This is a genomic window from Vibrio sp. 1-1(7) (assembly GCF_013048485.1).
Taxonomy (GTDB): Bacteria; Pseudomonadota; Gammaproteobacteria; order Enterobacterales; family Vibrionaceae; genus Vibrio; species Vibrio fujianensis.
Genome location: NZ_VHSP01000003.1, coordinates 57672 through 115342, shown reverse-complemented (window position 1 = coordinate 115342; position 57671 = coordinate 57672). Strand labels below are relative to the sequence as shown.

55 protein-coding genes and 2 pseudogenes (2 of these 57 cut by a window edge) are annotated in these 57671 nt (G+C 44.0%); 30 read left to right on the top strand and 27 right to left on the bottom strand.

What is annotated here, in order from left to right:
• Positions 1-533, bottom strand: partial view of an SLBB domain-containing protein gene (locus FKN05_RS12085; protein ID WP_170887628.1) — the beginning only. The gene continues 2032 nt to the left of window position 1, outside the view; 533 of the gene's 2565 nt are visible here — the first part of the coding sequence; its start codon is at positions 531-533; its stop codon lies off the left edge, out of view.
• A gap of 58 nt (positions 534-591) precedes the next feature.
• On the bottom strand, positions 592-1095 hold the full coding sequence (locus FKN05_RS12080) for an outer membrane beta-barrel protein (protein ID WP_099610803.1): 504 nt from the start codon (positions 1093-1095) through the stop codon (positions 592-594).
• 434 nt (positions 1096-1529) lie between these two features.
• Between FKN05_RS12080 and FKN05_RS12075 the strand changes: the two genes are divergently transcribed.
• The 9 genes from FKN05_RS12075 to FKN05_RS12035 all read left to right on the top strand — a co-directional run bounded on the left by FKN05_RS12075 (position 1530) and on the right by FKN05_RS12035 (position 13031).
• Positions 1530-1775 carry a hypothetical protein gene (locus FKN05_RS12075; RefSeq protein WP_099610804.1) on the top strand — a complete coding sequence of 82 codons (246 nt, stop codon included), beginning with the start codon at positions 1530-1532 and terminating at the stop codon, positions 1773-1775.
• 78 nt (positions 1776-1853) lie between these two features.
• Positions 1854-2531: a YjbF family lipoprotein gene (locus FKN05_RS12070; protein WP_099610805.1), complete on the top strand. Its 678-nt coding sequence runs from the start codon at positions 1854-1856 to the stop codon at positions 2529-2531.
• A 3-nt stretch (positions 2532-2534) separates the two neighbouring features.
• The gene (locus tag FKN05_RS12065; protein ID WP_170887627.1) at positions 2535-3335 is read left to right on the top strand and encodes a capsule biosynthesis GfcC family protein; all 801 of its coding nucleotides are present in this window, start codon (positions 2535-2537) and stop codon (positions 3333-3335) included.
• A 5-nt stretch (positions 3336-3340) separates the two neighbouring features.
• Entirely contained in the window at positions 3341-5491 is a 2151-nt protein-coding gene (locus FKN05_RS12060) for a YjbH domain-containing protein (protein ID WP_170887626.1), read from the top strand.
• A gap of 915 nt (positions 5492-6406) precedes the next feature.
• On the top strand, positions 6407-7936 hold the full coding sequence (locus FKN05_RS12055; protein ID WP_170887625.1) for a hypothetical protein: 1530 nt from the start codon (positions 6407-6409) through the stop codon (positions 7934-7936).
• Positions 7937-8651: 715 nt separating this feature from the next.
• Positions 8652-9593, top strand: coding sequence for an ADP-glyceromanno-heptose 6-epimerase (gene rfaD / locus FKN05_RS12050; protein WP_161426838.1), 942 nt, complete (start codon positions 8652-8654; stop codon positions 9591-9593).
• A 24-nt stretch (positions 9594-9617) separates the two neighbouring features.
• A complete protein-coding gene (locus FKN05_RS12045; RefSeq protein WP_099610807.1) occupies positions 9618-10784 on the top strand; it encodes a nucleotide sugar dehydrogenase in 1167 nt (388 codons plus the stop codon).
• 113 nt (positions 10785-10897) lie between these two features.
• Positions 10898-11857, top strand: a complete 960-nt coding sequence (gene lpxM / locus FKN05_RS12040; protein ID WP_170887624.1) for a lauroyl-Kdo(2)-lipid IV(A) myristoyltransferase — start codon at positions 10898-10900, stop codon at positions 11855-11857.
• On the top strand, positions 11835-13031 hold the full coding sequence (locus FKN05_RS12035; RefSeq protein WP_170887623.1) for an O-antigen ligase family protein: 1197 nt from the start codon (positions 11835-11837) through the stop codon (positions 13029-13031). The genes lpxM and FKN05_RS12035 overlap by 23 nt, the downstream gene beginning before the upstream one ends.
• Before the next feature lie 16 nt (positions 13032-13047).
• On the opposite strand, the gene FKN05_RS12030 is transcribed toward FKN05_RS12035, so the two are convergent.
• Together FKN05_RS12030 and FKN05_RS12025 are read right to left on the bottom strand one after the other, a co-directional pair.
• Positions 13048-14046, bottom strand: a complete 999-nt coding sequence (locus tag FKN05_RS12030) for a WavE lipopolysaccharide synthesis family protein (protein ID WP_170887622.1) — start codon at positions 14044-14046, stop codon at positions 13048-13050.
• Positions 14033-15154 (bottom strand): glycosyltransferase, encoded by a 1122-nt coding sequence (locus FKN05_RS12025; RefSeq protein WP_161439539.1) that lies wholly within the window; start codon positions 15152-15154, stop codon positions 14033-14035. The genes FKN05_RS12030 and FKN05_RS12025 overlap by 14 nt, the downstream gene beginning before the upstream one ends.
• 87 nt (positions 15155-15241) lie before the next feature.
• Between FKN05_RS12025 and FKN05_RS12020 the strand changes: the two genes are divergently transcribed.
• Genes FKN05_RS12020 through waaA form a run of 5 tightly spaced genes read left to right on the top strand, consistent with a single transcriptional unit; the run spans position 15242 to position 20264 of the window.
• A complete protein-coding gene (locus FKN05_RS12020; protein ID WP_161428461.1) occupies positions 15242-15625 on the top strand; it encodes an HAD hydrolase family protein in 384 nt (127 codons plus the stop codon).
• Positions 15616-17190: a phosphotransferase gene (locus tag FKN05_RS12015; protein ID WP_170887621.1), complete on the top strand. Its 1575-nt coding sequence runs from the start codon at positions 15616-15618 to the stop codon at positions 17188-17190. The genes FKN05_RS12020 and FKN05_RS12015 overlap by 10 nt, the downstream gene beginning before the upstream one ends.
• Positions 17190-17933 carry a glycosyltransferase family 2 protein gene (locus FKN05_RS12010; protein WP_170887620.1) on the top strand — a complete coding sequence of 248 codons (744 nt, stop codon included), beginning with the start codon at positions 17190-17192 and terminating at the stop codon, positions 17931-17933. The genes FKN05_RS12015 and FKN05_RS12010 overlap by 1 nt, the downstream gene beginning before the upstream one ends.
• A gap of 10 nt (positions 17934-17943) precedes the next feature.
• The gene (gene waaF / locus FKN05_RS12005; RefSeq protein ID WP_170887619.1) at positions 17944-18993 is read left to right on the top strand and encodes a lipopolysaccharide heptosyltransferase II; all 1050 of its coding nucleotides are present in this window, start codon (positions 17944-17946) and stop codon (positions 18991-18993) included.
• Positions 18987-20264, top strand: coding sequence for a lipid IV(A) 3-deoxy-D-manno-octulosonic acid transferase (gene waaA / locus FKN05_RS12000; RefSeq protein ID WP_170887618.1), 1278 nt, complete (start codon positions 18987-18989; stop codon positions 20262-20264). Before waaF ends, waaA begins: the two co-directional genes overlap by 7 nt.
• Here the strand turns inward: waaA and FKN05_RS11995 are convergent.
• Both FKN05_RS11995 and FKN05_RS11990 read right to left on the bottom strand, forming a co-directional pair.
• Positions 20252-20959: a 3-deoxy-D-manno-octulosonic acid kinase gene (locus FKN05_RS11995; RefSeq protein ID WP_170887617.1), complete on the bottom strand. Its 708-nt coding sequence runs from the start codon at positions 20957-20959 to the stop codon at positions 20252-20254. The genes waaA and FKN05_RS11995 overlap by 13 nt on opposite strands.
• Positions 20960-20979: 20 nt before the next feature.
• On the bottom strand, positions 20980-21366 hold the full coding sequence (locus FKN05_RS11990) for a diacylglycerol kinase (RefSeq protein WP_161428430.1): 387 nt from the start codon (positions 21364-21366) through the stop codon (positions 20980-20982).
• 97 nt (positions 21367-21463) lie between these two features.
• Here FKN05_RS11990 and FKN05_RS11985 point away from each other — a divergent pair, with 97 nt between their 5' ends.
• The 5 genes from FKN05_RS11985 to coaD are packed head-to-tail and all read left to right on the top strand — an operon-like array spanning position 21464 to position 25996.
• Positions 21464-22519, top strand: coding sequence for a glycosyltransferase family 9 protein (locus FKN05_RS11985; protein WP_170887616.1), 1056 nt, complete (start codon positions 21464-21466; stop codon positions 22517-22519).
• The gene (locus FKN05_RS11980; protein ID WP_170887615.1) at positions 22512-23303 is read left to right on the top strand and encodes a glycosyltransferase family 2 protein; all 792 of its coding nucleotides are present in this window, start codon (positions 22512-22514) and stop codon (positions 23301-23303) included. The genes FKN05_RS11985 and FKN05_RS11980 overlap by 8 nt, the downstream gene beginning before the upstream one ends.
• Positions 23300-24346 (top strand): glycosyltransferase family 4 protein, encoded by a 1047-nt coding sequence (locus FKN05_RS11975; protein ID WP_170887614.1) that lies wholly within the window; start codon positions 23300-23302, stop codon positions 24344-24346. The genes FKN05_RS11980 and FKN05_RS11975 overlap by 4 nt, the downstream gene beginning before the upstream one ends.
• Positions 24347-24365: 19 nt before the next feature.
• Positions 24366-25454, top strand: coding sequence for a glycosyltransferase family 4 protein (locus tag FKN05_RS11970; RefSeq protein ID WP_170887613.1), 1089 nt, complete (start codon positions 24366-24368; stop codon positions 25452-25454).
• A 47-nt stretch (positions 25455-25501) separates the two neighbouring features.
• Positions 25502-25996 (top strand): pantetheine-phosphate adenylyltransferase, encoded by a 495-nt coding sequence (gene coaD, locus FKN05_RS11965; RefSeq protein WP_099610821.1) that lies wholly within the window; start codon positions 25502-25504, stop codon positions 25994-25996.
• Between the two features lie 79 nt (positions 25997-26075).
• On the opposite strand, the gene FKN05_RS11960 is transcribed toward coaD, so the two are convergent.
• The 7 genes from FKN05_RS11960 to FKN05_RS11930 all read right to left on the bottom strand — a co-directional run bounded on the left by FKN05_RS11960 (position 26076) and on the right by FKN05_RS11930 (position 33097).
• Positions 26076-28073 carry an LTA synthase family protein gene (locus tag FKN05_RS11960; protein ID WP_170887612.1) on the bottom strand — a complete coding sequence of 666 codons (1998 nt, stop codon included), beginning with the start codon at positions 28071-28073 and terminating at the stop codon, positions 26076-26078.
• Positions 28074-28161: 88 nt separating this feature from the next.
• Positions 28162-28971, bottom strand: a complete 810-nt coding sequence (gene mutM / locus FKN05_RS11955) for a bifunctional DNA-formamidopyrimidine glycosylase/DNA-(apurinic or apyrimidinic site) lyase (protein WP_170887611.1) — start codon at positions 28969-28971, stop codon at positions 28162-28164.
• A gap of 44 nt (positions 28972-29015) precedes the next feature.
• The gene (locus tag FKN05_RS11950) at positions 29016-29498 is read right to left on the bottom strand and encodes a hypothetical protein (protein WP_170887610.1); all 483 of its coding nucleotides are present in this window, start codon (positions 29496-29498) and stop codon (positions 29016-29018) included.
• A 243-nt stretch (positions 29499-29741) separates the two neighbouring features.
• A complete protein-coding gene (rpmG, locus tag FKN05_RS11945) occupies positions 29742-29909 on the bottom strand; it encodes a 50S ribosomal protein L33 (protein ID WP_001051800.1) in 168 nt (55 codons plus the stop codon).
• Between the two features lie 13 nt (positions 29910-29922).
• Positions 29923-30159, bottom strand: a complete 237-nt coding sequence (rpmB, locus tag FKN05_RS11940; protein ID WP_099610824.1) for a 50S ribosomal protein L28 — start codon at positions 30157-30159, stop codon at positions 29923-29925.
• Positions 30160-30525: 366 nt separating this feature from the next.
• Positions 30526-31200: a RadC family protein gene (radC, locus tag FKN05_RS11935; protein WP_161428437.1), complete on the bottom strand. Its 675-nt coding sequence runs from the start codon at positions 31198-31200 to the stop codon at positions 30526-30528.
• Positions 31201-31420: 220 nt separating this feature from the next.
• A complete protein-coding gene (locus FKN05_RS11930) occupies positions 31421-33097 on the bottom strand; it encodes a methyl-accepting chemotaxis protein (RefSeq protein ID WP_202597941.1) in 1677 nt (558 codons plus the stop codon).
• Between the two features lie 233 nt (positions 33098-33330).
• Between FKN05_RS11930 and coaBC the strand changes: the two genes are divergently transcribed.
• The 6 genes from coaBC to FKN05_RS11900 all read left to right on the top strand — a co-directional run bounded on the left by coaBC (position 33331) and on the right by FKN05_RS11900 (position 40107).
• Positions 33331-34530 (top strand): bifunctional phosphopantothenoylcysteine decarboxylase/phosphopantothenate--cysteine ligase CoaBC, encoded by a 1200-nt coding sequence (gene coaBC, locus FKN05_RS11925; RefSeq protein ID WP_161428438.1) that lies wholly within the window; start codon positions 33331-33333, stop codon positions 34528-34530.
• A 144-nt stretch (positions 34531-34674) separates the two neighbouring features.
• Positions 34675-35265, top strand: coding sequence for a nucleoid occlusion factor SlmA (slmA, locus tag FKN05_RS11920; protein ID WP_099610827.1), 591 nt, complete (start codon positions 34675-34677; stop codon positions 35263-35265).
• 5 nt (positions 35266-35270) lie between these two features.
• Positions 35271-36218 (top strand): Kdo(2)-lipid IV(A) acyltransferase, encoded by a 948-nt coding sequence (gene lpxL, locus FKN05_RS11915; RefSeq protein WP_170887701.1) that lies wholly within the window; start codon positions 35271-35273, stop codon positions 36216-36218.
• 157 nt (positions 36219-36375) lie between these two features.
• Positions 36376-38046: a LytS/YhcK type 5TM receptor domain-containing protein gene (locus tag FKN05_RS11910; protein WP_170887700.1), complete on the top strand. Its 1671-nt coding sequence runs from the start codon at positions 36376-36378 to the stop codon at positions 38044-38046.
• Complete coding sequence (locus FKN05_RS11905) at positions 38031-38744, top strand: LytR/AlgR family response regulator transcription factor (RefSeq protein WP_161428439.1); 714 nt, start codon at positions 38031-38033, stop codon at positions 38742-38744. The genes FKN05_RS11910 and FKN05_RS11905 overlap by 16 nt, the downstream gene beginning before the upstream one ends.
• A 133-nt stretch (positions 38745-38877) precedes the next feature.
• Entirely contained in the window at positions 38878-40107 is a 1230-nt protein-coding gene (locus tag FKN05_RS11900; protein WP_099610829.1) for an OFA family MFS transporter, read from the top strand.
• A gap of 69 nt (positions 40108-40176) precedes the next feature.
• Here FKN05_RS11900 and pyrE read toward each other — a convergent pair whose 3' ends face one another.
• Positions 40177-40824: an orotate phosphoribosyltransferase gene (pyrE, locus tag FKN05_RS11895; protein ID WP_099610830.1), complete on the bottom strand. Its 648-nt coding sequence runs from the start codon at positions 40822-40824 to the stop codon at positions 40177-40179.
• Positions 40825-40930: 106 nt separating this feature from the next.
• Positions 40931-41647, bottom strand: a complete 717-nt coding sequence (rph, locus tag FKN05_RS11890) for a ribonuclease PH (RefSeq protein ID WP_170887609.1) — start codon at positions 41645-41647, stop codon at positions 40931-40933.
• Positions 41648-41910: 263 nt separating this feature from the next.
• Between rph and FKN05_RS11885 the strand changes: the two genes are divergently transcribed.
• The gene (locus FKN05_RS11885; RefSeq protein WP_161428442.1) at positions 41911-42777 is read left to right on the top strand and encodes a YicC/YloC family endoribonuclease; all 867 of its coding nucleotides are present in this window, start codon (positions 41911-41913) and stop codon (positions 42775-42777) included.
• Positions 42778-42961: 184 nt separating this feature from the next.
• The gene (locus FKN05_RS11880) at positions 42962-44167 is read left to right on the top strand and encodes a tyrosine-type recombinase/integrase (RefSeq protein ID WP_017042237.1); all 1206 of its coding nucleotides are present in this window, start codon (positions 42962-42964) and stop codon (positions 44165-44167) included.
• Here FKN05_RS11880 and FKN05_RS11875 read toward each other — a convergent pair.
• The gene (locus FKN05_RS11875; RefSeq protein WP_170887608.1) at positions 44159-44647 is read right to left on the bottom strand and encodes a hypothetical protein; all 489 of its coding nucleotides are present in this window, start codon (positions 44645-44647) and stop codon (positions 44159-44161) included. The genes FKN05_RS11880 and FKN05_RS11875 overlap by 9 nt on opposite strands.
• Positions 44648-44758: 111 nt before the next feature.
• Here FKN05_RS11875 and FKN05_RS11870 point away from each other — a divergent pair, with 111 nt between their 5' ends.
• Positions 44759-45088, top strand: a complete 330-nt coding sequence (locus FKN05_RS11870; RefSeq protein ID WP_072605379.1) for a helix-turn-helix domain-containing protein — start codon at positions 44759-44761, stop codon at positions 45086-45088.
• Between the two features lie 165 nt (positions 45089-45253).
• Here FKN05_RS11870 and FKN05_RS16660 read toward each other — a convergent pair whose 3' ends face one another.
• The 4 genes from FKN05_RS16660 to mobI form a co-directional block, all read right to left on the bottom strand.
• Positions 45254-45850 (bottom strand): hypothetical protein, encoded by a 597-nt coding sequence (locus FKN05_RS16660; protein ID WP_249339321.1) that lies wholly within the window; start codon positions 45848-45850, stop codon positions 45254-45256.
• Entirely contained in the window at positions 45847-46557 is a 711-nt protein-coding gene (locus FKN05_RS11860) for a hypothetical protein (protein ID WP_249339320.1), read from the bottom strand. Before FKN05_RS11860 ends, FKN05_RS16660 begins: the two co-directional genes overlap by 4 nt.
• 130 nt (positions 46558-46687) lie before the next feature.
• Positions 46688-47218, bottom strand: coding sequence for a hypothetical protein (locus FKN05_RS11855; RefSeq protein WP_170887607.1), 531 nt, complete (start codon positions 47216-47218; stop codon positions 46688-46690).
• Positions 47215-47802: a conjugative transfer protein MobI(A/C) gene (gene mobI, locus FKN05_RS11850; protein WP_170887606.1), complete on the bottom strand. Its 588-nt coding sequence runs from the start codon at positions 47800-47802 to the stop codon at positions 47215-47217. The genes FKN05_RS11855 and mobI overlap by 4 nt, the downstream gene beginning before the upstream one ends.
• A 599-nt stretch (positions 47803-48401) precedes the next feature.
• Between mobI and FKN05_RS11845 the strand changes: the two genes are divergently transcribed.
• Positions 48402-48998 (top strand): hypothetical protein, encoded by a 597-nt coding sequence (locus FKN05_RS11845; protein WP_055453336.1) that lies wholly within the window; start codon positions 48402-48404, stop codon positions 48996-48998.
• A gap of 5 nt (positions 48999-49003) precedes the next feature.
• Positions 49004-50092 carry a helix-turn-helix domain-containing protein gene (locus FKN05_RS11840; protein WP_140061463.1) on the top strand — a complete coding sequence of 363 codons (1089 nt, stop codon included), beginning with the start codon at positions 49004-49006 and terminating at the stop codon, positions 50090-50092.
• A gap of 73 nt (positions 50093-50165) precedes the next feature.
• Here FKN05_RS11840 and FKN05_RS16915 read toward each other — a convergent pair.
• The 7 genes and pseudogenes from FKN05_RS16915 to FKN05_RS11810 all read right to left on the bottom strand — a co-directional run.
• Positions 50166-50417: pseudogene (locus tag FKN05_RS16915) on the bottom strand (hypothetical protein); the annotation flags it as partial.
• Between the two features lie 48 nt (positions 50418-50465).
• Positions 50466-50745 (bottom strand): annotated as a pseudogene (locus FKN05_RS11835) (ATP-binding protein); the annotation flags it as partial.
• Positions 50746-51022: 277 nt separating this feature from the next.
• Complete coding sequence (locus FKN05_RS11830; RefSeq protein ID WP_170887605.1) at positions 51023-52174, bottom strand: hypothetical protein; 1152 nt, start codon at positions 52172-52174, stop codon at positions 51023-51025.
• Positions 52174-53919: an AAA family ATPase gene (locus FKN05_RS11825; protein ID WP_212752282.1), complete on the bottom strand. Its 1746-nt coding sequence runs from the start codon at positions 53917-53919 to the stop codon at positions 52174-52176. The genes FKN05_RS11830 and FKN05_RS11825 overlap by 1 nt, the downstream gene beginning before the upstream one ends.
• A 191-nt stretch (positions 53920-54110) precedes the next feature.
• Entirely contained in the window at positions 54111-54905 is a 795-nt protein-coding gene (locus tag FKN05_RS11820; protein WP_170887604.1) for a DUF3800 domain-containing protein, read from the bottom strand.
• Entirely contained in the window at positions 54902-56440 is a 1539-nt protein-coding gene (locus tag FKN05_RS11815) for a restriction endonuclease subunit S (protein ID WP_170887603.1), read from the bottom strand. Before FKN05_RS11815 ends, FKN05_RS11820 begins: the two co-directional genes overlap by 4 nt.
• On the bottom strand, positions 56437-57671 hold the 3' portion of the coding sequence (locus tag FKN05_RS11810) for a class I SAM-dependent DNA methyltransferase (RefSeq protein WP_170887602.1). The gene runs 319 nt beyond the window's last position; the window shows 1235 of its 1554 coding nt (coding positions 320-1554); its start codon lies beyond the right edge, outside the window — the gene reads right to left on this strand; its stop codon occupies positions 56437-56439. The genes FKN05_RS11815 and FKN05_RS11810 overlap by 4 nt, the downstream gene beginning before the upstream one ends.

Below are 57671 nucleotides of genomic sequence, written 5' to 3'. Positions count from 1 at the left end.
CGTTGGCTCAAACTTGCACGAACTTCACTAAAAGAGAGACCTGCAACCGAAATCGGGCCAAGAGAAGGAAAGTTAATCACGCCTTCACGGTTCACCCGTAAACGGTGAATGAGGTTTTCTTTACCAAATAGCTGAACGACAATCTCATCCCCGGGGCCAATTGGATAGTCACTCGGAACCGGAGAGTCATTGGTAGGGGCAAAAGTGGACGGCGAAGAAGCAAATAAATTGACACCAAAACGTTTTAATCTATTCGCTTGAACTTCCTTACTGTTTTTATCTTGATCATTGAGATCATGCTCGGTGTCTGTTTCTCTTGGCTCTTGAGTTTTTACTTCTTCGTGCTTTTCTGTTGGGCTAGAGACTCCTTGGGAAAGATCAATACCATATTCTTTCGCTAAAGCTTGCTTTTGAGCCGTTGGCAAATTTTGAAACATACTGATCTGAGCCGCTGTAGGACCTTGTGCATAGACTTGGCTAGTGAGCATACAAAGTAATAACGGTGCAAAAAAGGTAAAGCGTCTGTCAAACATGGTGTTTTCCGATGGTTGAATAGGAAAGTGATGCGTTTTAAGTCCTAGGTTCTAGGTCCTAGAACTTAAACTGCATACCCAATTGTAAAGCGGTTAAACGCACATCATCACCAGCAAGATAATTGATAAACTCACCCGTAACCGCGGTTTTACCGCTCAGTGCGTAGTGGAAACCGACCCCAAACGAAGCCCCACTGTCATTATTGGTTTGATGTTGATAATCAGCACGCACGTAGGAATAGCCCGCGACAGCATACATCGCGAGGCGATCGGTGGTGGGCATGTTAGCTTTGAACAAAACGCTGGATAAGCCATTGATGGACAAGCCTTCTTCACGTTTTACACTGGTGGAGTAACGCCCTTCAAGTGCTAAATAATCAGAAAAGAAGTAACCCAATTGAACTTGAGCTAAAAGAGGAGAGGCATCTTGCCAGGTGGATGCCCGATATTCGGCATCACTATAAGCCAGGCTTAAACCGCTGTAGAGTTCGGCATGTGCCGAGAATGAAAATAGGCCAGCACTGATCAGGCCTAAGGTGAGGCATGCTTTATTGCATCTCATGCGTGTTCCCTGCGTTGTTAATCATATTCCTTAAGGAATTCTATTTTAGGCACGCTACCGCCCTACGTTGTACACGCATTGCTGGAGCCAGCCGATATTGTTATTTTTTATGTGGCGAAGATTATGCACAGATGGGATAGGGCTATCAACCACAAAAAGTCATAAACATTGATTTAATTAATCGAAAAATTAAATTACATTTCTATTAATAAAATTAATAATTTTCGCGATCTCGTCCTAGTCCCATACAAAGTTTGATCAGTATCACAATAATTGGTCGGTGATATAACCAACAACTGGGCAATTTCATTTATTTAAGCAACTTTATGCAGCAAATATTTACATTGTTTCGACATTGGCCCTAAAATGAGCTGTGAAATGAGTTTTCATTTCATAACATCGATGTTTAAAAATAAGTTAGATAAGGATTAACTATGAAAAAGACCGCAATGGTATTGCTAGCAACCTTTGCAATGGCACAAGGCGCAATTGCTGCTGAAACAACCGCGGCCGCTTCTGGTACCGCTGGTGGTGCAGGCGGTGCCGGTGCTGCTGGCGCAGCAGCAGGTGGCGTTGCAGCAGGCACAGCAGCAGCAACTATGGCTGCAGCCGTAGCCGTCGCTGCCGTGGCGGCGAGTGATAACGACACTGCAACGTCAGTGAGCAATCCACAAAAATAATTGCTTGCTGTTTTAACATGAATAAAGCTGCCTAAGGCGGCTTTATTTTTTACTTGGTTCTCGATAAAGGATGGTGAGATGCGTTGCGCTTATCATGGATTACTGTTTACTCTCTTGGCCTTGGTGGGCTGCGCCCCTCAAACTCAGCAACTCTCTGAAACACTTTCCGTCGCCCTGATGGGGGTTAATGATGAGCGAGCCACCGCTGAGTATGCCCAAACCCTGCCCTACGCTTCGCTGTTTGTTGGATTAGAGAATGACCCAAATGCATTACTGGTATTAGCTTGGGCCGAACCTGGTCAAGGGGAACCACTCGCCTTGAAGTGGGTGTCTAACCAACAGGAGTTAGTGGTTACTGAGGCTGGACGCATCACAAAAACAGCCAATTTAGTGGTGGGCAATATTTTATCGGTCACAGCAAAAACGCCTGATCCTCTGAGCTTAAATTTACTTGACCCTAACACCCCGACCACCTGGTGGTATCAATTGCACTGGCAACGAGATCAACAAAACTATATAGAGCCAGCGAAATCTCAATTTAGTGTTTATGGTCAACAAGAAAAAACCTTACCAACTGGCCAGCACACTTTGCTTCTGGTCGAAGAAAATGTCACGCTCACTGCCAGTCAACAGCATTATCAAAACCGCTATTGGTTAAGCCCGAGCACTGGTCGGGTGATCGCCAGTGAACAATACTTAGGCCCACAAGGGGCTCGCCTGACCCTTTCTATTGCTAAACCGTTTGCGGGAGAATAAACCATGCGTTTTATCACCTTACTCTGTGCCATGGGCTGGCTGGGGTTCAGTTTGCCACTGCTCGCCAATACGCCGATTTCTCAAGGCGAGTTTGTCGCTCAAGTTAGCGTTGCTGGCAATACTCCTTCTGTCACGCTGGTGGCTGATGGCCCAGTTAGGCTGGATGCGATGGTTTTACAAGCGTTGCAATCACAACCTACCGCGCTTAGTACTCTACGGATTGACTGGCAAAATAGTCGCTTGTTTTGTTTGCATGAACCGTTTCCTCTCGCCAAAACTCTGCTCCGAACGCTAGCCGAATGGCAAAATCGCGTACCAGAACCACAAGCGAGCGCTTGGCAACAATTGCGTAATGAGCTGCGTAAGCGACACTTTGCCAAACGCGCATTGATTACGTTAGATCCTGATATTATCCGAGTGGTGAGTGGCCATAACCCATTATTACGCGGCCAATTTTCCCTTTACCTCCCTCTGTTAGGCGAACATCAAACGGTGACCGTATTGGGCGCGGTGCGCCATTCAGAACCACAAGTGTGGCAGGCGACTTTCAGTGCTGGTGACTATGCGCAACGAGCGCAATGGCTACAACCCACGCTCGGTGAAGTAAGCGTCATCCAACCCAATGGCGATGTTGAAGCGCATCCGGTTGGCTATTGGAATGCCCAACCGCTGACAATTTTACCCGGCGCGATCATCTACGTCCCATTTAGCGCTGCCTTTGGATCAACCATTGACCGTACTGAACTGGCACACCTCAATCAGCAGGTGGTTGAACTGCTACGCCATCAACTGCCGAGAGAATAACGACGATGTTAAGTGATTCGATAAAATACTTAAGCTATGCGAGCCTGTTGTGCTGTGCTTTACCGCTCGGCGCACAGTCTTATACTCAATCGAATTTTGGTGGCACCGGCCTGATGCAAATGCCCAGTGCTCGCATGCAACCGGAAGGAGAATTTAGTGCCGCCTATAACCACAATGACGTGTATGATTTTTACACTGTCTCGGTGCAACTGTTTCCATGGTTAGAGACCACCGCTCGTTATGCACAAACTCATGACATGTTGTATAGCAACGATCCGTCATTTAGCGGCAATACCAAATATACTGATAAATCGTTTGATGCCAAAATTCGTTTATGGCAAGAGAGTTATTGGCTGCCGCAAGTCTCGTTGGGCTTGCAAGATATTGGTGGTACAGGCTTATATGATGGTGAATACCTCGCCGCCAATAAACGGTGGGGGCCACTCGATTTTACCCTCGGCATCGGCTGGGGCTATTTAGGTAACCGAGGCAATTTACACGGTGACAAAACACGCTCGAGTGATTGTGGCCGCGATACCGGTTACAAAGGTAATGGTGGCAGTTTTGATGTCAAGCGCATGTTTACCGGCTGCATGGCACTGTTTGGTGGGGTTGAATATCAAACGCCACATCCGCCGCTTTCGTTCAAAATTGAATATGATGGGAATGATTACCGCAGTGATTATCCAGTAACGGCAGGCAAAGTGACGATTCCCCAATCGACACCTTGGAACATTGGCATGAACTACGCCTTAAGCGATTGGGCCAGTGTACGAGTCAGTTATGAACGCGGCAATAGCGTTAACCTTGGCTTGCGTTTGCATAGTAACTTTTCTCACATTAAGCCGTTATGGTTAGATGAACCCAAACCAGCTTATGCGCCGTCGGCCCCTCGTACCTACCTAACCAATGAAGAGTGGCAAGCCGTAACCGAACAGCTGGCCAATGTTTCTGGCTATCAATCACTGCGGGTGTATCAAAGCGATAATGCCGTGACGATTACGGGTGAACAAAAACGTTATCGTGATCGACAAGAAGGTTATGATCGGCTCGCCCGGGTGGTGTTGAACAGTGGTATTGTCACCGAGCAAATCCGCGTGATAGAAACTCGTCAACAACAGCCGTTAACCGAGGTGGTGATCGATAGCGATAAGGCCCATCAAGTGCTTGATCAAGCCTATATTGGCGCAACCATCGATGACGCAATAGCCGTGCAAGAGCCCTCGCCGATTGATGGAGAACAACACACTCAACAGGATAAAGCATGGCAGTTTGGCCTTTCTCCGGTATTGCAACAGTCGTTTGGTGGCTCGGAAAGTTTCTATTTATTTGCTATCGGCGCGAGAGCGGATGCCAGTTGGCGCTTTAATGATCACTGGCTACTGTCTGGTAGCTTGTATGGCAATATTTATGATAACTACGATAAGTTTAAGTATACCGTGCCACCGGATGGCACCGATCTAAAACGCGTTCGAACGTTAAGCCGGGAATATTTGGAAGACACGGTGCGAGTGAACCATGCTCAATTGACCTATTTCGACCATTTAGGGGCTGGCATGTATAACCAATTTTATGCCGGTTACCTTGAAAGCATGTTTGCCGGGGTGGGAACTGAATGGCTGTATCGCCCACTCAACCAAAATTGGGCGCTAGGTGTCGATGTCAACTATGTTGCTCAGCGTGAAGCGGGCTCTATGTTTGGGATTTATCGTGATGAAGTGCATTACGATAACACCATCAATCGCAACTATCGGGTGCAAACCGGCAGCACCACTGGTCATGCTACGTTATATTGGCAGCCACAATTTTGGTCACTGTTTGATGATAGTTTGTTAAAGGTGAGCGCGGGACGTTATTTGTCAGAAGATATTGGAGTCACGGTCGATTTTTCAAAACAATTTAACAGTGGCGTGATTGTCGGAGCGTTTGCCACCAAAACGGATTTATCAGCGGATGAATTTGGCGAAGGCAGTTTTACTAAAGGCTTTTATATCTCAGTACCACTTGAGATGATGACGGCAAAGCATAATACCAACCGAGCCGCTATTTCTTGGATGCCGATTCAGCGTGATGGCGGGCAAATGTTGTCGCGTCAGCACAGGTTGTTTGACATGACAGATGCCCGAAGCCCTTGGTACAGCAGACCGGCGAAGTAAGTTTTTAGGTTATAGTGTAATTCCCCTCCTTCGGAGGGGAATTTGGTTCAGTGCAAGGGGTGAAGTTAGTTCAGTGCAAATGGTGAAGTTGGTTCAGTGCGAGTGGTGATGTTGAAAATATAAATTAACGGTGTGGAAAAACGTGGGGTTAATTCCCCTCCTCCGGAGGGGTGCCCGTAGGGCGGGGTGGTTTCGTTACGAATAACTCATACTCAGGCTCTAGCTTTTGTTTTTCCTAGGATCTGCCCTCACCTAGTGCCTAGGAACTTAGTTTAAAAAACCAACCACCCCGTCAGGCTTCGCCTGCCACCCCTCCGAGGGAGGGGAATTTGGTTCAGTGCAAGGGGTGAAGTTGGTTCAGTGCGAGTGGTGAAGTTAGTTCAGTGAAAATGGTGAAGTTAGCGAGTATTTTCGCGGCAATGACGAGTGTTGATGTTGAAAATATAAATTAACGATATGGAAAAACGTGGGTTAATTCCCCTCCTCTGGAGGGGTGCCCGTAGGGCGGGGTGGTTTCGTTACGAATAACTCATACTCAGTCTCTAGCTTTTGTTTTTCCTAGGATCTGACCGCACCTAGTGCCTAGGAACTTAGTTTAAAAAACCAACCACCCCGTCAGGCTTCGCCTGCCACCCCTCCGAGGGAGGGGAATTTGGTTCAGTGCAAGGGGTGAAGTTAGCGAGTATTTGCGCGGCAATAACGAGTGTTGATGTTGAAAATATAAATTAACGGTATGGAAAAATGCGGGGTTAATTCCCCTCCTCCGGAGGGGTGCCCGCAGGGCGGGGTGGTTTTTATGGCTATAGAATACGATTAGATTTGATGATTTAAAAAACCACGGCATTGGTATGTTCTGGTCTATTTATTGCATAATATTTGTAACGCAATTTTCAACGTCAACTTGTTAGAGACCTTATGATGCAAAAATCTATGATAACAACCGTCATCGCCCTTACCCTCTTCGGCTGTGGCGGTGGGGAGAGTGGTTCGGGTGGTGGGACGCCTGCGCCGACAGTGAAATATTATAATGTAAGCTTTTTAGGCTTAAAAGTTCAAAACAATGAAACAAATTGCCAGATTTTTGGGTATAACTCTGACCAATCTAAAAATGTAATTGCTTTTGCTTCACGCCCCGATAGCATTTATGAGATCATTTTGCACAACCCAGATGGTAGTGTGCATAAAAAATACGATAACTTCTCTACGACTTCATTTAGTTTCAAACAAAATGAAGTACCTAACAATGGCTATGTCAGCTTTGCCGAATTTAATAGCTCGGGCATTAGCCATGTAACAACTTTAGCTAAAGCACTATTACCAGAATCGTTGAATATTTACGCCAAAGGATCAGCAGCTAATAATTGTTTGACTCCAAGCAGTGCGAATCCAAATATTCAGATGCAAGAAGGATATATTAATCCTAAACGCGCCCTTGATTACTACACTGGCTTTAATACTGCCTACCAAAATTTAGATAATTTTACAGAACATTACAACTTAACTCAAAATGGTAATGAAAAGATTGAATTTCCTTCACAGCAACGTCCTTTATTAGCAGTACAGTATGCAACGGATAAAGATGGCCCTGAGCTTAACCAACTCATCGGATTTAAATTTACTCGTTTCACAGAAAGAGGTTCCGCTGCTACTCCATTAGAGTTAACCGAGCTACCCGAAGAAGTAACAAATGCTCCTTGGACTATACCTAACGACTTAACTCTAGATTCAGCAAATATTTTTGTCGATGGCCGACAGTTTAATGCACCTTATGCTTATTTATGGCAGCCACTGACGACGACTCAAAACGGCTCGTTTAGTTACTCCAATGAGATAGCTGACACAAATTATTATCTGAATATAAAAGGAAAACAGCTTCCCAATGGAAACCCAATATACTGGGGGATCCAACACGTCACTCAAGGAACAACAGAAACGACGAACCCAGGGACAAGTTTAAACGCCGATAATATTCTCGTGGACTTCCCATCTCCAGAAGTACCAAGATTAATTAGTTGTCAAACTGATAGTCAAAAACAATGCCTTCAAATTACCAGTAATCATTTACCTAATAATACCATTCAACGTATATTCATTCGTGCAAAGCTAAATTCTGAGGACCAGTTTGTTAGACAAGTATTTTATACTCCATTTCAGAATGAACTGCCTTTGATGGAATTTGGAAGTCCGGGTATCGATGGTCAATTTAATGATTTATTAAGTGCATCAACTTCATTTATGCAAACGACACAATCAAGCATCACAGAGGCTTTTTTATATCAAAATCAAGACCTATTTGGTATGATTGATGATTTTTTTACTCAAAATACCAATCCTAGGGTCGATGTTATCCCACTCCTAAAAAACATCTCTGCGCAACAAGACTTCCAAGATAAGCTCAAGCGTCACCCGTATACTTGGGTATGGCTAAAAACTGATAATAATTAAGGTAGTCGTGAATAGCTTACGTTTTAATTCCCCTCCTCCGGAGGGGTGCCCGTAGGGCGGGGTGGTTTCGTTACGAATAACTCATACTCAGGCTCTAGCTTTTGTGTTCCTAGGATCTGCCCTCACCTAGTGCCTAGGAACTTAGTTTAAAAAACCACAACCACCCCGTCAGGCTTCGCCTGCCACCCCTCCGAGGGAGGGGAATTTGGTTCAGTGCAAATGGTGAAGTTGGTTCAGTGCGAGTGGTGACGTTAGCGAGTATTTTCGCGGCAATGACGAGTGTTGATGTTGAAAATATAAATTAACGGTGTGGAAAAACGTGGGGTTAATTCCCCTCCTTCGGAGGGGTGCCCGTAGGGCGGGGTGGTTTCGTTACGAATAACTCAGGCTCAGACTCTAGCTTTTGTTTTCCTAGGATCTGCCCGCACCTAGTGCCTAGGAACTTAGTTTAAAAAACCACAACCACCCCGTCAGGCTTCGCCTGCCACCCCTCCGAGGGAGGGGAATTTGGTTCAGTGCAAGGGGTGAAGTTAGTTCAATGCAAGGGGGGAATTTAGTTCAGTGCAAGTGGTGAAGTTAGTTCAGTGCAAGGGGTGACGTTAGCCAGCCCTTACACATGAAGGATCAGAAGAAATAGCAAAGGCCGGATTGCTCGCCTATCCACATTTTTCCTGCTACTATTTGCGCAGTTTTTAGCTTGAGCGTGGAATACAATATGATCATCGTAACCGGCGGTGCTGGCATGATTGGCAGCAATATAATCAAAGCACTTAATGACCGTGGTATCACCGATATACTAGTGGTTGACCACTTAAAAAATGGCCGAAAATTCAAAAATTTAGTTGATCTAAAAATCGCCGATTATATGGATCGTGACGATTTTTTAACGCAAATTATGGCGGGCGATGATTTTGGTCCGATAGACGCTGTTTTCCATGAAGGGGCTTGTTCGGCGACAACGGAGTGGGATGGCAAATACATCATGCTCAATAACTATGAATATTCGAAAGAGCTGCTGCACTTCTGTTTGGATCGTGAAATCCCCTTCCTATATGCCTCTTCTGCTGCAACTTATGGTGATACCGATACCTTTATTGAAGAGCCTGAATATGAAGGCGCACTCAATGTTTATGGCTATTCTAAACAACAATTTGATAATTACGTTCGCCGCTTGTGGCAAGATGCTGCCGAGCACAATGAAACGCTCTCGCAAATCACTGGCTTTCGTTATTTTAACGTCTACGGCCCACGTGAGCAGCACAAAGGCTCCATGGCTTCGGTTGCCTTCCATCTCAATAATCAAATGAACGCTGGGGAAAATCCAAAACTGTTTGCCGGTAGCGAACACTTTAAACGTGATTTTGTTTATGTTGGCGACGTTGCAGCGGTCAATTTATGGTTTATGGACAGTGGCGTATCAGGCATTTTTAACTGCGGTACCGGTCATGCAGAATCGTTTAATGAAGTTGCTAATGCGGTCATTACGTATCACGGTCGCGGCCAAGTAGAAACTATCCCCTTCCCTGAGCATCTAAAAGGGGCGTATCAAGAATATACTCAAGCCGATTTAACCAAACTGCGTACCGCCGGCTGTGATATCACCTTTAAAACTGTCGCCGAGGGCGTGGCTGAGTATATGGCAATCATTAATCGTTAATATTTTATTGATAGGAAAAACAGCGTGAAAATAGCAGTAGCAGGAACCGGCTATGTCGGTCTATCCAATGCGATGTTGCTGGCGCAGCATCATCAAGTGGTGGCTTTAGACATTATTGAAGAAAAAGTAACCATGCTGAATCAACGTCAGTCACCGATTGTCGATAAAGAAATTGAAGACTTTCTACACCATAAAGCACTCAACTTTGTTGCCACCCTCGATAAAGAACATGCTTATCTCGATGCCGACTTTGTCATTATTGCCACTCCAACCGACTACGATCCACAAACCAACTACTTTAATACCTCTTCCGTTGAAGCAGTAATTCGTGATGTGATGGCCATTAACCCGAATGCGGTGATGGTGATCAAATCAACCGTGCCGGTCGGTTACACGGCACGAATTAAGCAAGAATTTCAGTGCGATAATATTCTATTTTCTCCTGAGTTTCTTCGCGAAGGTAAAGCACTGTACGATAATTTATACCCGTCACGGATCATCGTCGGTGAGCAGAGTGAGCGGGCTAAAGTGTTTGCCGATTTACTGGTCGAAGGGGCACAAAAAGAAGAGATCCCAGTTCTGTTTACTCATTCAACCGAAGCAGAAGCAGTAAAGCTATTCTCTAATACCTATCTTGCGCTGCGAGTGGCTTATTTCAACGAATTGGATTCCTACGCGGAAGTGAACGGCTTAGACACTCGACAAATTATTGAAGGGGTCGGGTTAGATCCACGTATTGGCAATCATTATAACAATCCTTCTTTTGGCTATGGTGGCTATTGCCTACCGAAGGATACCAAGCAGTTATTAGCCAACTATCAAGCGGTGCCGAATAATATTATTTCAGCCATTGTGGATGCCAACCGCACCCGCAAAGATTTTATTGCCGATTCAATACTAAAACGTAATCCCAAGGTTGTGGGTATTTATCGTTTGATCATGAAAGCCGGGTCGGATAATTTCCGTGCCTCTAGCATTCAAGGCATCATGAAACGCTTAAAAGCGAAAGGGATTGAAGTGATTGTTTATGAGCCTGTTCTTAAAGAGAGTCACTTCTTCCATTCTCGAGTGATTGATGATCTCGAAGCGTTTAAACAAGAAGCAGATGTGATTGTGTCTAATCGCATGACCGATGACCTTAGCAATGTTGCCGATAAAGTCTACACAAGAGACTTGTTTGGTAGTGACTAACACCGCTTGCCGCCGTCTATTCGGCGGCGAACTTGTCACTGTCGCGCTTGGCAATGAGCTGTTATACTGCGCCGCAAATTTAAACAATCGACCTCATTTACGCTGAGTAATTTATGCCATCACCACGCAATGACTTTGATGAACACGCCTATTACCCTCAATTTCAATGGCATTTTCTTCACCCTCGTTACTGGGGCACTTGGCTTGCTGTTTTTTTTGCCTGCCTAGCTAGCTTCTTTCCTAATAGACTCAAACGCGCCATCGCCCGTGGTTTGGCTACTCTTGCGGTTCGGGTAAAAAGTAAAGCGAATAATCGCGCGCGGGTCAACTTGGCGATGTGCTTCCCCGATAAAAGTATCACTGAGCGCGAGCAGATTCTTTTGGATATGTACGTGACATCCATTATGTTTTTAATGGGCTTTGCTTCAATGTCGCTGAGAAACAAGCAATGGCTGGAGAAAAATACTTTCATAAAAGACTTTGAAAATGTAGAACAAATACTGAATCAAGGCGAAAATGTAATTCTCTTAGTTCCGCATACTTGGGCAATTGATATCCCTGCCATTTTATTAGCATCGCGTGGTTTACCCGTTTCTGCAATGGCCAAAAAACAAAAAAATCCCGTTTCCGATTGGTTAATGCATAAGCAACGCGTGCAGTATGGTGGCCGAGTCTATGACCGTAGTGTTGGCATCAAACCATTTCTTAAATCAATACGTAAAGATGGCTATTTAGGCTACTACCTACCCGATGAAGATCTCGGTAGAAAACATAGTGTTTTTGTCGATTTTTTTGCTACCCAAAAGGCGACAATTGCCGGTTTAGGTCGACTCGCTACCTTGAGTAAAGCGAAGGTGGTTCCGTTGTTTACGATCTTTAATACCGAAACCGGTCGTTATGAACTAGACTTTTATCCAGCATTACCTTTCCCAACCGGAGATGATCGACAAGACGCTCGCATGATGAACCAATGTATTGAAGCCTATGTCACACAACGACCAGAACAGTATATGTGGATTTTACGTCTGCTAAAAACTCGTCCGGATAGTGATGAAAACCCGTATAGTAAATAAAATTATGAATAATAATAAATCATTGATAGCAAACAGCTTGATTCTATCCCCTTATTTATTCCTAATACTTGGGTTAAATTTTTTATCTAATGGTGACAAAAACATGGTGGTTTTCTCCCTCATATCAATGCTCACCAGCTTTATATTTTATGGAAAAAAAATCGTTTATGAAAATATAAAGAACCCTATTTTTATCGTATCGATCTTATTTTCTATATATCTATCCATATTGTACCAACTTCAAGGGGGAAGCCCGAGTTTATTACGATCTTTTATTGCTGCCAGCTTAGTCACTCTATTTTTACCTAAAAAATTACTTTCAAAAAAAATCATGTTAGGCCTAATATTAATTGGCTCAATGATGTTATTTTTAAATAGCCTTTACTATACATTCTATCTTGGGTTGTCACGTTCTGCTGGACTCGTCAATGTTATTCCTTATGCAACCTTCTGTTCAGTTTTTTCTTTAGCTGGCCTATATTTCTTTTTATCACATCAAGAGAAGAATATTAAGTTAATAGGGTTGATAACTACCATATTGTCTACGACTTGTGTCATCCTCAGTCTTTCTAGAGGGGTATGGCTTGCCTTATTTTTTTCTATGATAATGATGCTATTTTTTCAGTTTAGGCATTCAAAAAAAATGTGGAAATATATCCTCATTTCTATTATCAGCTTACTGATTGGTTTTTTTATGTTTCAGGATAAAATTAATCATCGTATAGCACAAACAAATGCAGAAATTCAAGAGATAAAAGAAGGGAATCTTAACACATCTATTGGGCTGCGGCTGCAAATGTGGAATGCCTCATTTCTTGTTGTAAGGGATAATTGGCTTTTTGGTGTTGGTAGTTCACATCAAATGATATTAGAAGAGTTGGCTAATCAAGGTCAAGTGAGCCAAGAACTTGTTAAGTTTAAAAATCAACATTATCATAATCAACTAATAGACACACTGGTTAAATATGGGGTATTTGGCGTACTGCTACTGATAATGATGTATATAACCCCTATATACTTAGCCGTTCATAATAAATTAAATTATGCGCCCTTTATCATTTCTGTGTCTTTACTATATTTTATCTCAGGTTTGACAGATGTACCATTAAGTCATAGCCAAACTATATATTTATATCTTCTTATAATGATCCCACTATGTTCTACTAAAAATTGACTATTCAATGAAGAACCTAACTTTTTAAGTTCTTCATTTTTCTTTTGAAAATTTTAAATTTTGTTTGAATTCGATTTGGATACACATGTAAAAGTCTAAAAAAAGAAATATTAACTTTATTTTTTATAAAGCTATCTATACATATAGATGAATCACAATATTTTTGATAAATTTTCTGCCACTCAAAAAACTGTAACATTGCAACTTGGCCACTGCGTCGAGATATTCTAGCTTTGCCTAAAAACTTTTGACATAGCCCTAAACCAATATGCTCTGGAGAGGCTACTATTAAATTATTTGCAATGATTTTATCTGATTGAATTAATTTATATTTTCTGTTATCTAATAGATGTTCAAGTGAAATATTTTGATCAAACTTCTTTATTGCCGATATAAATAATGCTTGTGTGCAATCGATAACAAAATTAGGGAATCCATCATTAATTGGTGTTACTTTCGATGGTTGAAAATCTTCAAATAAAGGGATATCCCATAAAGCTAATACATCTTCCGTTCTTCCATAATAGAAAAAATCACTAATGTGGAAAGCAACAGGAAATCCTTTAGCATATCGTCTTGTAAACGTATTACTGACCACTACTCGTTCATTAAAAAAATTGTACTCATCAGACCGTTTATAATATTTCTTTTGCAATTCAACAAAATTATTGCCAGTTAGATAGTTGTCACTTCTAATTTTAATAGCATAAGGTGTTTTTACTTTCTTTAAGCCTTCTCTTGATGAAACGATCTGTCTGTTATTATTATATTTTTGTGGTTCACCATTTATCGTATAATTACGAATATTTACTCCAGGATCATCAGAAATGACGATTTCATCATAATCTAACCCAGTTAGATCTTGTTCTGGCCAAGTTGAAAGAATTATATGTGCTCCAGGGAGATACTCCCGAATAGACGCGATACATTTTTGAGTTATATTTGCCTCTTGTGGGCGATCCTGAAACGTTTGTACCGGGCCTTGTACCACAACAGTAATATCACAATAATCCATTTTTCATTTTCTCACTTAGCTTTTCGTATTTTTTACCAACAACTCGATAGTCTAAAAAATTAAGATCTTCTGGCCCTACTAATGGCGGAGATTGAAGAACTTGATCGATCTTTCTAGCTAATGCATCAACATCTCGACATGGGACAATCCATTCCTTTAAACGTTCACCGAGAAGCTCTCTAACGCCACCAGTATCGGTTGCTACCACAGGGGTTCCTACCGCTAAACTTTCAATAACCACTGTCGGCAACCCCTCAACATCCGAACTTAAAATATATGCGCTAGCTTGTTTAAAGTAAGGCAGTAAATTATTACAAAATCCCCAGAATATTACTTTATTCTCGATACCTAATTTAACAGAAAGTTTCTTTAATTCATTAAGCTTTCTCCCCTCACCAAATATAACGAGAGGTAAAGTTTTACTGCTTTTTGCATAAGCTTTTAATAGAATATCAAAACGTTTTGTACGGTCAGGACGCCCTGCAGCCATAATAAAATTTTGGGGTACATTTTCTGTTTTTCCTTGCCGAGCTCTTTCTATTATTTCATCAAAATTAAAACCATTGTAGATCGTCTCAATACTAATAGGTTTTGCTTTCATTTTATTTAGCATATCCAACCGAACAGAATTAGATACTGTAAGTAAATGCTTAGCGCTATAAACTTTTTTGTATATTTCTTGATGGATTTTTTTAGTTAAAACTGAACGATGGCCAAGGAAGTTATCATATTTACAGCTATGCAGTACTAAAAAATGGGGAAGGTTTAATTTTCTAAAAGCAATAGAAGCGGCTCCATGCAAAAAAATACAATCATATCCCTTAAAGTAAACAACAAATTTATTAGTAACCAATCGACTTGTTATAAATTCATATATATGCCTGCTTAAAATATTTTTTAAAAAACCAAATAATCGATTTATGAAGTAAGATTGAAAAATGTTTTTTCTATCTATAAATTTTTGATAACGATCCAAAGGAATATCAGAACGTTCAGTAAAAAAAACATCAACTTGATGGCCGTTTTCTCTTAAATAATTTATCACATCTTTAGTTACAATATATATGCTTGTTTTATTATTTCCCGTAATAATAAAAGCAATCTTCATTTTTACCACGGCTCACCCTCTGATTACTACAAAAAAACCAGTGTAAATGTTATCATAGCTTTACCGAAAACAACTATTACGTTTGATATGAAAAGATTGATTGTTGATCTCGATGGTACAATAACCAATGGAGATAACCCTGATTATCGCCATGTCTCTCCTAATGTAGCAGTGATTGAACGCTTACGCGAATACCAAGCTCTAGGGTTCAGTATAACTATTTCTACAGCCAGAAACATGCGCACTTACCAAGGTAATGTAGGAAAAATCAATATCCATACTTTGCCTATTATTACGGAATGGCTCAATGAGCACCAAGTTCCATATGATGAGATACTTGTAGGAAAAGCATGGTGTGGACACGAAGGTTTTTATATCGATGATCGCGCCATTCGCCCTTCTGAATTCGCTACTTTAAGTTTAGAAGCAATCAATGATTTATTAAAAAAGGAACGTCACTCATGTTCTTAATTATGTCTGGCTCTTATGTTGGACAGGATCTTCGTGCTGAGTTCGGTATGATTCCTCCTTCTTTCTTACCCTTGGGAAATCGCCGATTGTTCCAACACCAAGTCGCCTTAGTGCCTAAAGGTAAACGAATTTATCTTTCTATTCCTCAATCCTATCAAGTGGAAACATTCGATAAACAATGGTTAACGGCGCACGACGTCGAATTATTAGCACTCCCTGACGATCTCTCTTTGGGCGAATCACTAATGGCGGCTTTAGCCTTAACCTCCCAGTCTTTTGATACGGATCTGAGTATTCTTTATGGTGATACGTTACTCACGCCTCCCACACAAAAAGACGTAATTACCATTGCCCAAGTGGACAGTGGTTATAACTGGGCAACGATTGATGAAAATAACTCCCAATGGTTAGCAACGGAAGATACTAATCTGACCAGTAAAAGCCAGGTGGTTAGTGGATTTTTTAACTTTTCATCACCAAGAACATTAATCCGCTGTTTGAGTCAAACCCATTGGAACTTCTTACAAGCATTAAACGTTTACCACAAAGCTCTCGGCATTCAAGTCAGTCAATCTCATGATTGGCTCGATTTCGGACATGTAAATACTTACTATCGCTCTAAAGCTGAATATACAACGCAAAGGGCGTTCAATGAACTCACAATAACTCCTGACTGGATAGAGAAAAGCAGCGTTAAAGAGCATAAAATTGTGGCGGAATCGCTTTGGTTTCAACACATCCCAAATGAATTAAAACATTTTTCTCCGCAGTTTCTTGGTGAATATACCAAGAACGGCAAAGTGGCATATCGCTTAGAATATCTATATCACAATGCGTTAAATGAATTGTTTGTTTTTGCCCGCTTACCAGAAATGACATGGCGACAAATTTTGCTGCAAATGCGTACTTTTCTTTCTACTTGTTACTCAATGACTGCACCTGAATATGCCGTTACCGATTCGTTAGAAACGCTGTTTGCTAGCAAAACCGAGCAAAGATTAAAGCAGTTCTGTCAAGAACGACAATTCGATTGGACACATCCTTGGACTTATAATCAACACCCACACTTAAGTCTTAAGGCGTTACATGAGGCGTCTTTGCAGCATTTACCAACGAGTCAAATGGCAACCGTTATGCATGGCGATTTTTGCTTTAGTAATATTTTGTATGACTTTCGTAAAAATCGCATTAAAGTCATCGATCCTCGAGGCATGACGGCAGATAATCAACCCACTATTTATGGGCATATCGAGTATGACATTGCTAAGGTTTGTCATTCAGTGATTGGTTTGTATGATTGGATCATTGCTGGGTATTATCGCGTTGATATCAATAAGTACACGATTGAGTTTTCACTGGCGGATACTGATCATCTCTCTGACGTACAGCAGCTCTTTTTGGACACACTCTGTGCCGACTACCAGTTGACGGCTAAGGCACTCTACGCGATGCAAATTCAACTGTTTTTATCGATGCTCCCCCTACATAGTGATGATCTTTCTCGACAAAACGCTTTATTAGCCAATGCGTTTCGACTTTATAACTGCATGTTAGAGGCAAAGTAATGATTGTGATCCCGATGGCCGGTCTCAGCTCTCGCTTTTTTAAAGCCGGATTTGATAAACCCAAATATATGCTAGATGCTCATGGCAAGAGCCTTTTTGAGCACGCCGTCAGCAGTTTCCAGCACTACTTTCAAAGTGAGCATTTTTTATTTATTGTCCGAGATGTCGATAATACAGTCGAATTTGTCAATCAACGGGCACAAACATTGGGCATTCGCTCCTTTAGTGTCAAGTTGTTGACCCAAGAAACTCGGGGCCAAGCAGAAACGGTCTTTATCGGTATTGAGGATCAGGGTGATGAAAAACAATCACTCACCATTTTTAATATCGATACCTTTAGACCGGGGTTTGTTTTCCCTAGCCAACTCGCTGACTGGGATGGCTATCTTGAAGTCTTTGATGGCCAAGGTGACAATTGGTCATTTGTCCGGCCACAATCAGCAAACACAACACGAGTTATTGAGACTGCAGAAAAAAGACCTATATCACAACTTTGTTGCACAGGGCTCTATTACTTCGCATCACTACAAGACTATCGCGATGCTTATCAGCATTACCTCGCTTTACCCCCAGAGCAGTGGGAAAAAGGCGAACTTTATGTGGCTCCGTTATACAATTACTTGATTCAGCAAGGTAAACAGATCCATTATCACTTAATCGAACGCGATAAAGTTATTTTTTGTGGTGTTCCTGATGAATATTATGCTTTCTTAAAGCAAGAGCCTTCTGCTTTCAAAGGTTAACACGCTACTTATGAATCGTATTCTGATCATAGGCCCATCTTGGGTCGGCGATATGGTGATGTCGCAGTGCTTATATATCACCCTTAAACAGCAACATCCTGACGCGTTGATCGATGTAATGGCTCCCGCTTGGTGTAAACCGATTTTAGAGCGGATGCCCGAAGTCAACCGCGCACTTGAACTGCCTTTTGCCCATGGTGAGTTTAACTTTTTTGCACGTCGGCAACTGGGGCGCTCTTTACGTGGTCAATATGATCATGCCTATGTGCTGCCGAATTCCGCCAAATCCGCTCTGATTGCTTGGTTTGCGGGTATCCCTGTCCGTACTGGCTGGAAAGGGGAAATGCGCTATGGCTTATTAAATGATGTGCGCCCGAATAAAAAAGCATTTCAATATATGATTGAACGCTATGTCGCGTTAGCTCACCCTAAGTTTAAGATGACCGGTTCAGCAGCGTTGGGCGGAATCGATCAATTACCTAAACCCAGGTTAACCATCACGACAGAGCAGCAACAAGCCACGGCAAGAAAGTTTGCTTTAGCATTGACTGACACTATCGGCCTCTGTCCTGGTGCTGAATTCGGCCCGGCAAAACAGTGGCCGACGGCTCACTATGCGCAAGTCGCTATACATTTTCTGCAACAAGGTAAGCAAATCTGGCTTTTTGGCTCCGCGAAAGATCAAGTGACAACTCAAGCGATTGTGGCACAAATTCCAGACGATCTAAGAAAAAATATCGGTGATTTAGCTGGAAAAACGAGCCTAATTGAGGCCGTGGATTTGCTTTCTTGCTGCCAAACGGTGGTCAGTAATGATTCTGGCTTAATGCATGTGGCGGCGGCGGCGGGTTGCCAAGTGGTCGGTGTTTATGGTTCAACCTCACCGCACTATACCCCACCGCTGGCAGAAAAAAGTGCGGTTGTGCATACTGATATTGACTGTCGCCCCTGCTTTAAGCGTGAATGTCCTTACGGGCATTTAAAATGTTTAACTGAGCTTGCTCCCAAACAGGTTATTAACGCTATCGAGGCTTTTAACACGGATGTAGAGCTATGCTGATTCGTGCTTTATATACTTTTTTGTTGCTGATCGCCGCCCCTTTTATGTTATATGGGTTGTATAAAAAACGGGCCGGAAAACCCGCCTTTGGTCGGCGCTGGAAAGAGCATTTTGGGATAACGCCAAAACGAAATGCTGCGGATAAACCGTTATGGATTCATGCGGTTTCGGTGGGAGAAGCTATTGCAGCGACCCCCATTATTCAAGCAATAAAAGAGCGTCAGCCTAATTTATCGATTGTGGTCACCACCACCACCAGTACCGGTGCCGAGCAGATCGAAAAATTATCCGCTCTCGTTGAACATCGTTATATGCCGCTGGACTTTCCTCTTTGCATTAATGGATTCCTTAATGCCATTCAGCCTAGCCAATTGCTGATTATGGAAACCGAACTCTGGCCCAATACATTGCATTGCGTTGCCACGCGCAATATTCCCATTACCGTGATTAATGCCCGTTTATCGGAACGCTCTTGCCGCCGCTATCAACGTTTCCAATCCATATTTCATCTGCTTTCTCAACATATTAGTCAGTTGCTTTGCCAATACCAGAGTGATGCAGAACGTTTTCTTCGACTAGGTATCGACTCGCATAAAATATCAGTAATGGGTTCGATTAAATTTGACATCACCGTCACCGATGAGATCCGTCAACAAGGACGGATGTTACGTGAACAATTAGGCCAAGATCGTCCTATCTGGATCGCCGCCAGCACCCATCAAGGTGAAGATGAAATCTGCCTTGCGGCGCATCGTCAATTGCTGCATCACTATCCTGATGCATTATTAATTTTGGTCCCTCGCCATCCAGAACGTTTTAATTCGGTAGATTTACTGTGCCGGGCGCAAGGTTTTACCGTTAGCCGTCGAACTGAACCTATGACAGAACCAACTGAGATCTACCTTGGGGATACCATGGGCGAGATGCTAACGTTGATTGGAAGTGCCGATATTTGCTTTATGGCAGGAAGTTTGCTGGGCAATAAAGTGGGCGGCCATAACCCATTAGAGCCCGCCGCATTAGCGAAACCGATACTGAATGGCCCAAGTTATTATAATTTTTCCCAAGTTACTGAGGGTTTGTTAACCGCTGACGCTGTGATGATTTGTCATTCGGCATCCGAGATTAGCGCCGCTTTAGTGGCATTATTTGGTCACCCCGCAAGGATGCAAGCGATGGGGCAAAGAGCACAGCAGGTGGTGGAAGAGAATCGTGGCGCTTTAGAAAAAACCGTACAAGCTATTTTATCGCCAACCCACTATTCTGCATGATAGCCAGCCAATAGAGATTGCCATTCTGACTCTTGCCACACAATACCAAACCGCTGCTGCTCTTTACGAAAAGAGCGTAGCAAACGCTGTAAATTAGCAGCCTTCCAGCGGTCACCTTTTTGCTGGTAGCATTTATCAAAATCAATAATCCATACGGTATTGTGTTCATCGAGCAATATATTATGGATATTCAAATCGGTATGATTCACCTGAGCCCGATGCAGCTTAGCAATCTCTTTTCCTATTGCCATATATTGACTTTCTGTTAAGGCGTTTTCTTGCAAGATGGCCACCAAATCTCGCGCATTGGTGATTTTTTCGCTCAATAAGTCCGCTTGATAGAAAAGCCCTTGTTTAACGGCACGGGCCGCAATCGGGCGAGGGACATTTACCCCTTGCTCACGCAGATAATGCAAGAGATGAAATTCAGCGTAGCTACGGGTTTTTTGCCAACTCTGAAACCAGTAGTGATCACTCACCAACTTACCGAATAATCCGCCTCGCCGGTAATGACGCAGTGCCACTTCAAGCTGCTGCATGGCAATAAACCACGTGGTACCGCGGCCTGTGGCACTGCCGATGATTTTCTGTTCCGCTTGCCAATAGCTGACATCGAACAACGAGTGAAGGGGGTCGTTAATCCACTGTTCGTCATACCAGATCATTTGGTTATTGAGTGAAAGCTGCTTAAGCATAATAAGATTCCTGCGGCACGTTATCCGTAATAAGCATAGAGTAAACTTCCCCAAATTAACCCTGCAAGTAACAAACTCACCATCACAGCGGCTGAGCCAATATCTTTTGCTCGTCCACTCAGTTCATGCCGCTCTGCTCCCACTCTATCCACCACTGCCTCTATGGCTGAGTTGATCAGTTCAACAATCAACACCAGTACCACACTGGCAAACATCAGTAACCGTTCAATCAAGGGTAAATCCACGACACTTAAAATCCCAGCAGCGACGAGTAATAATACCAATTCTTGCCGTATGGCCGCTTCATGTTGAAAGGCGGCTTTCAAGCCTTGCCATGAATAACCCGTGGCATTGAAAATTCGGCGAATCCCTGTTGCGCCGGGCTTACCACTAGAGGACGATGACATGATGGAATTCTCCCATGGGGTCATTAGTGAAAGGCTTATTTTACATTTATCTGCAGACTCTGCATAATTTAGCCTCATTAATTAGTGAGCGATGTGCATGCCTCTTTTTTCATCCCCACCAAAGTCTGTTTGTTTTTTGCGTCTCTCTGCGATCGGCGATGTTTGTCATGCGGTGGCCGCGGTGCAAGCTTTGCAACAATATTGGCCTGAAACCAAGGTGACTTGGATTATCGGTCAGGTTGAAGCTCAATTATTGCAAGGGTTAGACAACGTTGAGCTGATTGTGTTTGATAAAAAATCGGGTTGGGCAGGCATGAAAGCCGTTTGGCAACAGTTGCAAGGGCGGCACTTTGATGCCTTAATCCATATGCAACTCGCGCTAAGAGCAAGCCTACTCACCTTGGGCATTCGCGCGCAATACAAAGTGGGGTTTCATCGTAAACGGGCTAAGGAAGGTCAGTGGTTATTCACTAACTGCAAAATTACTGATACCGCCTCAACCCATGTACTCGATAGTTTTTTCTCGTTTATTGAGTATTTGGGCGTGCCTCGTACTCTCCCGACATGGTCAATGCCGATTAGCGAAACTGAACGAGCCTTTGCTCGTCAACAATTAGACCATAAACCCAGCGTTATCATTTGTCCTGCTGCAAGTAAAGATGAGCGTAATTGGTTAACCGAGCGTTATGCCCAATTTGCCGATTATGTCGTATCACAAGGCTATCAGGTTGTATTATGTGGCTCTCCCGCACCTCGTGAGCAGTTGTTAGCAAAACAAATTGCTGACTTAATGACTCAACCGGTAATTAACCTAGTCGGTAAAACCAGTTTAAAACAATTAACCGCGATACTGGGTGAAGCGAAGTTAGTACTTGCTCCAGATTCAGGGCCGGCTCATATTGCCACTACGCAAGGCACGCCTGTGTTAGGTTTATACGCGCACAGCAACCCAAAACGTACCGGCCCTTATTTTAATATTGAGGATGTGGTCAGCGTCTATGAAGATAATGTGACGAAACAACAGGGAAAACCACTCACTGAACTTCCTTGGAGCACACGAGCAAAAGGCGCGGATTTGATGCAAGGGATCGCCATATCCGTCGTGATTGAAAGGTTTGAACATATGATGAAAGGTGTAGCACTGAATGACTAAATCCACTCCGACGTTGGCGGTCGCCTTAATTGTCAAAAATGAAGCCAAACACTTACCAGCATGTTTGGAAACGGTCGCTGATTGGGTCGATGAGATCGTTATTCTTGACTCTGGAAGTAGCGATGAAACAGAAGCGATTGCACGCCGTTTCACTGATAAGTTTTTTGTTAATACCGACTGGCAAGGGTTTGGGCCTCAACGCCGCTTAGCGCAATCGTATGTCGAATCAGATTATGTCCTATGGTTGGATGCCGATGAGCGAGTCACACCTGAGTTGAAAGCGAGTATTTTACAAGCGCTTGAGCATGACAAACCTAATACGGTGTATCAGATCGATCGCTTAACCACTGCATTTGGTAAGCAAATTCGCTATTCCGGCTGGTCACCGGACTGGGTCACTCGCCTCTATCGTACTCAGGATACTCACTACAATACTGCATTGGTGCACGAAAGTGTCGAAATTCCATCACATCTCACTCTGCTCTCATTATCCGGCTATTTAGAACACTACACTTTTGAGTATCTCCCACAATACACGGCAAAAACTCAGCACTATATGAAAGCGTGGGTTGATCAACGAGAAGGTAAGAAGTCCTCGTCTTTCACGGGTGCTGTTTTACATGGCTTTTTTCGCTTTTTCAAAATGTATATTGTCAAGCGTGGTTTTTTAGATGGTCGCCATGGTTTATTACTTGCTATATTGAGTGCGAATACGACCTTTACACGCTATGCTGACCTTTGGTTGCGTGACTATGTCCGGAAAAATCAAAGAGACCGCTCATGAATATTTGCCATGTCAATCTCGCTTCAGGTTATCACGGTGGAGAAAATCAAACACTATTGCTGATACAACAACAACTCAAATTAGGTTACCGCCTCACCGTTGTAGCGAACCCGAAAAGCCCATTCTTCTCTCGTGTTCAAGCCCTGCCATGTCGAGTTATTGCCTGTAAGCATTATCTCACTCAGCATAGTAAAACCATGACACAAGGCTGTGACCTTATTCATGTGCATGAAGGACGAGCGATTTATTGGGCGTGGTTACAGCATAAATTGCACAACATTCCTTATATCATTACTCGTCGAATTGATAACCCACTCAGTGAACGATGGTTTGCTACTCAAGCTTACCGCTCAGCCAGTGCTTTGGTCGGATTAAGTCAGGAAATTTGTCGGCAAATTTTATTGCGTCATCCGCAGAAAAAAGTCGTCACCATCCCAAGCTCTCCCGTCTGTTATCCTGTTAATCAGCAGCAAGTCTCTCAGATTCGTGAACAATTTTCGCATTCATGTTTAGTGATTCATGCAGCGAACATGCTTCATCACAAAGGTTTTGATGTCACGATTGCCGCCGCTCGATTATTAAGCAACACCGCCCCTGATATTCAATTTGCCTTATTAGGGGATGGAAAAGAACGGCCAGCCCTAGAGCAGCAAGCTCAAGGTTTAACGAATGTTCATTTCATGGGTAAACAACATAATATGGGGGATTGGTTTGCCGCCGCTGATATGCTTATCCATCCTTCTTATAGTGAAGGGCTAGGCTCGGTCATTTTAGAGGCAATGGGTAGCGGTTTACCGGTGGTCGGTAGCCGAGCGGGCGGTATTCCAGACATCATTGAACACGGAGTTTCTGGCTTATTGATTCCCCCCGGAGACGCCCAAGCATTAGCACAAGCTATTTTGCAGATTCACCGAGATCCGATTCTGGTTGATGCATTAGCTAATGGACGAGAAGAAAAATTGCGTCATTTTCAAATTGCACAAACCGCGCTGCGTTATCAGACCCTATATTCAGAAGTGATGGTCGACCACCCTCGCCACTAGCACCATAAAGGTAAAAAGTATGAGAATTTTGATTTTTAGCTCTTATAAAGATGCGTGGAACAGCGTTCGTCCGGAAGCTGAAATGTTTATTGAAATGGTTAAGCTGGGGCACGAGGTAACCATTATGACCCAAGGCGACGCAGACTACGTGGCCCGCTTTCGAGACAACGGTATCAAGGTGATTGATGCCTACCCGAGTAAAAAAATCTGCTGGACAACCATCAAAACGCTGCGGGCAGAGTTGCGCGCTCATCCCTATGATATTGTCTATGCCATGAATTCGAAAACCATTCCCAATGCTGCGTTTGCCTGTATCGGTTTTAAACGCACTAAATTAGTCACCTACCGAGGAACTGTGGGTGGACTATATCGTCATGATCCCACGGCATATTTAACTCATTTGCACCCCAGAGTGGATGGTATTAGTTGCGTAGCACAAGCCGTGACCGATGATGTTAAACAGCGTGTTTGGCGGCATAAAGATCGCGTGGTCACCATTTATAAAGGGCATGATATTGCTTGGTATCAAGCTCAGCCCGCCAATATCTGTGAATTAGGCCTTCCCTCTGATGCCTTTTGCGTTATTTGTATCGCTAATGCTCGGCCAAGCAAAGGTGTCCATATCCTACTTGATAGTGCCAAACAACTGGCGGACTTACCCCATGTGCAATTACTGTTAGCTGGACGTGATATGGACACCGAGCAAAACCTAAACTTAGCCAAACAAAGTGGGATGTCAGAGCGTATTCATTTTCTCGGCTATCGCCAAGATGTTCCTGAACTTTTGGCAGCAAGTGCAGTACAAGTTCAACCTTCGATTAGCGGTGAAGGGCTACCGAAAACCATTATTGAAGCTATGGCGATGGGAGTTCCTTCGATTGTCACAACGACGGGGGGAGGAAAAGAGCTATTAGTCGATGGCGAAAGCGGATTCATTGTCCCAGTACAAGATCCTGATGCCATTGCAGAGAAAATTCGTTGGTTGTACCAATCACCGGAGCAACGCCAGAAAATGGGAAAACTCGCACAACAACGTATGATCAGTGACTTTTCTTGTCAAACCAGCGCTCAGCAACATTTGGCTTTTTTCCAATCATTATTGGGGTAACATAAGCTGATCAACGCGACTTTAATAATCATTGATAGGGAGATAGCGTGAGCCAAAAACGCCTTTCTCGGGTAATTTATCCCGGCACTTTTGATCCGATCACTAATGGCCATTTGGATATTGTTGAACGCGCTGCCAACATGTTTGATCAAGTCATTATTGCGGTGGCGGCAAGCCCAAGTAAAAATACTATGTTTACTTTAGAGGAACGCGTGGCGTTTACTCAAGCCGTGACTCAGCATTTACCGAATGTCACTAGCAAAGGCTTTAGCGGTTTGATGGTCGATTTCGCCCGCGCAGAGCAAGCGAATGTGTTAATTCGCGGCCTGCGCACCACGGTCGATTTTGAATATGAATTTGGCTTAACCAATATGTATCGCCGCTTAATGCCGGGGCTAGAAAGCGTGTTTCTCACTCCGGCGGAAGAACATGCCTTTATCTCATCAACGATTGTGCGAGAAGTTGCCATTCATGGCGGAGATGTGCAAGGTTTTGTCCCTTCCGTTGTAGCACAAGCGCTACGTAGTAAAAAACAAATATAATGCTATCGTGGCGGGTTAATGATAACGCTAACCCGCCCTTCTATCTGTTATGTTGCTATGTTGTCATATTACTATGTTGCTATGGCGTCATCGGCAATACTTGTGAGCGTAGAAAATACTCTTGCAACCGATGGTACTCTTGCCCCCACTGCCGGTTAAAGGTTTGCGCATCACTGGCTTGCTTTTCTGTAAGCAACATTTCACCCTCTTGCCAAGGATAAAAAGTAAATGGTGGCCTGTTATTCACTGCGCCATACGGGTTAATGACCATTGCCGCATTATAACCAATATTACTCACCGGATCGGTACTGAGTAAGTTTTCTCCTCCTAAAGAGACATAAGGCTGATCCGATAAACTAAAGTGGTAAAGTGTCGGAAAAATATCCCGATGAGAACCAATGCGTTGCGGATCATACTGGTAATCGGTATGCGCTAAAATGGCAGCAGGTACATAGAGATAAAATGGCACCGCATGTGTTAACCCAGCTTCTCCTGGTCGAGCCGTATTGGTATAGCGTACTCGATGATCGCCGGTAACTGCGATCATCACACGATCGTTTAATGATGACTGCTTCACGCTACGAATAAATTGCCCCACTGCGTCACTGGCATATTGAAACGTTTTTAATAGCTCTTGCGCCTCGCCTTCCCCTTTATAGCCTAACAATTCACGCAAACGTGTATTTAAGGCGGTCGGCGCGGGTTGATAATAATCCGGAACGTGATAAGGCGAGTGGTTGGTAACCGTCATCACGTAAACTAAAGTTGGCCGCTTTGCTTTATCTAATAATTGCTGGATGAATTTAAAGGTGAATGCATCAGGCACACCCCATGTTCCCGCATCCTGACTGGCCTTGGGAAAAGCTTCGATAATATCATTTTCATCATAGACCCGATCAAACCCTTGAATTGGCAGATAATTGGCTAAATTACGCCACATTCCATTTCCACCATAAACAAACACCACATCATATCCGGCACGCTTATAAGGTAGAACCGCTGAGCTAGGCAGTGGAATCTTTTGTAGATTAGAGTGGCTAATGGTCGGTAGTGGGCTATGGACCAGCATCATCGCAATGCTATCAATTGTCGCCGAAGTCCCAGCAAAAAAGCGTTCAAAGAGAAAATCTTGCCGATAATTCTCCCTAAAACTGCCCAACAAATCGTTGCTGACAGGGTTATCTTCTAATAATAAGCTTAATCCCATGCTTTCCATCATGGCAACGACAACATGGGGAGAATTTTCAGCGAGATAAGCATTTTTAGGTGTTCGATAATTGGGATTAGGTTTACCTAATATTTTGTACATTTGCTCTTGTAGCGCCTGCTTAGAAATCGGCTCGATGTGGGCTTGTTCTTGGTAATCACTTCGTGCCCAATCTAAGGCCATAAATACATTCGGGGTCAGCATATTGAGCGGTTTATACGCGGATACACTGGCGTGATAACGTTTCAAAGGCAAACTGCCAACCGACCCTCTAGCCAGTAGAAAGACACCTAAAATCACAACCACGAGTACCGCACTGGTTATACTCCAATGCCATGATTTTTGGGGTTGCCAGAAGGGTTGACGAATTAAAAACTGAGCAAAGAGATAGCCAATCGCCGCTGTCATTATCGCAACACTAGTGCCTAAAATAATCGGGTAATCACTCCACAAGTTTTTTAGTATGGCGATAGAGTCATCATCCACTAACCCAAAAATAAACAGATCCACATGGCTGCCATAAGTGAGGTAATAGTAGTAATTTGCGATTCCGCCGATCACATAAAGCAATACAATGGTGGCATGGTAGTAAGCTGACAAGCTTAACCATCGTTGATAAGCCTTTCCAAAAGGGGCACAAAATAGCCCGGCTAAAAGAAGCGGTGCATAAGCAATGGCTGTTACTTTGGCATCAAACCGAGCGCCAACCCAAAAAGCACGACCCACATCATCGGCAATGTCATTGACCGGTAGGTTAGGCTCAATTCCCAAGTAGAAAGCATACCGAGAACAAAGCAGTAGCAAAAAAGCGAAAATAAAGTAGAGAACGAGCAGTTGAAATAAGTGGCGAAAATGAGTCTGAAAAACCATGCTGAAACAACATAAGACCAAGAAATAAGGGCAGCGATATTACCTTAAAGATATTTTCTCCGCATGGAAATAAAGCATAAAATGAGACTTAATGCTGACAGCGATGACAAAAAACGCTGTTTCTTTGGCCAACTTTCTGTTCACACAGTGGTTCCGAGCAGCGCGGGCAAGGTTGTCCGCCTTTACCATACACTTGCAGCTCTTGGGCAAAATAGCCCGGCTTGCCATCGGCTTGCGAAAAATCTTTTAGCGTCGTGCCCCCTTGAATGATCGCCGTTTGCAACACCGATTTAATCTCACGCACTAAAGATTGCCATTCCGCGATAGATAAACTCTGTGCTGGGCGCATTGGATGAATACCGGCACTAAATAATGATTCATTGGCATAAATATTACCGACCCCCACAACGATGGCGTTATCCATAATAAACGCTTTGATCGCAATGCGCTTTTTGCGTGCCTTTTCCATCACATCGTGCGCATTAAACGCTGCCGTTAACGGCTCTGGGCCCAATTTATCTAATATGGGAAGGCTTTCTCCGGCCGGACACCATAACCAAGCGCCGAAACGACGAGGATCGTGGTAGCGCAGAATTTTTCCATTCGTTAACTGAAGATCCACGTGATCATGTTTACCGGCAGGAAAATCCCCTTCCAGCACTCGTAACGAGCCAGACATACCTAAATGGACAATCGCACGACCTATCGGCGTTTTGATCAACAAATATTTTGCTCGACGTGAAATATCTTCAATTGGCTGACCTTCCATCTTATGCAGTGCCGCTGGGATTGGCCAGCGCAATTTGGGGCAACGGAAGGTCAACTGTTTTACCGTCTGACCAATTAAATGCGGTGAAATACCCATACGGCTGACTTCAACTTCAGGTAACTCTGGCACGACGGCTCCTTATCGCTTGCAGCAAGAGAGAAAAAGTAGACTCGTTATAGAGGAAAGAGGTAATCATCTGGGGTCGAAATGGCGATCCAGCGATTTTGCCAGTTTTTAAATAGCCAAAACTGCGGTGCCTGATAATACGTGATCCGTTGTGGCTCTTCCACTCCCTGATACCAAACTTCAATGGTTTGTGGCCCGCTCAAGCTTGGCTGTAATGAGCGTACGGTTTGTTCATCGACCTCGGTACCAACTAACGCCTGCCAACGTTGTGCCAATTGTGCCGCAGGTAGTTCAATAGAAGGCATAACTTGCCACTCACCTTGCTCAAGGGTTAGCTCAAACGCTGGTGTATATATCGCCTGTAATGGTGTGTTGAGATTAAATAAACTGGGATACGCTTGTGCTTCACTTGGATCAGAAGCGAGATAGGATTTGAGTAATGGCGGAATGTTCAGCACCCCGATAAACAGCAGGACCAAAATGATCAGGATATTGTTCCATCGCCGACGACGATACGGGGCAATACGCATACAGCATTCCTTAACCGAGAGAGACTGAATGAACAAAGCATAGCAAAGTCGGTCACGAGGTTCTAGAACCTAGAACCTAGAACCTAGAACCTAGAACCTAGAACCTAGAACCTAGAACCTAGAACCTAGAACCTAGAACCTAGAACCTAGAACCTAGAACCTAGAACCTATTTTTCCACATAAAGAAAAAACCCAACCAAATTGGCTGGGTTTTCTGCTACTTGCAAGAAAAGGGGTAATCAATTACTTGATTTTACCTTCTTTATACACAACGTGCTGGCGAACAACTGGATCAAATTTTTTGATCTCAAATTTGCCTGGCATGTTACGTTTGTTCTTGTCAGTAGTGTAGAAGTGACCAGTACCTGCAGAAGATACTAGGCGGATTTTTTCGCGAATGCCTTTAGCCATTGCTCAATTCCTCTTAAACGTTTTCGCCACGTGCACGGATATCAACAAGAACAGCATCAATGCCTTTCTTATCAATGATACGCATGCCTTTAGCAGTTAGACGTAGTTTAACAAAACGTTTTTCGCTCTCTACCCAGAAACGATGAGTTTGTAGGTTCGGCAGAAAACGACGCTTAGTAGCATTTCGTGCGTGTGAGCGGTTGTTACCAACTGCAGGACGCTTACCAGTTACTTGGCATACTCGTGACATGAATGTCTTCTCCAAATCGTTTCAGCTCGATATCAACCTTGGTGGCCGAACCTCTCTCTTTCTAAATAAGAAGTTGAGGTTAAAAACCGTTATGGAAAATCCATACAAGGCTATCAAAGGTCGCGCATTATACTAACTTGACACGCATTGCTCAAGACCCGAACAGATCCTTTTTGCAGGAACTGGTGATCTTTTTTTCTATTGAGCTGACTGAGGTTAAAAAATGTGGGCGAATCATAACAGAAAACCGTAGAAAGCTAAGCATTTTTTGTACATTCTTTCAAATATCCCTCGACCCCTTGTTTTTGCTTATTGCTGAATAAGAATTAAACACGCTTGCCTTTCCCATGTGTCTTATCCTTTAAGTCATATCCAGCCTCGCTCTGCGAACGAAACCACCTCGCCATCTCCCACCACAAAATGGTCAAGTACTCGAATATCAACCAGCGCCAAAGCATCGATCAGCCGTTGAGTAATCCGTCGGTCTGCTTGACTGGGCTCTGCAATGCCTGACGGATGATTGTGAGCTAGAATGACTGCCGCGGCATTATGATGCAGCGCCCGTTTGACGACTTCTCTTGGATAAACACTCGCCGCATCAATAGTGCCTTCAAATAAGACTTCATCTTGTATCACTCGATGCTGGTTATCTAAAAACAACGTATAGAAGGCTTCTCGCTGACGATCCCGTAACACACAAGACAGATAGAGCTTGGTTTGTTGGGGGCTGGTTAAGGCTTCGCCGCGCTTTAAGGTTTCCGCTAAATAACGTTGAGTCATTTCTAATACCGCTTGTAATTGAACATATTTGGCCTCACCCAAACCTTTATGCGCACAAAATTGCGCTTTACTGGCTGAAAATAGCGCGCGCAAGGAACCTGATTCTCGCAATAAAAAGTCTGAGAGTTCTAATACGTTCATGCCTGGAGTCCCCGTTCGCAAGAAAATGGCGAGCAGTTCAGCATCTGAAAGCGCTTGAGGGCCACGAGTGAGTAGTTTTTCTCGTGGCATTGATTCACTTGGGAGTAATTTGAAATGCATCGCGAACGCCCATCCATTGGCTCATTATCACAGTCACAAAGCGCCTTAGTATCCGGTGGTAAAACAGATCCAGTAGTAAAACCGCAGTAGTAAAACAAGATCCAGTAGTAAAACAACATCCAGTACTAAAACAACAGTGTAAATGGATTAGCACTCAGGCCATAACAGGCCTGAGTCACCCTTAGATGCAAATCAATGTGTCATGCAATAATGATGTTCGCTAAAGCTTAAAGTGGCTAACTAAGCTCCCCATTTGTTGTCCCGATTGGGCAAGTCGAGTACTGATGGATTGCGAAAGCTGTAAATTGTCACTCAGTTGGTTGACGATTTGCTGAATCGCAACCAGGTTTTGGTTAATGTCTTCAGCAACCGCACTTTGTTGCTCTGCTGCTGAAGCGGTTTGAATCCCCATATCTTGAATGGTCTCAACCGCATGTGAAATCCCCGCTAAACGTTCTTTAATTAACACGGATTCCTGCGCCGTTGTTTCACCACGCTGTTGGCTAACGTTCATGCTGCTCACCGCTTTATTCACCCCTTGATGCAGTGCGCTGAGCATATTGCTGATCTCTTGAGTGCTATTTTGCGTGCGGCTCGCTAACGAGCGAACTTCGTCAGCAACAACGGCAAAACCTCGGCCTTGATCGCCTGCACGAGCCGCTTCAATGGCCGCATTCAAGGCCAGTAAATTCGTCTGCTCAGCAATTTCACCGATCACATTCAACACATTGGTGATTTTGTCCGTCTGCTGGCTCAGCTCTTGTATCGCCTCAGAAGTCATATTGACTTCATTCACCAGTTCGCTAATACCTTCAATGGCACTGTTAACTTCTTGCTGGGCTTCTTGGATTTGAGCATTGGCCGACTCGATCGCTTGTGAGGTTTCATTGGTATTATTAGCGACCTCTCGTGCTGTGGCACTCATTTCGGTTACCGCGGTCACGACTTTGTCTGTTTCCAAACTGTGCTCGTTCATCTGTTGGCTAGATTGGGTGGTTTGGGTATCTAGCTCTCCTGCGGCTGCTTGTACCTCTTGGGCAGAAGAGCGAATATCTTGGATCAGTGGATGCAGTTTATCCATAAAGGCATTAAAGGCTTTTGCCACATCACCAATTTCATCATTGCTTTCGACGTTCAATCGCGCGGTTAAATCACCGTCTCCAGCTGCAACATCTTGTAGCGAGGCAACAACATGTTGTAAGGGTGCAACGCCACGAGTCACCAACACACTAACCACGATAATAGTAATAATAAGCCCGATGGTGGACAAACCGATGGTTGACCATAATTGCTCAACCGACTGCGCTTCACGCTGAGATCTAAATGTTGCGACTTGGCTGTCGATATCATCAATATAAATGCCCGTCCCCAGTACCCAATCCCATTTGGATAAGTATTCCGCATAACCTAATTTTGGCGCTTGTGCATCAATCGTTGGTTTATGCCAAGAAAAGTAAAGAAAACCATCACCTGATTTGGCGGCGCGAATTAAACCGGCAATCACTTCAACGCCATTCTCATCTTTTAAGCCGTATAAATTTTTTCCTTCCAACGCGGGGTTGATGGCGTGTAATGTGTTAATGCCTTGCGAATCATAAGCAAAAAAGTAGCCATCGCTGTCAAAACGCATCGCTTTTAATAACGCTTTCGCCGCAGCTTTATTCTCTCCGTTGCGATCTTGCTCATATAACGACTTTACTGCGGTCACACCCATCATCAAATATGCTTGCAATTCAGCTTTACGAGTTTCAACTAATTGTTCGCGATATTGGCTCAATTCCTGTTCTAAAGCTTGACGGTTGTTCCAGTGGTTGACAACGGTCAGTAACGCCGTGATCACGATAAGTGGTATCACCGTTAACAGTAAAAGTTTGGTTCTGCTTTTCAAAAAGGTCATAATCAGCATCCTTTCGGCCTATTGTTATTTTATTATTTGCATCGCGCTTTAAAGGGAAGCTAAAGCTTCTTGTTCTATGATGCATAACGAGAAAAAAATATCTGTGAAGGCAGGTCGAGTTTAGTGCGATAACCGCTAAATGGCCGTAAAACAGCCTCGGGTCTGTTGACACGGCTCCAACATTATTCAGAAGTTGTGCTAACATTGCGCCCACTATTTTGAGGAATTCAAGCATGCAAACATTAGCAGGAAAAAAAATTCTGCTTGGCATTAGTGGCGGTATTGCTGCCTATAAATGTGCAGAATTAACGCGTCGTTTTATTGAGCGGGGCGCAGAAGTACGAGTGGTGATGACCCACGCAGCCAAAGAGTTTATTACTCCACTTACGATGCAGGCTGTTTCTGGCCACCCCGTAGCCGACAGCTTACTTGACCCTGCGGCAGAATCCTCTATGGGACACATTGAGCTGGCGAAATGGGCAGACATTGTCTTACTGGCTCCGGCAACCGCAGATTTGATTGCACGATTAGCCGCTGGAATGGGCAATGACTTACTCACGACCTTGGTGTTAGCCACTCAAGCTCCTCTGGTGATCTCGCCTGCCATGAATCAGCAAATGTATAACAATGTCGCTACCCAAGAAAATATTGCCACTTTGGCTCGGCGTGGCGCTTATATTTGGGGGCCGGCCGCGGGAGAACAAGCTTGTGGTGATGTTGGTCCAGGGCGCATGTTAGAGCCGATGGAGCTAGTCACCCGCTGCGAGGCGTTTTTTGCTCCTAAGCCACTAGCTGGTAAGCGGGTACTATTAACCGCGGGGCCAACACGTGAACCGCTAGATCCGGTACGTTATCTATCTAATCATAGTTCAGGAAAAATGGGATTTGCCATTGCTGAAGCTGCCGCTACTTTAGGGGCAAAGGTAACTCTGATTAGCGGGCCAGTGTCGCTGCCGACACCAACCGAGGTGTCACGTATCGATGTACAAAGCGCGTTAGACATGCATCAAACAGTCATGGAACACGCGACAAGCTGTGATATTTTTATTGGCTGTGCGGCGGTCGCTGACTACCGAGCGGAGCAGGTCGCCGAACAAAAAATGAAAAAGAGCGCTCAAAATGACACTCTCAATATTACCTTGGTCAAAAATCCTGATATTGTCGCCTCTGTGGCTGGGTTAGCTGAGCATCGTCCTTTTACCGTTGGTTTCGCTGCAGAAACACAAGACGTAGAAACATACGCACGAGGCAAGTTGACGAAGAAAAATCTTGATATGATCTGCGCAAATGATGTTTCTATCGCCGGTCAAGGCTTTAATAGTAATAACAATGCATTAACCGTTTATTGGCACGATGGCAAGCAGGAACTCCCTCTGGCCAGTAAGCGTGAATTAGCTCAGGCATTAATGTTGTTGATTGCACAACAGCTGTAGCACATGGGTGAGTCAAATTCCCACGTGATGTTGGCTTGCCGTACGAATGATGTTGATTTACCGTACGAATAAAGCATTCCCGTGCAAGCACGCGTTACCCATTATGAATCACCTATCTTATTGGTAAAAAAAGGAAAACGGGTTATGGCCGGTAGTAAGAAAACCAATCGACGTGAAGAAATTCTCCAAGCCCTGGCGCAAATGCTTGAGTCTCATGAAGGGGCTTCACGCATTACTACCGCCAAATTAGCAAAACAAGTGGGTGTCTCAGAAGCGGCCCTTTATCGTCACTTCCCGAGCAAGGCTCGCATGTTTGAAGGCTTGATTGAGTTTATTGAAGAGTCTTTAATGTCACGGATTAACCGCATTCTCGATGAAGAGAAAGATACCTTAAGTCGTCTTCGTTTAGTGATGCAGTTAATTTTAGCCTTTTCTGAGCGTAATCCTGGCTTGACTCGAATTTTATCCGGCCATGCATTAATGTTTGAAAATGAACGATTGCGTGAACGGATCAACCAACTGTACGAACGGATAGAAACCTCATTACGACAAATTTTACGCGAACGTAAACTGCGTGAAGGAAAAGCCTTTCCCGTTGATGAAGGGACACTGGCCGCGCAATTACTGGGACAGGTGGAAGGCAGTTTAAACCGTTTTGTACGCTCCGATTTTAAATATCTGCCTACCGCTAATTTTGATGATTATTGGGCCCTGCTTAGCGCACAAATTAAGTAACCATGATGAGTAAAAAGAAATACGGAAAACCTGAGTTTTCATTGGCCTTAGTGCATCCCAGATATTGGGGCGTATGGGCCGGATTTGGCTTCTTAGCCCTGTTGGTCAATCTGCTGCCTTATCCTGTCTTATTGACGCTGGGGCGAAGCCTAGGCAAGTTTGCCATGCGTTTTGGTAAAAAACGGGTAAAAGTGGCACAACGCAATCTTGAATTAGCCTTCCCCGACATGAGCGCAACAGACATTGACCAGTTTGTGGTGGAGAATTTTAAAAATACCGGCGCGGCCTTGATTGAAACAGGCATAACTTGGTTTTGGCCTACTTGGCGTTTTAAACGGATCTTAGAAGATAAAGATACCGCAGTCATACGCCAATACTCCGAACAAGGTAGAGGCGTACTGCTGTGTTGTGTCCATGCTCTCAATTTGGAAATTACTGCGCGCGCCTTCGCGGTTTTAGGATTACCGGGTTATGGTGCCTATCGCCCTCATAATAATCCGGCATACGATTTTATTCAGTATCGTGGTCGAACGCGTAATGGTAATCAATTGATTGACCGAAAAGATCTGAAAACCATGCTACGCACACTGCGCCAAGGTCAACGTTTGTTCTATCTTCCGGATCACGACTACGGACGTAACAAGTCGGTGTTTGTACCATTTTTTGCGGTCAATAATGCCTGCACCACAACTGGAACCAGTATTTTGGCTTATACCAGTCGGTGTGCCATCGTCATGGGTTCAGGATTTAGGAATGCACAAGGTAAATATGAGATCAGAGCCGACCTTTCGATTGCAGAAAATTACCCACAAAAAGACGAAACTGCCGCAGCCGCTTATATGAACAAATACGTCGAACATGTTATTTTGCGTGCCCCAGAACAGTGGATGTGGCTGCATAAACGCTTTAAAACTTTGCCCGATCCTGAACTGAAGCACAGCCGTTATCATTAACCCCTTGCGCATAAAAACCATTGCCCGTAGCGGCTGAGAGATAAGCGTTCAGCTTGCTGATATCACCGGGTTTTGTTCGCCAATGATCTGAATCATAGGTAATCAAAAGGGAAGTCCGTTACACTGGCTTCCCTTTTCATTTTTCGCTCTTACCATGATGTATAACGACCAATTTGTGATGTTGCTGGCGGTGTTTGAACGTGCGGCCTTACTGCTGATGGTGCTATTTTGGCTAACACGGTTACACCTAATTCAAACCATTGTGCAAAAAACCGAGCGTCGCCCGACAGAAACAGCACTGCTGGCAGCCCTTTTTATCGGCTTTGCTCTATTTAGTACCTACACGGGCGTCAACGTCGATGGCTCATTGGTCAATGTTCGCATTATTGCCATTGTCGCTGGCGGGATTTTGTTTGGCCCATGGGTTGGGATCAGTGCCGGAGTTGTCTCTGGGCTGCATCGCTACTTAATTGATATTAATGGCCCAACGTCACAAGCCTGCTTAATTGCCAGTATCGTAGCCGGTTTATTATCGGCGTTGATCCATTATCGAGCCGATAAAATACATTATGCCCGCTATGGCATTTTAGTTGGCATGGTGTGTGAAGCGCTGACGATGGGGTTAATTGTCCTACTCGCAGAAGATCACCCGCTAGCTTATAACATTGTCAGCCATATTAGCTTTCCGATGATCGCCGGCACACTCTGTATTGGCTTAATTATTCAACTAGTTCAACACATTGATGATGAGAAAGAACGACTGGCCGCCTTGCAAGCCAAACAAGCCCTTCATATTGCGACCCAAACACTGCCCTATTTTCGCCAAGGAGGCCGCAGTGCCCTCACCAAAGGGTGTCAAGTCATCCGTCACAATACTCAGGCCGATGCAGTAGCCATTACCGACACACAAGACGTTCTCGCCTATGTTGGTATTGGTGAAGAAGAGTATCTCGATGCGCATCATCAAATTAGTGAGCTGACTCAGCAAGCGGTAAAACTGGGTCAGCAGATCATCAGTAACAATTTGAATCTATATCATTTTCGTTCTTTATTGATTATTCCCCTATGGGAAAATCAGCAGGTAACCGGCACTTTAAAGATTTTTTATCGACAGCCCAATCGAATTCATCGTCCGTTAAAAGAGATGGCGATTGGCTTATCACAGCTGATTTCAACCCAGTTGGAAGTGTCGCGTGTTGAACAACTCAAAGAGATGGCTAGCCAAGCCGAATTCTCGGCCCTGCAAAGCAAGATCAATCCGCATTTTCTATTCAACGCACTGAATGCGATTGCGAGTTTGATTCGCCTGCGTCCGGATGAGGCACGCAGCTTAATCGGTAATTTGGCTGACTTTTTGCGCTATAACTTACACTGCACACAACGGTTCATTCCACTCGATGACGCTCTCAAACAAGTGCGTGATTATGTTGCCATTGAACAAGCACGGTTCGGTCACAAATTAAAAGTTCACTTCGATGTCGAACCGGTGTCTATCTCGGTTGCGCCTTTGTTGATCCAACCTTTAGTGGAAAATGCCATCCAACATGGGTTTCAACCTTCTGCCCACGCTTGTGAGATCACGATTCAAGTGCGGGCCACCGCTCAAGGTGCGCAGGTAACCATTACCGATACTGGTGTCGGTATCGCACCAGAGTTAATTGAACAACTCTATCAAGGAGAAATTAATAGCCAGCATATCGGGCTAATGAATGTACATCAGCGGTTACAATTATTGTACGGTCAAGGGCTACGCATTGAACGATTAAACCCTGGAACACAAATTCGCTTCGATATTCTGACTAAGGGGAAAGCATGTTACGCGCAATAGTGGTTGAGGATGAATATCTGGCTCAAGAGGAGCTACGTTATTTAATTGAAAAACATAGTGATATCAAGATTATCGCCAGCTTTGACGATGGTTTGTCAGCGTTAAAATATCTACAAAACCATCCGGTAGATGTGTTGTTTTTAGACATTAATATGCCAGCCATGGATGGCATGCTGTTAGCACGTAGCTTGCCGCCGGCGATTCGACCTCCTTATATTATTTTCACCACGGCCTACAAAGAACACGCGGCAGAAGCCTTTGAACTGGAAGCTTTTGATTATTTATTAAAACCACTCAATGAACAACGAGTGAAAAATGTGCTCGATAAATTACAACTGACGCAGGTAATCAGTCAACCGATTCCCTGCAGTGCGCCACTGCATCTTATGCGCGACAATCGGATTCGGATTACCGAGCCTGAGCAGGTGATTTATGCCATGGCGAAGGAGAAAATTACTCTGGTCTATTGTGATGACGGTGAGTTTTATGTGCCATATCCGATCAGCGAGCTATGCGAACAGCTTCCCGCCCACTCTTTTTTCCGCTGTCACCGCTCTTATTGTGTCAACCTTACTCGCGTGCAGGAAATCATCCCTTGGGTCAACAGTACTTATCTGCTCCATTTACAGGGAAGTGAAGCCACTATTCCTGTCAGTCGAAGTAACTTAAAAACCTTCCGCGAGCGAATGCAATTGTAATTCATGCCAAATAATTGCATTTGATGCGCCAGTAATGCAGCTCATTTTATCTTGCTTTAACCCTATTGCTGATAGGGGAATAAGGCTCGTATCTTAACGGTAATCCTTACTCATTTTGTTATGGAGTACCGTTATGCGACACATGATTACCCCAAGATTACAGACCTTAATTGGCACCGTGATTGCACAATTTGCGCTCGGCTCTGTGTATACCTGGAGCTTATTTAACGCACCTCTCGCGGAAAAATTAGCCGCGCCGGTGAATCAGGTTGCCTTTTCTTTTGGGCTATTAACCTTGGCGCTTGCTTTGGCCTCTTCCGTATCTGGCTTACTGCAAAAACGATTTGGTGTACGTCGTGTCACTATTGCTGCAGGGTTAGTCTTGAGCTTGGGTTTACTCTGGGCTGGGCAAGTTTCCCAAGTCTGGTTACTGTATGTCAGTGCTGGTTTGATCCTTGGCTTTGCCGATGGCACTGGCTACTTAATGACCTTGTCTAACTGCGTGCGGTTTTTCCCTGAACGTAAAGGCTTAGCTTCAGCTTGTGCCATTGGCGCATATGGGTTGGGTAGCTTAGGGTTTAAATACATTAACCTATATTTTCTTGAGCAAAGTGGCGTAAGCATGACCTTTACCATGTGGGCACTGATTGCGGGAAGCTTGGTGGTGCTCGGTGGCTTATTAATGCACGATGCCCCCATTCAAACAACCAGCCAAGTCAACAATAGTAGCGACCAACGCCAAGAATACTCATTACAACAAAGCACTAAAACGCCTCAATTTTGGCTATTGGCTACGGTCTTTTTCACCATTTGTATGAGCGGTTTATACGTAATTGGCGTAGCAAAAGACGTAGGCGAACTGCAAGTACACCTCTCAACTGCGGCGGCCGCTTCTTCGGTAGCGATTCTGGCGATGGCTAATTTAGCGGGACGTTTAGTCCTGGGCATTTTGTCGGATAAAATGGAGCGCCGCAAAGTGGTGGGGATTGCGTTACTGATCTGTACCTTAGGTGTGAGCATCTTACTCTTTGTCCCCCTCAATGAAATGCGATTTTTTATGGCGATTGCCTGTGTTGCATTCAGTTTTGGCGGCGCGATTACGGTATTTCCAACCTTAGTCAGTGATTACTTTGGGCTCAATTCTTTGACCCAAAACTATGGGGTTATTTATCTTGGTTTTGGCCTAGGAAGCTTTTTTGGATCGATGGTTGCTTCTTTATTTGGCGGGTTTGAAGCGACTTTCAGCGTGATGTTACTGCTGCTCGGTGTATCACTGTGTATTGCTCTTTGGCTACGTGCGCCGAAAGAGACACAATCCACAGCTATCAGTTGGCAAGCCTCTTTATCTTCACACACTCGCTAAGCGATTAGGAACGGATTCACAATCAGAAAAGACTCCGCGGCTGGCTTCTATCACCAGCCGCGATTTTATTTAGCCGTTCACACCATACTGAGCACGATAAGCTTTCACTGCATCCAGTTGGGCAGCATCCGTTCCTTGCTCTTGTAAATAGGTAACCAAATCGTTCAAGCTCACAATAGAGATGATCTGACAGCCAAAATCACGTTCAACTTCCTGAATCGCCGACAGTTCGCTTTTACCTTTCTCTTGACGATCAATCGCCACTAAAACGCCCGCTAACTCAGCGCCATTGGCTTGAATGATTGCCATTGACTCACGAATCGCTGTCCCTGCGGTAATCACATCATCCACCAGCATAATGCGCCCTTCCAGCGCGGAGCCGACTAAGTTGCCACCTTCACCATGATCTTTGGCTTCTTTGCGGTTAAAACAGTAAGGCGTATCGATATCGTGGTGATCCGCTAAGGCCACGGCGGTAGTGGTGGCAATCGGAATCCCTTTGTAAGCAGGGCCAAACAGCACATCAAACTCAATACCAGAATCTGCCAGTGCCGCGGCATAAAAACGGCCGAGTCGCGCCAAATCACGCCCCGTATTAAACAGGCCAGCGTTAAAAAAGTAAGGGCTTTTACGACCGGACTTCAAAGTAAACTCACCAAATTTCAACACTTCCTTTTCTAAGGCAAACTCAATAAATTCACGCTGGTAGGCTTTCATGAATACTCTCTCGATGTTGGTTTTAGGTTCTAGGACCTAGGACCTAGGTTCTAACTTCTTGCAATAGATAAAAAAATAGCCCCCTTAATGGGAGCTACTGACTCAATCATTCCGCTAACGCGGCTTTCTGCTCGGCGATGATCTCACCAATGCCTTTCTTGGCCGACGCCAGTAACGCTAGCAATTGATCATGGCTGAATGGTTCGCCTTCTGCCGTGCCTTGAATTTCGATCATCTTGCCTTCTTCCGTCATCACCACATTCATGTCAGTATCGGCAGCTGAGTCTTCAACGTACTCTAAATCACACAGTACCTCATCCCCTAAAATGCCAACCGAAACAGCAGCAACATGACCTTTCATTGGGTTCTTTTTTAATTTTCCTTGTGCCACAAGGTGGGAAAAAGCATCGGCCATCGCCACACTTGCGCCAGAAATAGAAGCGGTACGAGTTCCACCATCGGCCTGAATCACATCACAGTCAACCGTAATCATAAACTCGCCCATCGCTTCCAGATCCACCACCGCACGTAAGCTGCGCGCGATCAAACGTTGAATTTCCATCGTACGACCACCTTGCTTGCCAGTCGTCGCTTCACGGCGGGTACGCGAATGCGTCGCGCGGGGCAACATGCCATATTCCGCGGTTACCCAGCCTTTACCTTGACCTTTTAGCCAACGCGGTACATTTTCTTCCACCGTTGCATTACACAAAACTTTAGTATTACCGAATTCAACGAGTACTGAGCCTTCAGCATACGCCGTATAATTGCGAGTGATTTTAATTGGGCGAACTTGATCTGCCGCGCGGTCATTTGGACGCATGGTTAAATGCCTTTTGTGAAGGAATAAACAAGATTGGAGCGAGATTATACTGGAAATAACGGTTAGGTGCTAGGTGCGAGCAATAGTCAAAACTCAAACGGAATACACAAGCAATCCATGCTCACTCGCTTTTCAACTATCTGGATCACCAAGCAAGCTGGATCATCAAGTAAGTGAGTAGGGATCGAACCTAGGATCTCGCCAATCTTTGCCGTATTATTGACTTATTGCGCTAAAAAGCCGACTCAATTAAGGATATGGTAATGATTTACAGCATGACTGCCTACGCACGCAAAGAACTGAAAGGCGAATGGGGCACCGCCGTATGGGAAATTCGTTCTGTTAACCAACGTTATTTAGAAACTTATTTTCGCTTACCCGAACAGTTTCGTAGCCTAGAACCGGTTCTTCGTGAACGTTTTCGTCAACGATTAGCCCGTGGCAAAGTTGAATGTCACTTACGTTATGAAGCCAGTGCCGCTGCACATAGTGAACTGATCATTAATGAACCGCTTGCCGAGCAAGTAATTAAAGCTGCCAACCAGATCATGCATATGACCGGTGAACTCAGCCGCATCAACCCATTCCAAGTGATGCAATGGCCGGGAGTGATGGAAACCCCAGAACAAGACATGGATAGCATTAACAAAACACTGCTAGCAGGTTTCGATGATGCGCTAAGCGATTTTATTGAAGCACGTGGTCGTGAAGGCGACAATATGAAAGCGTTAATTGAACAACGCTTAACGGCTATTGGCGAAGAAGTGGTAAAAGTTCGCGCACGAATGCCAGAAATTCTCCAATGGCAACGTGAGCGTCTATTCAGTAAATTTGAAGAAGCCAACATTGAATTAGATACCTCTCGTGTCGAGCAAGAACTCATTCTACTGGCACAAAAATCCGATGTAGCAGAAGAGCTGGATCGCCTCGACTCTCATATTAAAGAAACTCGTAATGTGCTTAAGAAAGGCGGTGCTTGTGGCCGAAAACTCGACTTTATGATGCAAGAATTTAACCGTGAATCGAACACACTGGCCTCAAAATCGATCTCGACCGATATCACCGCTTCTGGTGTAGAGCTGAAAGTGCTGATTGAACAAATGCGTGAGCAGATCCAAAATATCGAATAAGGGTTTTTGAGTCTCTTTGCGCTTACTTAATCTTACCAAGTCCCTGTAAATAGGGGCTTTTTTGTTTTCAGAAGATTTCAGGTCTTTGCCTCTGTTTTCAACCAACTGGTGAGTTTAGTGGTGAGTAGGATTGATCTAGTATGCCCTTAAATGGTGAGTAACTTTCCATGACAAGGAGAACACTATGGGCAAGCTCAATGCACGTAAAGTCGCCGCTTTAGCCAAAGATGAACCACGCAAAACCGCAGACGGTAATGGCCTGTACTTCGTTGTACCCGCATCTGGAGAACCGTTTTGGATCTTGCGATTTTCAATCAACGGCAGTCGTCCAGAAATGACACTTGGGTCCTACCCAGAACTATCCCTTGCTGACGCACGCGATGCCGCCTTCCAGCAGCGAAAGCTCATTAAACAAGGCATAAATCCACTGGCCGAACGTCAACGCCGTCAATGGTCAGGTATAGAAACCGTCGAGCAACTGTTCGATGATTGGTATAAAAACGATCTTCAAGTAAGACTGCAACACGCCAACATCCCCAAGCGTATCTACACCAAAGAAATCCACCCAGTGATGGGCAAAATAAGAATCGATCAAGTCACTGCTCTTGATGTAAGAGAAGTAATCAAGCGCGTCGTAGATAGTGGCCGCAAAAGCATCGCAAATGACACCTTGATGTACATGAAACAGCTTTTTCGACATGCAAACAAACTCGACCTCACACAGTTCAACCCGGCAGCAGCTTTTCGTGTCAACGACGCAGGAGGTGTTGAAAAAAGTCGAGAGCGTGTTTTGACCGAAGACGAGATAGCAACTGTGTTTCGAGTGTTCAGAGAGAACAATGTAAGCTTTACACGAGAAAACTATCTAGCTTGCTGCTTATATCTAGTGCTAGGCGTCAGAAATAGCGAGCTCTGCCAAGCGCCTTGGGATGAGTTTGATTTAGATAATGGGATCTGGGAGCTCCCCAAAGAGAGAACCAAAAATGGCATACCATTAACTATCCCACTTCCTCGCCAAGCTGTGGAATGGCTGCAAGAACTCAAAATCAGAGCTCTTGATTCCGATTATGTATTTCCGAGTAGAAGGAGGAGCAAAAATCCATACATGGGCTCAGATACAATAACCACCGCTATTAAATATTTGTTTGGTCGTGACAAAGAGAGGCCAACCAAAAATAAAATGGAAGGGGTTGATTACTTTGTTGTCCATGACCTGCGTCGTACCTTCAGAACACTGGCTTCAGCCGAGGGCATTGATGGTCAAGTGGCTGAAAGGTGTCTAAATCACAAACTCAAAGGGGTTGAAGGCATCTACAACCGCCACGATTTTCTGGAGGAGCGACGAGAAGCACACCAGAAAGTTGCAGATCGTATATGCCATTTACTGTGATCGACAAGGGTACGCATTCTTAAATGCATCATACAGATTTACCCTTAAACCAGGCCCTGTAAGCAATGTACTGGGCCCTGGAGTAAAATCAGGCTGTTCTCGATACAGCAGCTCAAGGGATCGATCGACATGAGATCTTACTGATTCAAACTGAATGTTTCTTGGTAAGCAAAGCTGACCATTATCTTGAGGCATACTGACCCAACGCACGATATCATTTGCTCTTTTAAGATCAGGGCGAAGTAACGCCGCATCTTCAACCCACTGAGTCCAAAAAGAAGCTGATTGCAAAAAACCTTTTAGGAAAAAGTTGCACGCTTGGTTAGGCTGACCACACATCTGCTTCCAGTCACCATATGTGAGCTCATAACTAGGCACAGCATATGCTTGGGCAGATAAACCTACCGATAAACATACACTGAGGACTTTCAACGGTACACCACTTCTCATTTTTCTTTTAAGTGCAAACTTACTAGGCATTTTTGCTCTCCATGACTATTCCATCAACCACAAAGCTTAGATATCCTAAGTATACAGAATCATAAAAAACTTAGAAGATCTAAGCATCTAGAGATTGTCGATGAATGTGATTTGCCAAACCCAAGCCCCCTACCAATACGCCTTAAAGAGGCAAGAACGCGAGCAGGCATCAGCCAAAAAACGCTCGGTATTCGTATTGGTATGGACCCAAGTGTGGCGAGTGGACGCATGAACCATTATGAGAAAGGCCGCCATACGCCTGATATCAACACGTTAAGAAAAATGGCAGAAGAACTAAACGTACCCATTGCGTTCTTTTTCTGTGATTCGCAAAAGACAGCTGAACTTCTATGCCTTATAGAAAATCTCTCAGAAGAAGAAAAAAGCACACTAATTCAAAAATTAGCTAGTAACCAGCCACACACCTCAAGTAAATCCTAAATTCACTGGGAAATTGGGATACGTGGGAAATAGGGAAAACTATCCATCCTTGTTACTCCCACCCCGCTTTGCCTGATATGCGGCATACCAGTAGACACATCCAACAGCACCAACTGTCAAAAGCAGACCTGCGAACCAATACCAAAGCAAATCCATACAACCTCCTTAAATCGTTGAATCAAATGGGTCGCAGCTAATACCACCACAGTCAAAACTGGTATCAATGCTAGTCATACTGTCATCCCCAAACACATTGCCACCGACATCAATACAAGAATTTTCCATCATGGGAAGGCCACTTGCTGGGTTGATATCACCACACCAAAATGAAGAGCTCGAATCAGAACTGGCATCTGCGATATCTGGCATCAATTCCGCACTCGCCGCGCTGACCCATCCAGCTCGGTATACTCCTGAACTTAATAAGCCAGATGCCGAGCTAGCTCCTATCGATATCGATCCATGCCCTTGGAACCGTTTCGCCTTGTTATTGCTGGCTCTGGGCCTGCCATAACGTCGATGTAGCTTGTTCACGCAATAAGCTGCGGTAAACAGGATAATCAAAAATGAAATTGGGCTGGGCAAGGCAAACAACAGCGTCACAAAAAGAACCAATTTTACTATCACTTTGAGCGGCCAAAGCCAATCAACACGCATCGTTGTCTCCACCTCTTTTTCGGTGAAAGCATGAGGTTCAATACCAGCACTGCCAGGGTGCTTTGAAGACACATCAGCAGAAACGGCGTTCATCTTCAGAATCATGCTGCCTCCTTAGCCATAGAGTGACTCAAATGGGAAAAAACTGTCACGACCAGCGAGTGAGTCTCCTGTGGCACTAGCAAGAAATATAGATCTCCCGTCGGGTGGTGCCAGACTTGGCTGCCATCGTCTCCGTACTTCAGCAGTTTCTGAAATCGTGTACGTTCTGAGAGTCTCGCTTGGCGCAATTCGGGGTTACAAAGCTGTCGTTGCAGGCTTAACCAAGGAGACTTCGTATACCCATGTTGAAAGCGATCCTGATAACGCTGTATGGCATGGCGACTGATTGCCACTGGTCCCAAAACTGGTGAATCAAATACGGGCTGAGGTGAACGATATGGCTGGATCACAGGTATCTGTTCAGTAGAAGCAGCAACACCGACAATTTCATCTGGTTTGAGTTGAGCACCGTCCAGCCACGTCTTTAAATACTGACTCGCTCGCAGCAACTCATCACTTGAGCACTGCTCCAAAGACTGAAAGGTCGTATGTGGAAACCCTATCTCAAGACCTTTACCGCTACTAGGACGATGTCCGAAGACCTGACAGTCCCAGAGCAAAGAGCGTACTGCTGTTAACTCTGCAATAGCTACACGGTTCTCAACTCGTCCAATTTCAACATCAACTATCCCATGCTTTGATAATCCGACGAACCATGCAACGCTGACTTTTCTTTTATTGGCAGATACTGACTGAACTTTTAAGTTCATCACTGGCATATCCTCCTTTTTAATACCAGCGTATCATCGAATTTTAAAATGCAACCCCACTCTCAATAAAAATAAAAGCCTCGCCACTAATTTAGGCAAGGCTTCTTTAAACGTCAAACAACACCATGATTTAATTGACTTTGTTCTGAATGAACATTTCAAGCTTATCAATAGGGGATAAAAGCTGTAATAACTTCTTCTCAAAGTCTGAAATAAAGTTCGCACGCACTTTCATTTCTTCTATTTGCAGACATAAGTGGTAATACATTTGTCGTTCCCAATCAGCGACGTTACTCATCCTTTTTTGCTTCAAAATGTTCCCTGTCAACATTTCTAACTTTGGTGGTTTGTCTCTGTTAAAAACTATAACTTTAAACCACTGAAAGCTAGGCAGGTTATCTTCGAAATATACTGTAAAAACAAACCGAAAAGGCTCCTGACCGGAGTGTTCTTTCTTTAATATTTCTCTGTGATTATTGAATGCCTCTTCCAAGGCGATAGCTGATCGCCTTAATTCACGTCGCTGTATGATCAACTCATCTTTTATCCTTGAAATGTATGTAGATAACAATTCAGAATCATGAATATTGATCGTTAGGTTAGCTAAATTAACTTGAATATTTTTATCAAAAATACCAACTAATGGATCTTCTAAACTCATTTGGGTTCCTCCATCAATTCAAAATGAGCTCGCAGCTTGATAAAACGACGCTGACACATTTCAACTTTTTTTCTGATGTTATCCATCTCATGTCGGATTTCTCGGAGAAGCTGGAAAGCATCCTCTGCATAATTGATTTTCACCTTTTCCCAATCTTGAGCTTTCGAAAAACTGCTTGGGCGATAGCGACTACCAGGCCCCTTCGGAATATGTACTGACCTAACTTTTTGGTGTTTGTTTTTTCTGCGCTTCATGTCTTCTTCATCAAGAAAAACATTGAGATACCATGAGGCCTCAAACTTATTATCTTTAACCCTCACACGGCAGCCAAACCGTCCAGGTACTTCCGAAATGTCAGGTGAGCGATAATGTCGGTTAAAACGCCAAAAATTACTAGCGAAACAACTAGCCATAAATTCGAGTCGAAATGGCTCTTGGCGTGTAATCTTAATAATTTCGTCGAGGAGCATTTCTGACTGGCTCAGAGCCTTCTCAAAATACTCTGACTCATTAAATTCATCACGGTAATGGGCTAACTGATGCCAATTAAACGCTAATCTATCCTGCTCAATGTAGTCTTGCATAATAAGCCTCCTTCTGTATGACTGCTACGAGCTACAGTCTACCGAGACTTTCTATTTCGGTTGCACTCTGGAAATGCCCATTCTGGACAGTTTGAGAGACTTTTAGTTTCAATGCCCCAATAATAATGCTGCACATTGATAGAACCTCCTTACCGGAACCTAACCAGTCACTTTTCAATAAACTATCTAATGTGGGGCCTCGGTGATTACTTTCACCAAAAATAGTAGTAACGCTCTGGGGCTGCTAGATTTTGTTTCTAGAGCTATGTGGGACCTTGGAAATCAAAGCTGAAGCGGATGGAACATTAACTGGTATTATCCAAACTTATGTGGGGCTTTGTCTGCAAGTTTTCGATAGCACTTCTGACTTTCACATGTGAAAGTCCCATACCTATACCTAGTACTGTTTAATTCTGAAAATCACCTAAAAACGACTTCTCAATGCAGGTTATCAACTCGTAAGCACAACAAGAAATCCAAAAGCTACCTAGTGGTTGCTTTTTGGTAACCACCCTGGTTGACAAAAACAAAAAAAGGCATAGAATGAGTTTACATTTCACAACTTTTGCATAATTTAACCCAGCATACGGATAGAACGAATGACCAAAAAACCTGAATTTTATGCTCCAGACCTAACGGAAGAACGCTTGCACATATTGAGTGAAAACCTACTCGATGTGCTCGATGAGGCCCATCATTACTCAGAAAGTCCCAATGCGACGGCCTGGTTTAAAGGCACTGCAAATTATGGTTTACCACAGGGAATGCTAATCCGTATGCACTCAGACAGTGCTTATCCATGGCTCACACTTGCCAACCAAACAATGGATTACACTGCTAGAGTTGGAAACACTCTTGTTCAATTTGTTGTAGATGACCCTCACTCACCTCGCAAGCAACATCGCCTTAAACGCAATGCTGTTGAAAAGCATCAAATATCTCTTGAATTAGAGGAAGACTATGTTGATACCCCATTGATTTGGCGATTTTACTTAAATCCTATATCTAATGGTGTTGATTATTCCCCATCTATTTCTTTGTTGGGTTTCAACGGCAATAGCAACGTTATATGCAGTTGGGAATACGACACAGTTGTAACTGGTCCAGTTGTTACAGACAAACCAGAGTCGGTTGAAATTGATGAGCCATTATTGGTTCGTAAAAAGAAAGTACAAAAAAAGGTCTCTGATGAGTAAAAGAAATGATTTATCAAGCTGTTAATCGTTTTAACGGCGAGCAACTAAAATTGGCGCGAGTAGCTGCTGGTCTATCGCTAGCAGATGTAGGAGAAGCTTTACAGGTAACAAGACAATATGCGTCTAGGCTAGAAAACAATGCTTCTCCATCGGATGCACAAATAGAACTTCTTAGTAGTCTTCTTTCGGTCCATACAAGCTTCTTCTTTAGGCCAAGAGCAAAGACCATTGAAGCTGAACAATGCCATTTTAGAAGCTTGAGATCGTCAACTCAGACACTCAAAAAAACAATAATGGCTCAAGTAGAAATGCTTGATAGTCATTTTGTTTCTGCTATAGAAGATGAAGTGGGCTTTCCGGAAGTAAGCATTTTTTCAGCAGAAGATCATGAGTTCAGGTCGGTGAAAGATATTGAGCTTCTCGCTGAACGCGCAAGAAAAGAGTTCGGTCTTGGCTTAGGCCCGATATCTAACATGATAAAATTGCTAGAGAAACTAGGTTGTATTGTTGTCAATCTTGCTGATGCTGATGAACGCATTGACGCATTCTCTATATATACGTCTCGTCCATTAATCGTAAGAAATACAACGAAACAGAGTCCAGGTAGGCTCCGATTTGATTTTGCACACGAGTTAGGCCATCTCATTATGCACCAAGGTATTGAGACAGGTTGTCGAACCACTGAACAACAAGCCAATAACTTTGCTAGCGCATTTTTAATGCCAAGAAGCTCTTTCGTCGCAGAGTTTCCAAGAGTAAGAGGCTCATACTTTAATTGGGATGCGCTTGTTGAAATGAAAGTTCGATGGGGCGTCAGCCTTAAGGCAATTCTATATAGAGCAAAAGCTCTCGGACTGATAACTAGTGACAAAGCTAAATCAGGTTATATCTACCTCTCAAGAAATGGCTTTGCAAAGGTTGAAAGAGGAGATGAACTGATGAATATAGAGCACCCTATGATGCTTCAAAGAGCTATAGAATTACTAGATATTCACACTCTTGAAAACCTTATCGCTAATAGTGGTTTAAGCCGACAGCTTTTGAAGGAGCGTTACAGTCTAATGTTACCCCCTCCACCTTTACGTTCCGTTTAAACTATCTTAAATGGCCAACTAGTAACCCATCTTAAGGGACACCGATTGGCCATTTAACAATCCATATAGAAAATTAGTTCAAATAATCAAAGGCCAACTCACTTTCGAAAAGCGATTTAGCATTATCTGAATCTAAAACTTGTTTTCTCACCGTTGGCTCCATGAGAGCTAACACCTTTAACTTCCCATTAAAGGCCGCAACAGACTCTATTCGACGATATTTCCCTGCATGCTTCTCTGCATATTCAGCAAGTCCCTTCAACTTAGGCAAGGCATCGCTTAAATGCAAGCTATGTGGATCGACGATATCAACTGCGATCGTTCCGTCAGGCTTTCTCGCGTATGAGACGTCAACTAACTTGTCCGGTCGGCGTCAATTAACTTGGCCAGTATTTGAGTTTACTTTCATTGCTTGTTTTTTGCGGTAACTTTCTCTTTCAATTTTATAAATATCACTGTGGTGAACAAGTCGATCTATAGCGGCAACTGTCATCATGTTATCGCCGAATATACGATCCCATTCACTAAATGCTTGGTTTGATGTGATCAATAAACCGCCTCGTTCGTATCGGTGTGCGATCAGTTCGAACTGCACTTGGTTTTCACTATCACTCTTTTTTGACGTAGCCGATATCGTCCAGTATCAGCAATTCATCCAAGGCACCTATAGAAAAATAGCTTTTTCTAATAGTAATAACGGGACCTTTCCAATTCCTTTCCAGATAACTATCTTTTTTGGGACTCTTCGCTTCGTTCTCCATGAAAATAGCCGTTACCTCTAATGGGACAAGTGGCGATAAATTCCCTATTATTTGGGACTACGATACGTAGCCTTTAAGCGCAATGGGACTTACCGTTAAGCTAGCCAATAAGTTTTGGGGCCTTTACCTTCACTTTCACATGTGAAAGTTCCCCTCCAAGGGGAGTTTGCTAAAAACCAAACTCCGCCAACAGGTCACCATCATTAGCGACTGTTTGCTTCCATTCAATCAGTGACCAAACATCACGCAAGTATCCCTGATCTTTATTAGCTAAGAATTCATAAACTCGATACCACCAAAACCGCCACTCAGCTTTCTTAACATCCAAGGGAAACCGCTGGGTATGCCGGTTTAACTGGTTGCAAAAATCATTGAAGTCCTGTGGCATCAAGTCCGAGGCTACCCGTTCACAGAAGTGGGTTATAACATGCTCTTCAACTCGGCTAGGAACTTGATAAACCTCTTTCCAAACACTGATTTTGACAGCGATCTCAGCGGGCGCAGTGGGAAACGTAACTGGAGCCGAGGCTATTGGGTCCTGCCAATCTCCACCATGCAGTTCAGCTAACCCTCTAAAACTAGGCTCTATACAAGCATACTGATGGCATGACTCTTGTGATGGTGGCAAGGGATAAAAAGCCGCTCGACGTTGTTCTTGTGAGTCAACAAGAACGTTCTTCGCCCCTTTTGCCTTGCTGTTACAAATATGGCAAGTCGGAATGAAGTTTCCAGGGTGAGCTGTGTAAATCGGGTATTTATCTTTGCAAAGCACATGGTCATAATCGGCTCGCCATTGCTCATCATCATCTAAGTTTGTTCTATCTTGCGACAGTAGTGAGGTACCACATAAAAAGCACAATTGGGAATTATTGTTTTCACGCCTAAACTCTTGAAAGTGTTGCTCTATCGAACTATCAGCCTGTTGCTTTGCTCCAGATAAATCTTTAGTCCGAGTAAATAAATGAGATGTCAGAGACTTAAACACTTCAAACAAGTCATCCTCTAACTCTGGTAGTGGAGCCACTAAATCATCAAAATACACCGCAATATCTTGACAATTTTGAACAAGTTCAAATAGTTCACGCCTAGGCTCTTGTTCTAAAGGCTCTAAAGCACGCCATAGCGCTTGAAACTTTTCTTTCGTAGCCTTGTTGCTCCAACAGACACTTCTTTTTTGTTGACCGTCATGTTGGTACTGAGAAAACAGATCTTGATTGAAGCTGTTCGCCTGAACAGCTGCCTCTAAGAAATGCAAAAGCTCACTATTTAGTACCTCAAAAACACGGCACTGAGGGGTATTGGGATTCAATGGAAACAACATTAGCTTTGCAACTTCCTTAGCAAGTAAGCTTTTTCCATCGAGTCACCGAGATTTTCCTCAATCCACTCACGGGCATCGGCTAGTGACTCAGGACGCTCATCCTTAGGTAGATATTCTTTTACAGCTTCGACAACTGTTTGAGAGATAAGGGAGCGTAAACCAAAGTGGTTTTTGATCAACACTTCAAAAGAAGCACCATAGGTTTGGCTGCCAACTGGCTCCATCTTGATAAGGCCTTCATCGTCGCGCTCGAAGAACAGCACATCTTCTTTCTTCAATGAGGACACCATAAATGGGGAGTGCGTTGATAGAAAGACCTGTGCTTGAGCTTCCCTATTACCTGAAGGCACCATCGCCTTGCTTAGATGACTGTGGAAATACGTACGCCATGAGGGATTAAGATGGGTTTCCGGCTCATCGAATAAGAACAAGGTTCGCTCAGGACTAAAAATCCTTGCGGTGGCAAGAACTTCAATTAACTGTGCCTCACCATCTGATAAATCATCCAAGCATACAGTTCTGTCATTACCATCAGACAAAACTAACTCAGTGATCGATAACGGCAGTTTAGTCTTAAGCGGTTTCTTCACCGTTCCAAGAAAGTTGTCTTTCTGCAATTGCAATCGCGAAGCGTACTGTAAATTTTTAACGCCTAGCTGCTGCAACTTATAAAGCCGGCGAAATAACGTTATTGGGTCACCATAGTTCGATTCTCGCAGATCTGCTGCCACATTTTGATTTGTTAGGTCGAGGGTGATTTGTCCAGCAAGATACTCAAGCTCATAAGTATCGTATTGACTTGACGTAGCTTCTCTTCCGATAGGGTTAAAGCTACTTTCTCCTGCAATACGCATCAGCATCCTGATATCACGGATGGCATCCTCTTCAGCTACGCCGCCGCGAAAATCATACTGTAAAGTTATCCGAGTAGGATGCTTAAACGTCACCTCGCTCAATAAGCGCTCAACATCACCAACCGGAAGCACTGCCAAACAAGCGAGCATTAAGCCTGCGCTATCGTAGTCTAGGTAGATTGCTCGGCTAATCGGGGTATCTGCTTCCCGTAGAGCAAGATAGCCATCTTGATCAAATGCCTCCCCTTCTGTTGGAGAGAAAATATGCGGGTATTTATCTAGGTATTGTCGGTTAATTTCAGCATGTTGAAAGTCTTCAAGCTTGCCTGATAACTCCTTGCGGCGCCTAAGCCTAATACGTTGCACCTCAAAATACTGCACCGCATTTTTCATAAAGCTGCGTTGCAGGTTTTCATTTTGTCCTGATGAGTAACCCACAATGAACGGGAGCTCTAACTCCTCGATTCGAATTTCATTCCACTTCCCTGCGAGCCAAACAAAAGCGCTAGGCTGCTTAGAAGTCTGGTCTAATGTGACTTTGAATCTGGGGTTAGAAATCCCCCCCGCCACCGCTAGCGGGCTACCGAACTCCATTCCAGGGCTACCTGCACTATGATCCGTGGTTCCGCCTAACTGGTACGTTAGTTCGAAGCCAAAACCAAGTGGCGTTTTCACCTTAAAATCGCTGCGTTGAGTACGCTCTAGAAACGCAAATGCCTCGGCGATCAACTCTAATAGCTGTGACTTACCAGAACCGTTGAGACCGATTAATGCGACTATGTTTCCCTGAGTTCGAGAGAAATCAAAATACTGATCTTTAAGCCCTTTGTACTGGCCGTTCAGTTTTAACGAGAGTAACTTCACGAGTGTTATCCTATACGCTTGCGCCATCACCCCACGCTTATGGGGAAAACGATTTACCACGCAATGTGGTAATATAGTGCTTGAATTTTTGCCGAACAGTCTACTATACTAAGCGCAAGTGGATTGGGAGTGCCCGGTCGGCGTTGGAACCTCGGTGAGTATCATCGAGGTTTTTCGCTATCTAGAGCTTGGAAAATTCCTTCAAGTAATTGTCCTGATTAAGGAAAGTGCTTTAGCCCCCACTGATCATATCCCTCACCGACAGCGCAGCGACCACCTTCGCAGTAAAATTTCTTCTGTAAAATATCGAATGCTTGGTTAGCTTGTTCTGGTTTTAACACGTGTCGGCCAATTGGCCTTGCAACTAGATCTGCCAACTGTAATCCAGCAGAGTTCGAGGTTTTTGATGCCATTCGGATCTTAAAGGGCAGATCTTTCTGGTACTTGTTCTCACCATCACAAATACGGCGAAACTCCAGTTCAAGCTCGTTGTCCTCTTTTTTACCACGACACTCAACGATAACGTGCGTCTCTAGATGCTGCTGGCCTTTTTCCGTTACAAAGTCATACAAAGTCTCTAAGCAGTGCTTAAGTGCCACATGGTAAGGGTTACCAATCTCTGCGGGGTTTTTAACCTTGTTTTTCTCAATCACGCAGGAGGCAAGAATAAAGTTACTACTATCAATAACCTTACTCAAACGCCCCATAAACTGCATCTTGTCGGCACGGTTTTTAAAGGTGGTAAAATCCCCCTTCTCCTTGCGAATTTCATGCTCGTGTAGAATAACCAAATCATGGCCAAAGTAGTCAAACTTGAGTTGCTGCAGCTGTGGTACAACGTTGGATAAGTATTGCCCTTTGTAGAAGATGCAAAACGCCAGTACGAAAACGGGGTAGTCTTTATCAATCGAGGTTAAGCTGTGATCGCCACTTTCATCGACATAAACCACAAAATCACTGAACCCACGTTGTTGGCCAACTAAAGCCTCCTCGGCTTGCAGCTTCTCACTCATCCCGCTTTCTTCCTTGTTTTACGTTTCGGTGCAGCAACCGCACGCTCAGCTTTAATCTTTTTCAGTAGTGCCTCTGCTGAGTTTTCGCCAGAAATTAGCTCAGAATTTTCTTTGCGCCATTGTTCGGTTAGTTCACCACGGAAAGCCTTGGCAAGAATGGATTGTGTGAGGTAATTTACTCGTTCAAGTGCTTTGTTGACTTGCCGTTCGGTTGCATCTGCGCTAGCAAATAACCCTTCTACACGACGCACAATTTCATTTTGCTCATCTAATGAGGGAAGAGGAGTAACAAATCTTTTTACATCAGCGAGATTTATACCTCTTTGCGCAACTCCTTTAGTTTTTTCAGCTAATGCTCTATACCCACCTGGAGATTGTAAAAGTAGAGCAATAAAGTCTGCATTAACTGATGGACGAACTGGGATCATGGCCACTTCACGACTAATGTTGAGGCCATGTTCCGCTAACTCTTTCGGAACGACTGAAGCATTGCCTACCGTACCTCGTATAGCTAATATCACTTCGCCACCAATCAATCGAGTTCTAGAGTATTTCTCCTCGATTTCAGGATGTACTAATTTCAGTTGGCGGCTATCTATTGATAGAGGTTTAACATCACCGCAACGGATTGTTGGAACCCCTTTATCCTGAGCTTCTCCCGTTTGAACAATACCGTAGGGAATGCCTCTAGTTTCATCGACTAACTGTTCAAGTGCATAAAACATCCACTCCTTTTTAAATTTCGAGTTAAAAAGGAGTTGCGCTAACTCAACCTCTTCATTGCTTAAAGAACTAATGCGGCTAAGTTTTCTATTGGAAGAAATCTCATTGTTTATTTTTTCGAAATAATCGTTGCTTGCAAAGTTGTAGTCTTTAGTCAAATTACCGCTCACCGCATCTACCAGTACCGATTGGCGGAACTGCTTTAACGTTTTGAGAGTACCTTCAAGGCGAGCTTTAGTTGCTTCAACTTGTACGAGCAAAGTATCTAGTTTTTCTGTAATGACTTTCTGTTCAGCAAACGGGGCTACCACGATAGGCAATGTCTTAAACTTTACCTGCGTCATGTTCAGACCGCTTTCACTAATGCCCGTTTTTCTTTCATTTAATGCTTTCTGAGCAAATGATGTTCTAAGCCATGACTCTATGTATTCAGGACAAATCAAGCCTTCAGGAAACCTAAGCCGATACATTTTTCCTGAAATCATGAGTTTGTCTCTGGTGTTTCTAACAAAACAAATAACCCCACAGCGAGATCTGGGGCCCGCATTGGTTACTAGTAAGTCACCGTTTTTTACCTCTATCCTAGTTTTCGGCTCTTTGCTTTCTGGTAACCGTTTATTTTCGTGTTCCAAAAAGAAACCGTCCTGTATTGCAGTTGTCTTCAGCACCCCCCAATCATCAGGACCCGCTGGCTCCTTCTCACATTGCGGACTCCACCCTTGATGAATGAGTTTGCCATCCGACTGAGCCTCTAAGATGTCTTCGATTTCACATGAAGCCCACGAATTAGGTAAAGACAAATTTTTCATCATTGCTCACCTTTACCTAATGACACAAGAATTGCGTCTAATTCAGCCAAGGCAACTACTAGCTGTTCTTTTGCTTCAGTAGCCAACACACTAGGCTCAGGAAGACTTGAGGCATCCACACTGTCTTTGTCTTTTAACCAGCTAATATCAAGAGAATCACCTTTACTTTGACGAATCCAATCGCGGCTGAAACAACGCCAACGACTATGAGCTAAGTCATCATCTACATTTTGGTTTTCTTCAGAAGCAGTTTTATCTACATCAATTTCAAAGGCATTAAACGACCATTCACCTTCTTGACGGGAACTCTGACCATTTGGGTCGTCGCCATACACTTTTTCAAATGGTGCGAGATGGGAGTCATTAAATGGATTACGTTTACCGAAGCTATCCATATTAGTACGTAAGTCATAAACCCAGACATTTTCAGTGCAATTTTCTTCCTGAAGCTTATTCTTTGCGCTGCCTTTAGTGAAAAACAACACATTGGTTTTCACACCTTGAGCGTAAAATATTCCGGTTGGTAAACGCAGGATGGTATGAAGGTTACATTTGTTCATTAAATCTTGACGAATCTCTTTACCTTTGTCTGTATCCGCAAAGAGAACATTGTCAGGCAATACCACGGCAGCTCGACCGCCAGGCTTTAAATTGCGATAGATATGCTGCAAAAACGCTAGCTGCTTATTGCTGGTTGGATAGGTTAAATCATCACGAGTAATGGATGCTTCACCGCCCTTACTGGTACCAAAAGGAGGGTTGGCGAGGATAATATCGGCTTTCTCTAAACTCGTACCAACCTGGCCCAGAGCGTTACCTAAATACACCACGCCTTCGTCGTCACCTTCCATTCCATGCAGTAAGCAGTTCATCAGCGCTAGGCGGCGTGTAGATGGTACTAACTCAACCCCAATAAACGCTTTGTTCTTTTGGAATGCCTGCTGTTTTGCATCTAAGTCAAAGTAATCATCGGTCTGATCTTTCATGTAGCGGTCAGCGGCAATCAAGAAGCCTGCAGTACCTGCTGCTGGATCTTGGATCACTTCTCCAGGCTGAGGTTGAATACAGCGCACCATAGAATCAATCAAAGCACGTGGCGTGAAATACTGTCCTGCACCTGATTTGGTTTCATTCGCGTTCTTTTGCAGCAAGCCTTCATAAAGGTTACCTAGACCATCTTTCTCATCACTAAACCAGTCTTTGATTTGATCCAGAGATTTCACTAATTGCTCTA

What these genes read in the sequence shown, in the direction of transcription:
- FKN05_RS12070 (WP_099610805.1), top strand. Translation starts at nt 1,854, where the DNA reads ATGCGTTGCGCTTATCATGGATTACTGTTTACTCTCTTGGCCTTGGTG.
- lpxM (WP_170887624.1), top strand. Translation starts at nt 10,898, where the DNA reads ATGCCATCACCACGCAATGACTTTGATGAACACGCCTATTACCCTCAA.
- rpmB (WP_099610824.1), bottom strand. Translation starts at nt 30,159, where the DNA reads ATGTCACGAGTATGCCAAGTAACTGGTAAGCGTCCTGCAGTTGGTAAC.
- FKN05_RS11990 (WP_161428430.1), bottom strand. Translation starts at nt 21,366, where the DNA reads ATGTCATCGTCCTCTAGTGGTAAGCCCGGCGCAACAGGGATTCGCCGA.
- rpmG (WP_001051800.1), bottom strand. Translation starts at nt 29,909, where the DNA reads ATGGCTAAAGGCATTCGCGAAAAAATCCGCCTAGTATCTTCTGCAGGT.
- FKN05_RS12055 (WP_170887625.1), top strand. Translation starts at nt 6,407, where the DNA reads ATGATGCAAAAATCTATGATAACAACCGTCATCGCCCTTACCCTCTTC.
- FKN05_RS11885 (WP_161428442.1), top strand. Translation starts at nt 41,911, where the DNA reads ATGATTTACAGCATGACTGCCTACGCACGCAAAGAACTGAAAGGCGAA.
- FKN05_RS11855 (WP_170887607.1), bottom strand. Translation starts at nt 47,218, where the DNA reads ATGAGTTTAGAAGATCCATTAGTTGGTATTTTTGATAAAAATATTCAA.
- FKN05_RS12025 (WP_161439539.1), bottom strand. Translation starts at nt 15,154, where the DNA reads ATGAAGATTGCTTTTATTATTACGGGAAATAATAAAACAAGCATATAT.
- FKN05_RS11820 (WP_170887604.1), bottom strand. Translation starts at nt 54,905, where the DNA reads ATGAGTGAGAAGCTGCAAGCCGAGGAGGCTTTAGTTGGCCAACAACGT.
- waaF (WP_170887619.1), top strand. Translation starts at nt 17,944, where the DNA reads ATGAATCGTATTCTGATCATAGGCCCATCTTGGGTCGGCGATATGGTG.
- pyrE (WP_099610830.1), bottom strand. Translation starts at nt 40,824, where the DNA reads ATGAAAGCCTACCAGCGTGAATTTATTGAGTTTGCCTTAGAAAAGGAA.
- FKN05_RS12010 (WP_170887620.1), top strand. Translation starts at nt 17,190, where the DNA reads ATGATTGTGATCCCGATGGCCGGTCTCAGCTCTCGCTTTTTTAAAGCC.
- mobI (WP_170887606.1), bottom strand. Translation starts at nt 47,802, where the DNA reads ATGCAAGACTACATTGAGCAGGATAGATTAGCGTTTAATTGGCATCAG.
- rfaD (WP_161426838.1), top strand. Translation starts at nt 8,652, where the DNA reads ATGATCATCGTAACCGGCGGTGCTGGCATGATTGGCAGCAATATAATC.
- coaBC (WP_161428438.1), top strand. Translation starts at nt 33,331, where the DNA reads ATGCAAACATTAGCAGGAAAAAAAATTCTGCTTGGCATTAGTGGCGGT.
- FKN05_RS12015 (WP_170887621.1), top strand. Translation starts at nt 15,616, where the DNA reads ATGTTCTTAATTATGTCTGGCTCTTATGTTGGACAGGATCTTCGTGCT.
- FKN05_RS11880 (WP_017042237.1), top strand. Translation starts at nt 42,962, where the DNA reads ATGGGCAAGCTCAATGCACGTAAAGTCGCCGCTTTAGCCAAAGATGAA.
- FKN05_RS11985 (WP_170887616.1), top strand. Translation starts at nt 21,464, where the DNA reads ATGCCTCTTTTTTCATCCCCACCAAAGTCTGTTTGTTTTTTGCGTCTC.
- FKN05_RS12020 (WP_161428461.1), top strand. Translation starts at nt 15,242, where the DNA reads ATGAAAAGATTGATTGTTGATCTCGATGGTACAATAACCAATGGAGAT.
- FKN05_RS11960 (WP_170887612.1), bottom strand. Translation starts at nt 28,073, where the DNA reads ATGGTTTTTCAGACTCATTTTCGCCACTTATTTCAACTGCTCGTTCTC.
- slmA (WP_099610827.1), top strand. Translation starts at nt 34,675, where the DNA reads ATGGCCGGTAGTAAGAAAACCAATCGACGTGAAGAAATTCTCCAAGCC.
- FKN05_RS11875 (WP_170887608.1), bottom strand. Translation starts at nt 44,647, where the DNA reads ATGCCTAGTAAGTTTGCACTTAAAAGAAAAATGAGAAGTGGTGTACCG.
- FKN05_RS11930 (WP_202597941.1), bottom strand. Translation starts at nt 33,097, where the DNA reads ATGACCTTTTTGAAAAGCAGAACCAAACTTTTACTGTTAACGGTGATA.
- FKN05_RS11815 (WP_170887603.1), bottom strand. Translation starts at nt 56,440, where the DNA reads ATGATGAAAAATTTGTCTTTACCTAATTCGTGGGCTTCATGTGAAATC.
- FKN05_RS11825 (WP_212752282.1), bottom strand. Translation starts at nt 53,919, where the DNA reads ATGGCGCAAGCGTATAGGATAACACTCGTGAAGTTACTCTCGTTAAAA.
- FKN05_RS11995 (WP_170887617.1), bottom strand. Translation starts at nt 20,959, where the DNA reads ATGCTTAAGCAGCTTTCACTCAATAACCAAATGATCTGGTATGACGAA.
- FKN05_RS11845 (WP_055453336.1), top strand. Translation starts at nt 48,402, where the DNA reads ATGACCAAAAAACCTGAATTTTATGCTCCAGACCTAACGGAAGAACGC.
- FKN05_RS11830 (WP_170887605.1), bottom strand. Translation starts at nt 52,174, where the DNA reads ATGTTGTTTCCATTGAATCCCAATACCCCTCAGTGCCGTGTTTTTGAG.
- FKN05_RS11900 (WP_099610829.1), top strand. Translation starts at nt 38,878, where the DNA reads ATGCGACACATGATTACCCCAAGATTACAGACCTTAATTGGCACCGTG.
- waaA (WP_170887618.1), top strand. Translation starts at nt 18,987, where the DNA reads ATGCTGATTCGTGCTTTATATACTTTTTTGTTGCTGATCGCCGCCCCT.
- FKN05_RS12060 (WP_170887626.1), top strand. Translation starts at nt 3,341, where the DNA reads ATGTTAAGTGATTCGATAAAATACTTAAGCTATGCGAGCCTGTTGTGC.
- FKN05_RS16660 (WP_249339321.1), bottom strand. Translation starts at nt 45,850, where the DNA reads ATGATTCTGAAGATGAACGCCGTTTCTGCTGATGTGTCTTCAAAGCAC.
- FKN05_RS11840 (WP_140061463.1), top strand. Translation starts at nt 49,004, where the DNA reads ATGATTTATCAAGCTGTTAATCGTTTTAACGGCGAGCAACTAAAATTG.
- FKN05_RS12075 (WP_099610804.1), top strand. Translation starts at nt 1,530, where the DNA reads ATGAAAAAGACCGCAATGGTATTGCTAGCAACCTTTGCAATGGCACAA.
- lpxL (WP_170887701.1), top strand. Translation starts at nt 35,271, where the DNA reads ATGAGTAAAAAGAAATACGGAAAACCTGAGTTTTCATTGGCCTTAGTG.
- FKN05_RS12080 (WP_099610803.1), bottom strand. Translation starts at nt 1,095, where the DNA reads ATGAGATGCAATAAAGCATGCCTCACCTTAGGCCTGATCAGTGCTGGC.
- FKN05_RS12065 (WP_170887627.1), top strand. Translation starts at nt 2,535, where the DNA reads ATGCGTTTTATCACCTTACTCTGTGCCATGGGCTGGCTGGGGTTCAGT.
- FKN05_RS12035 (WP_170887623.1), top strand. Translation starts at nt 11,835, where the DNA reads ATGAAAACCCGTATAGTAAATAAAATTATGAATAATAATAAATCATTG.
- FKN05_RS11950 (WP_170887610.1), bottom strand. Translation starts at nt 29,498, where the DNA reads ATGCGTATTGCCCCGTATCGTCGTCGGCGATGGAACAATATCCTGATC.
- FKN05_RS11970 (WP_170887613.1), top strand. Translation starts at nt 24,366, where the DNA reads ATGAGAATTTTGATTTTTAGCTCTTATAAAGATGCGTGGAACAGCGTT.
- FKN05_RS11980 (WP_170887615.1), top strand. Translation starts at nt 22,512, where the DNA reads ATGACTAAATCCACTCCGACGTTGGCGGTCGCCTTAATTGTCAAAAAT.
- radC (WP_161428437.1), bottom strand. Translation starts at nt 31,200, where the DNA reads ATGCATTTCAAATTACTCCCAAGTGAATCAATGCCACGAGAAAAACTA.
- FKN05_RS11975 (WP_170887614.1), top strand. Translation starts at nt 23,300, where the DNA reads ATGAATATTTGCCATGTCAATCTCGCTTCAGGTTATCACGGTGGAGAA.
- rph (WP_170887609.1), bottom strand. Translation starts at nt 41,647, where the DNA reads ATGCGTCCAAATGACCGCGCGGCAGATCAAGTTCGCCCAATTAAAATC.
- FKN05_RS11860 (WP_249339320.1), bottom strand. Translation starts at nt 46,557, where the DNA reads ATGAACTTAAAAGTTCAGTCAGTATCTGCCAATAAAAGAAAAGTCAGC.
- FKN05_RS11910 (WP_170887700.1), top strand. Translation starts at nt 36,376, where the DNA reads ATGTATAACGACCAATTTGTGATGTTGCTGGCGGTGTTTGAACGTGCG.
- FKN05_RS11905 (WP_161428439.1), top strand. Translation starts at nt 38,031, where the DNA reads ATGTTACGCGCAATAGTGGTTGAGGATGAATATCTGGCTCAAGAGGAG.
- FKN05_RS12030 (WP_170887622.1), bottom strand. Translation starts at nt 14,046, where the DNA reads ATGGATTATTGTGATATTACTGTTGTGGTACAAGGCCCGGTACAAACG.